The sequence below is a fragment of the Granulicella sibirica genome (assembly GCF_004115155.1).
In the GTDB taxonomy this organism is placed as follows: Bacteria; Acidobacteriota; Terriglobia; order Terriglobales; family Acidobacteriaceae; genus Edaphobacter; species Edaphobacter sibiricus.
Map to the genome: position 1 here is coordinate 746525 of NZ_RDSM01000003.1, position 55341 is coordinate 801865.

62 protein-coding genes and 1 other RNA gene (2 of these 63 only partly in view) are annotated in these 55341 nt (G+C 60.4%); 40 read left to right on the forward strand and 23 right to left on the reverse strand.

Going from position 1 to position 55341, the window contains the following annotated elements:
• The 7 genes from GRAN_RS19735 to GRAN_RS19765 form a co-directional block, all read right to left on the reverse strand.
• On the reverse strand, window positions 1–127 hold the 5' portion of the coding sequence (locus tag GRAN_RS19735) for a hypothetical protein (RefSeq protein ID WP_128914739.1). 164 nt of this gene lie to the left of the window's left edge; only the first 127 of its 291 coding nucleotides appear in the window; it begins with the start codon at window positions 125–127; its stop codon lies off the left edge, out of view.
• Window positions 128–160: 33 nt separating this feature from the next.
• Window positions 161–946: a carboxypeptidase regulatory-like domain-containing protein gene (locus GRAN_RS19740; protein ID WP_128914740.1), complete on the reverse strand. Its 786-nt coding sequence runs from the start codon at window positions 944–946 to the stop codon at window positions 161–163.
• A gap of 184 nt (window positions 947–1130) precedes the next feature.
• Window positions 1131–2156 carry an isocitrate/isopropylmalate dehydrogenase family protein gene (locus GRAN_RS19745; protein ID WP_128914741.1) on the reverse strand — a complete coding sequence of 342 codons (1026 nt, stop codon included), beginning with the start codon at window positions 2154–2156 and terminating at the stop codon, window positions 1131–1133.
• A gap of 38 nt (window positions 2157–2194) precedes the next feature.
• The gene (gene nrdR / locus GRAN_RS19750) at window positions 2195–2680 is read right to left on the reverse strand and encodes a transcriptional regulator NrdR (protein WP_128914742.1); all 486 of its coding nucleotides are present in this window, start codon (window positions 2678–2680) and stop codon (window positions 2195–2197) included.
• Between the two features lie 41 nt (window positions 2681–2721).
• Window positions 2722–3783: a lysylphosphatidylglycerol synthase transmembrane domain-containing protein gene (locus GRAN_RS19755; protein WP_128914743.1), complete on the reverse strand. Its 1062-nt coding sequence runs from the start codon at window positions 3781–3783 to the stop codon at window positions 2722–2724.
• 20 nt (window positions 3784–3803) lie between these two features.
• Window positions 3804–4499, reverse strand: a complete 696-nt coding sequence (locus GRAN_RS19760) for a lytic transglycosylase domain-containing protein (protein ID WP_128914744.1) — start codon at window positions 4497–4499, stop codon at window positions 3804–3806.
• 298 nt (window positions 4500–4797) lie between these two features.
• Complete coding sequence (locus GRAN_RS19765; protein WP_128914745.1) at window positions 4798–5775, reverse strand: HAD-IIB family hydrolase; 978 nt, start codon at window positions 5773–5775, stop codon at window positions 4798–4800.
• A 252-nt stretch (window positions 5776–6027) separates the two neighbouring features.
• On the opposite strand from GRAN_RS19765, the gene GRAN_RS19770 reads away from it, so the two are divergent.
• The 4 genes from GRAN_RS19770 to GRAN_RS19785 are packed head-to-tail and all read left to right on the forward strand — an operon-like array spanning window position 6028 to window position 10836.
• A complete protein-coding gene (locus GRAN_RS19770) occupies window positions 6028–6342 on the forward strand; it encodes a hypothetical protein (protein ID WP_128914746.1) in 315 nt (104 codons plus the stop codon).
• A 49-nt stretch (window positions 6343–6391) separates the two neighbouring features.
• Window positions 6392–7648, forward strand: coding sequence for a threonine synthase (locus GRAN_RS19775; RefSeq protein ID WP_128914747.1), 1257 nt, complete (start codon window positions 6392–6394; stop codon window positions 7646–7648).
• Between the two features lie 24 nt (window positions 7649–7672).
• A complete protein-coding gene (locus GRAN_RS19780) occupies window positions 7673–9061 on the forward strand; it encodes an MATE family efflux transporter (protein ID WP_128914748.1) in 1389 nt (462 codons plus the stop codon).
• 59 nt (window positions 9062–9120) lie between these two features.
• A complete protein-coding gene (locus GRAN_RS19785; RefSeq protein WP_128914749.1) occupies window positions 9121–10836 on the forward strand; it encodes a cryptochrome/photolyase family protein in 1716 nt (571 codons plus the stop codon).
• A gap of 5 nt (window positions 10837–10841) precedes the next feature.
• On the opposite strand, the gene GRAN_RS19790 is transcribed toward GRAN_RS19785, so the two are convergent.
• The 5 genes from GRAN_RS19790 to GRAN_RS19805 all read right to left on the reverse strand — a co-directional run bounded on the left by GRAN_RS19790 (window position 10842) and on the right by GRAN_RS19805 (window position 15853).
• Window positions 10842–12038, reverse strand: coding sequence for a serine hydrolase domain-containing protein (locus GRAN_RS19790; protein ID WP_128914750.1), 1197 nt, complete (start codon window positions 12036–12038; stop codon window positions 10842–10844).
• Between the two features lie 69 nt (window positions 12039–12107).
• A complete protein-coding gene (locus GRAN_RS25600) occupies window positions 12108–12266 on the reverse strand; it encodes a hypothetical protein (protein ID WP_161571069.1) in 159 nt (52 codons plus the stop codon).
• Window positions 12253–12876: a hypothetical protein gene (locus GRAN_RS19795; RefSeq protein ID WP_128914751.1), complete on the reverse strand. Its 624-nt coding sequence runs from the start codon at window positions 12874–12876 to the stop codon at window positions 12253–12255. Before GRAN_RS19795 ends, GRAN_RS25600 begins: the two co-directional genes overlap by 14 nt.
• A gap of 49 nt (window positions 12877–12925) precedes the next feature.
• Window positions 12926–14020, reverse strand: a complete 1095-nt coding sequence (locus tag GRAN_RS19800) for a pectinesterase family protein (protein WP_128914752.1) — start codon at window positions 14018–14020, stop codon at window positions 12926–12928.
• A gap of 51 nt (window positions 14021–14071) precedes the next feature.
• Complete coding sequence (locus GRAN_RS19805; protein ID WP_128914753.1) at window positions 14072–15853, reverse strand: MutS-related protein; 1782 nt, start codon at window positions 15851–15853, stop codon at window positions 14072–14074.
• 42 nt (window positions 15854–15895) lie between these two features.
• Here GRAN_RS19805 and ffs point away from each other — a divergent pair.
• An RNA gene (ffs, locus tag GRAN_RS19810) (signal recognition particle sRNA small type) lies at window positions 15896–15993 on the forward strand.
• Window positions 15994–16033: 40 nt separating this feature from the next.
• Here the strand turns inward: ffs and GRAN_RS19815 are convergent.
• Window positions 16034–16366 (reverse strand): hypothetical protein, encoded by a 333-nt coding sequence (locus GRAN_RS19815; RefSeq protein ID WP_128914754.1) that lies wholly within the window; start codon window positions 16364–16366, stop codon window positions 16034–16036.
• Window positions 16367–16375: 9 nt separating this feature from the next.
• On the reverse strand, window positions 16376–16927 hold the full coding sequence (locus GRAN_RS19820; protein ID WP_128914755.1) for a GNAT family N-acetyltransferase: 552 nt from the start codon (window positions 16925–16927) through the stop codon (window positions 16376–16378).
• A gap of 152 nt (window positions 16928–17079) precedes the next feature.
• Between GRAN_RS19820 and GRAN_RS19825 the strand changes: the two genes are divergently transcribed.
• From GRAN_RS19825 to GRAN_RS19850, 6 genes are all read left to right on the forward strand, one after another.
• Entirely contained in the window at window positions 17080–17442 is a 363-nt protein-coding gene (locus GRAN_RS19825) for a PadR family transcriptional regulator (RefSeq protein ID WP_277751234.1), read from the forward strand.
• Window positions 17442–20105 carry an ABC transporter permease gene (locus tag GRAN_RS19830; protein ID WP_128914756.1) on the forward strand — a complete coding sequence of 888 codons (2664 nt, stop codon included), beginning with the start codon at window positions 17442–17444 and terminating at the stop codon, window positions 20103–20105. Before GRAN_RS19825 ends, GRAN_RS19830 begins: the two co-directional genes overlap by 1 nt.
• Before the next feature lie 75 nt (window positions 20106–20180).
• On the forward strand, window positions 20181–21905 hold the full coding sequence (locus GRAN_RS19835; protein WP_128914757.1) for a RecQ family ATP-dependent DNA helicase: 1725 nt from the start codon (window positions 20181–20183) through the stop codon (window positions 21903–21905).
• Window positions 21906–21989: 84 nt separating this feature from the next.
• Complete coding sequence (locus GRAN_RS19840) at window positions 21990–24071, forward strand: M13 family metallopeptidase (RefSeq protein ID WP_128914758.1); 2082 nt, start codon at window positions 21990–21992, stop codon at window positions 24069–24071.
• 310 nt (window positions 24072–24381) lie between these two features.
• Window positions 24382–25611 (forward strand): lactonase family protein, encoded by a 1230-nt coding sequence (locus GRAN_RS19845; RefSeq protein ID WP_128914759.1) that lies wholly within the window; start codon window positions 24382–24384, stop codon window positions 25609–25611.
• 116 nt (window positions 25612–25727) lie between these two features.
• Window positions 25728–26969 (forward strand): lactonase family protein, encoded by a 1242-nt coding sequence (locus tag GRAN_RS19850; protein WP_128914760.1) that lies wholly within the window; start codon window positions 25728–25730, stop codon window positions 26967–26969.
• A gap of 139 nt (window positions 26970–27108) precedes the next feature.
• Here the strand turns inward: GRAN_RS19850 and pyrH are convergent, their stop codons facing one another.
• The 3 genes from pyrH to acpS all read right to left on the reverse strand — a co-directional run bounded on the left by pyrH (window position 27109) and on the right by acpS (window position 29662).
• Window positions 27109–27813 (reverse strand): UMP kinase, encoded by a 705-nt coding sequence (gene pyrH, locus GRAN_RS19855; protein ID WP_128914761.1) that lies wholly within the window; start codon window positions 27811–27813, stop codon window positions 27109–27111.
• Between the two features lie 62 nt (window positions 27814–27875).
• Window positions 27876–28961, reverse strand: coding sequence for an MlaD family protein (locus GRAN_RS19860; RefSeq protein WP_128914762.1), 1086 nt, complete (start codon window positions 28959–28961; stop codon window positions 27876–27878).
• A 236-nt stretch (window positions 28962–29197) separates the two neighbouring features.
• Complete coding sequence (gene acpS / locus GRAN_RS19865) at window positions 29198–29662, reverse strand: holo-ACP synthase (protein WP_338323459.1); 465 nt, start codon at window positions 29660–29662, stop codon at window positions 29198–29200.
• A gap of 65 nt (window positions 29663–29727) precedes the next feature.
• On the opposite strand from acpS, the gene GRAN_RS19870 reads away from it, so the two are divergent.
• On the forward strand, window positions 29728–30087 hold the full coding sequence (locus GRAN_RS19870; RefSeq protein WP_128914763.1) for a hypothetical protein: 360 nt from the start codon (window positions 29728–29730) through the stop codon (window positions 30085–30087).
• Between the two features lie 20 nt (window positions 30088–30107).
• On the opposite strand, the gene GRAN_RS19875 is transcribed toward GRAN_RS19870, so the two are convergent.
• A complete protein-coding gene (locus tag GRAN_RS19875; protein ID WP_128914764.1) occupies window positions 30108–30698 on the reverse strand; it encodes a hypothetical protein in 591 nt (196 codons plus the stop codon).
• Between the two features lie 77 nt (window positions 30699–30775).
• On the opposite strand from GRAN_RS19875, the gene GRAN_RS19880 reads away from it, so the two are divergent.
• Together GRAN_RS19880 and GRAN_RS19885 are read left to right on the forward strand one after the other, a co-directional pair.
• The gene (locus GRAN_RS19880) at window positions 30776–31492 is read left to right on the forward strand and encodes an ABC transporter ATP-binding protein (RefSeq protein WP_128914765.1); all 717 of its coding nucleotides are present in this window, start codon (window positions 30776–30778) and stop codon (window positions 31490–31492) included.
• Window positions 31493–31632: 140 nt separating this feature from the next.
• Complete coding sequence (locus GRAN_RS19885) at window positions 31633–31890, forward strand: hypothetical protein (protein WP_128914766.1); 258 nt, start codon at window positions 31633–31635, stop codon at window positions 31888–31890.
• Between the two features lie 133 nt (window positions 31891–32023).
• On the opposite strand, the gene GRAN_RS19890 is transcribed toward GRAN_RS19885, so the two are convergent.
• The 3 genes from GRAN_RS19890 to fucP form a co-directional block, all read right to left on the reverse strand.
• A complete protein-coding gene (locus tag GRAN_RS19890; RefSeq protein WP_128914767.1) occupies window positions 32024–32662 on the reverse strand; it encodes a thioredoxin family protein in 639 nt (212 codons plus the stop codon).
• A 640-nt stretch (window positions 32663–33302) separates the two neighbouring features.
• Window positions 33303–33692, reverse strand: coding sequence for a D-ribose pyranase (gene rbsD / locus GRAN_RS19895; RefSeq protein ID WP_128914768.1), 390 nt, complete (start codon window positions 33690–33692; stop codon window positions 33303–33305).
• A gap of 38 nt (window positions 33693–33730) precedes the next feature.
• Window positions 33731–35083: an L-fucose:H+ symporter permease gene (gene fucP, locus GRAN_RS19900; protein ID WP_241655036.1), complete on the reverse strand. Its 1353-nt coding sequence runs from the start codon at window positions 35081–35083 to the stop codon at window positions 33731–33733.
• A gap of 118 nt (window positions 35084–35201) precedes the next feature.
• Between fucP and GRAN_RS19905 the strand changes: the two genes are divergently transcribed.
• Complete coding sequence (locus tag GRAN_RS19905) at window positions 35202–35702, forward strand: hypothetical protein (protein ID WP_128914769.1); 501 nt, start codon at window positions 35202–35204, stop codon at window positions 35700–35702.
• A gap of 118 nt (window positions 35703–35820) precedes the next feature.
• On the opposite strand, the gene GRAN_RS19910 is transcribed toward GRAN_RS19905, so the two are convergent.
• A complete protein-coding gene (locus tag GRAN_RS19910; protein WP_128914770.1) occupies window positions 35821–37425 on the reverse strand; it encodes a hypothetical protein in 1605 nt (534 codons plus the stop codon).
• A 170-nt stretch (window positions 37426–37595) separates the two neighbouring features.
• On the opposite strand from GRAN_RS19910, the gene GRAN_RS19915 reads away from it, so the two are divergent.
• Window positions 37596–38777 carry a diflavin oxidoreductase gene (locus GRAN_RS19915; RefSeq protein WP_128914771.1) on the forward strand — a complete coding sequence of 394 codons (1182 nt, stop codon included), beginning with the start codon at window positions 37596–37598 and terminating at the stop codon, window positions 38775–38777.
• A gap of 413 nt (window positions 38778–39190) precedes the next feature.
• Here GRAN_RS19915 and GRAN_RS19920 read toward each other — a convergent pair whose 3' ends face one another.
• Window positions 39191–39625 carry a DUF6526 family protein gene (locus GRAN_RS19920; protein ID WP_128914772.1) on the reverse strand — a complete coding sequence of 145 codons (435 nt, stop codon included), beginning with the start codon at window positions 39623–39625 and terminating at the stop codon, window positions 39191–39193.
• 88 nt (window positions 39626–39713) lie between these two features.
• On the opposite strand from GRAN_RS19920, the gene GRAN_RS19925 reads away from it, so the two are divergent.
• The 24 genes from GRAN_RS19925 to rpsE form a co-directional block, all read left to right on the forward strand.
• Complete coding sequence (locus GRAN_RS19925) at window positions 39714–40589, forward strand: deoxyribonuclease IV (protein WP_128914773.1); 876 nt, start codon at window positions 39714–39716, stop codon at window positions 40587–40589.
• A 503-nt stretch (window positions 40590–41092) separates the two neighbouring features.
• Entirely contained in the window at window positions 41093–41497 is a 405-nt protein-coding gene (gene rpsL, locus GRAN_RS19930) for a 30S ribosomal protein S12 (protein ID WP_128914774.1), read from the forward strand.
• Between the two features lie 90 nt (window positions 41498–41587).
• Window positions 41588–42058 carry a 30S ribosomal protein S7 gene (gene rpsG / locus GRAN_RS19935; RefSeq protein ID WP_089409352.1) on the forward strand — a complete coding sequence of 157 codons (471 nt, stop codon included), beginning with the start codon at window positions 41588–41590 and terminating at the stop codon, window positions 42056–42058.
• 80 nt (window positions 42059–42138) lie between these two features.
• Window positions 42139–44232: an elongation factor G gene (gene fusA, locus GRAN_RS19940; protein ID WP_128914775.1), complete on the forward strand. Its 2094-nt coding sequence runs from the start codon at window positions 42139–42141 to the stop codon at window positions 44230–44232.
• 86 nt (window positions 44233–44318) lie between these two features.
• Entirely contained in the window at window positions 44319–45506 is a 1188-nt protein-coding gene (tuf, locus tag GRAN_RS19945) for an elongation factor Tu (RefSeq protein ID WP_128911566.1), read from the forward strand.
• Between the two features lie 126 nt (window positions 45507–45632).
• Window positions 45633–45950 carry a 30S ribosomal protein S10 gene (rpsJ, locus tag GRAN_RS19950; protein ID WP_013581294.1) on the forward strand — a complete coding sequence of 106 codons (318 nt, stop codon included), beginning with the start codon at window positions 45633–45635 and terminating at the stop codon, window positions 45948–45950.
• An 81-nt stretch (window positions 45951–46031) separates the two neighbouring features.
• The gene (gene rplC, locus GRAN_RS19955; RefSeq protein ID WP_128914776.1) at window positions 46032–46769 is read left to right on the forward strand and encodes a 50S ribosomal protein L3; all 738 of its coding nucleotides are present in this window, start codon (window positions 46032–46034) and stop codon (window positions 46767–46769) included.
• 103 nt (window positions 46770–46872) lie between these two features.
• Window positions 46873–47541: a 50S ribosomal protein L4 gene (gene rplD / locus GRAN_RS19960; protein ID WP_128914777.1), complete on the forward strand. Its 669-nt coding sequence runs from the start codon at window positions 46873–46875 to the stop codon at window positions 47539–47541.
• On the forward strand, window positions 47541–47834 hold the full coding sequence (locus tag GRAN_RS19965) for a 50S ribosomal protein L23 (RefSeq protein ID WP_128914778.1): 294 nt from the start codon (window positions 47541–47543) through the stop codon (window positions 47832–47834). The genes rplD and GRAN_RS19965 overlap by 1 nt, the downstream gene beginning before the upstream one ends.
• An 88-nt stretch (window positions 47835–47922) precedes the next feature.
• Window positions 47923–48747, forward strand: a complete 825-nt coding sequence (gene rplB / locus GRAN_RS19970) for a 50S ribosomal protein L2 (protein ID WP_128914779.1) — start codon at window positions 47923–47925, stop codon at window positions 48745–48747.
• 104 nt (window positions 48748–48851) lie between these two features.
• On the forward strand, window positions 48852–49139 hold the full coding sequence (gene rpsS, locus GRAN_RS19975; RefSeq protein WP_128914780.1) for a 30S ribosomal protein S19: 288 nt from the start codon (window positions 48852–48854) through the stop codon (window positions 49137–49139).
• 108 nt (window positions 49140–49247) lie between these two features.
• Window positions 49248–49772, forward strand: coding sequence for a 50S ribosomal protein L22 (gene rplV, locus GRAN_RS19980; RefSeq protein ID WP_128914781.1), 525 nt, complete (start codon window positions 49248–49250; stop codon window positions 49770–49772).
• Between the two features lie 118 nt (window positions 49773–49890).
• The gene (rpsC, locus tag GRAN_RS19985) at window positions 49891–50559 is read left to right on the forward strand and encodes a 30S ribosomal protein S3 (protein ID WP_128914782.1); all 669 of its coding nucleotides are present in this window, start codon (window positions 49891–49893) and stop codon (window positions 50557–50559) included.
• A 107-nt stretch (window positions 50560–50666) separates the two neighbouring features.
• The gene (gene rplP, locus GRAN_RS19990; protein WP_128914783.1) at window positions 50667–51107 is read left to right on the forward strand and encodes a 50S ribosomal protein L16; all 441 of its coding nucleotides are present in this window, start codon (window positions 50667–50669) and stop codon (window positions 51105–51107) included.
• Window positions 51108–51148: 41 nt separating this feature from the next.
• The gene (gene rpmC / locus GRAN_RS19995) at window positions 51149–51421 is read left to right on the forward strand and encodes a 50S ribosomal protein L29 (RefSeq protein WP_128914784.1); all 273 of its coding nucleotides are present in this window, start codon (window positions 51149–51151) and stop codon (window positions 51419–51421) included.
• Between the two features lie 2 nt (window positions 51422–51423).
• Entirely contained in the window at window positions 51424–51771 is a 348-nt protein-coding gene (gene rpsQ / locus GRAN_RS20000) for a 30S ribosomal protein S17 (RefSeq protein WP_128914785.1), read from the forward strand.
• Between the two features lie 66 nt (window positions 51772–51837).
• On the forward strand, window positions 51838–52209 hold the full coding sequence (gene rplN / locus GRAN_RS20005) for a 50S ribosomal protein L14 (protein ID WP_128914786.1): 372 nt from the start codon (window positions 51838–51840) through the stop codon (window positions 52207–52209).
• A gap of 62 nt (window positions 52210–52271) precedes the next feature.
• Window positions 52272–52628 carry a 50S ribosomal protein L24 gene (gene rplX, locus GRAN_RS20010; protein WP_128914787.1) on the forward strand — a complete coding sequence of 119 codons (357 nt, stop codon included), beginning with the start codon at window positions 52272–52274 and terminating at the stop codon, window positions 52626–52628.
• A gap of 106 nt (window positions 52629–52734) precedes the next feature.
• Window positions 52735–53283 (forward strand): 50S ribosomal protein L5, encoded by a 549-nt coding sequence (gene rplE, locus GRAN_RS20015; RefSeq protein ID WP_128914788.1) that lies wholly within the window; start codon window positions 52735–52737, stop codon window positions 53281–53283.
• Between the two features lie 64 nt (window positions 53284–53347).
• The gene (locus tag GRAN_RS20020) at window positions 53348–53533 is read left to right on the forward strand and encodes a type Z 30S ribosomal protein S14 (RefSeq protein ID WP_128914789.1); all 186 of its coding nucleotides are present in this window, start codon (window positions 53348–53350) and stop codon (window positions 53531–53533) included.
• Between the two features lie 128 nt (window positions 53534–53661).
• Window positions 53662–54060: a 30S ribosomal protein S8 gene (gene rpsH, locus GRAN_RS20025; protein WP_128914790.1), complete on the forward strand. Its 399-nt coding sequence runs from the start codon at window positions 53662–53664 to the stop codon at window positions 54058–54060.
• A 140-nt stretch (window positions 54061–54200) separates the two neighbouring features.
• A complete protein-coding gene (rplF, locus tag GRAN_RS20030; protein ID WP_128914791.1) occupies window positions 54201–54740 on the forward strand; it encodes a 50S ribosomal protein L6 in 540 nt (179 codons plus the stop codon).
• A 158-nt stretch (window positions 54741–54898) separates the two neighbouring features.
• Window positions 54899–55264 carry a 50S ribosomal protein L18 gene (gene rplR / locus GRAN_RS20035; protein WP_128914792.1) on the forward strand — a complete coding sequence of 122 codons (366 nt, stop codon included), beginning with the start codon at window positions 54899–54901 and terminating at the stop codon, window positions 55262–55264.
• 49 nt (window positions 55265–55313) lie between these two features.
• Window positions 55314–55341: the 5' portion of a 30S ribosomal protein S5 gene (gene rpsE / locus GRAN_RS20040; RefSeq protein WP_128914793.1), read on the forward strand. The gene runs 479 nt beyond the window's last position; the window shows 28 of its 507 coding nt (coding positions 1–28); its start codon is at window positions 55314–55316; its stop codon lies off the right edge, out of view.

The following is a 55341-nucleotide window of genomic DNA, read 5'->3' on the forward strand; positions in this document are numbered from 1 at the left end:
GCAGAAGACCCGTCAGGTGGAACTCCAGAAGGCCGTTCTCCAGGTAGGTGACCAGCAACGCAATGCGCGGAAGAAACAGCGCCACGACCAGGAAGAGAAACGAAAGATGGTGGATCGGGAAGGTCATCGTATATACCCTGCCGAGCAGTCTACATCGGAGCTACCTGGCCGCGAACGCAAAGTCCGCCGTCGCCGTGGCTTTCGCGTTGACAGTGATCTGCATTGTCTGCTCGCCAAGCTTCTCATGCACCGCGCCGATCGTGTATGTCCCAGCCGGGAGACCACGCAGAGTGAAGTGCCCTGTGGGATCGCTCACAGCAAAGAAGGCCGTGGGAGACACGTTGATAAACGCGTTCATCCACGGATGGTTGTTGCACCGCACCGGGATCATGTTCTCGGCCTGCGGAAAGGACCTCACCTGCGGAGCACCATGCGGACCCTGCGAGATATCGACCGTCTCATTACCCACCGTTGCATCCAGAGTGTGGATGTTATGCATCGTCGGATCGTCGTTATGAAACTCGACGCTTCCTCCACGCATGATCGCGATCACATGCGGGACGTACACGCATCCCTTCTGGTCGAGCACAGCAGGTGTATCTGTCGCGGTCCCAACACTCATGGCCGCGACCGGACCGTTCTTGACATAAAGAAAGACGTTTGCCAGCTTGCCGTTGTTCACGACGTACTGCTCCGCCTTCGGAGATCCACCTGGAGACCCGCAGGCAGGGTCCATCGACGTATCGATCGTAAGCGCCTCAGGCGCCTTGCCCTTGAACGTAATCGTGCCGGTTACATCTCCGAGCGTGGCGGGATTGAGCGGCTCAGACGCCGTAACCGGATCAGCGGTGGGGGCCGGACCGTTCGAGGCGGGAGAAGGAGCCTTCTTGCAAGCCGTGAACACCAGCAGCAAAGCGGCAACAACAGAAACGGGAAATCGATTCATGGGAGGGAGTCTCCTTCATAAGAGCGAGGCGGATCACAGCAAAGAGCCGGTCCAGCCGCGGAAGGCGTGTAAGTATCTATCTGCTGAGATGCATCTCTTCAGTGTGCCGGTCGAATGATCGCCCGAAGCAGGCCGAAAAGACCCCATGCATCGCCAAGTGATGCATGGGGCTTAGAAGCCGTTTCTACTTGGCGCCCATCGCCGCGATCACCGCTTCGCTGAAGGCTTTTGTCCCACTCGTTCCGCCGATATCGCGCGTGAGGGACTTGCCCTCCGCATAGACCGTCTCGAGCGCACCCTGGACGAGATTCGCAGCTGCTGTTTCATCAAGATGATGCAGCATCAGTATCGCCGACTGCAGCAGAGCCGTCGGGTTCGCCTTATCCTGTCCCGCGATATCCGGAGCCGAGCCATGCACCGCCTCGAAGATCGCGCAGTCCGCGCCAAGGTTCGCGCCCGGTACAAGTCCAAGCCCGCCGATCAGTCCGCTGCAAAGATCCGAAAGAATATCGCCGTACAGGTTCTCCGTCAGGATCACGTCGTACTGATACGGATTCATCACCAACTGCATGCACGTGTTATCGACGATGTGCTCGGCATACGTGATCTCGGGATACTCTTCCGCGACCTCCTTGCAGCACTTCAGGAAGAGCCCGTCGGACAGCTTCATGATGTTCGCCTTGTGGATCGCATGCACCTTCTTGCGTCCATGCTTCTTCGCGTATTCGAACGCCGACCGTGCAATCCGCGTGGAGCCCTTCCGGGTAATGATTTTCAGCGATTGCGCGATGTCCGGGTTGATCATCACCTCGAGCCCCGCATATAGGTCTTCGGTGTTCTCACGGAAGATGATGAGGTCAATGTTCGGGTAGTTCGTCTTGATCCCGGGGAGGCTCTTCACCGGGCGGAAGTTCGAGTAGAGATCAAACTTCTTGCGCAGCGTCACGTTGATCGAGGAGAAGCCACCGCCGATGGGCGTGGTCACGGGTCCCTTCAGCGCGACCTTATTCGCCTCAATCGATTCATAAAGCGCCTTCGGGATGTACTCGCCGGTCTTGGCGAACGCATCGGCACCCGCATCGAACGTGTGCCAGTCGAACGAGCTTCCGGTAATCTTCGCGGCTGCTTCGAGGATCGAGACGGTGGCGGCGGTCACTTCCGGACCGATGCCATCTCCAGGGACGAGGGTGATCTTGTGCGTGGTAGCCATAGGTCAGTCAGTCTTCCTTTGCGTGTGTCGTTGATTCGTTATCTTGGTTGGGGACGCTTGCTGCGGGTATCCTTGCCGCTCAGCAGCTCCTCGAGTTCGGCTTTGAATTCGCGCACATCCTTGAAGTCGCGATAGACGCTGGCGAACCGAATATACGCGACCGTATCGATCTCTTTCAGGCGACCCATGATCAGCTCGCCAACAGCTGAAGTGGAACGCTCACGCTCTGGTGAGTCCACGACGAACGCCTCGACCTGGTCGACGATCGACTCAAACTGCGCGGCTGAAACATTGCGCTTCTGGCAGGACTGGATCAGCCCCGAAAGGACCTTCTGCCGGTCGAACTTCTCCCGCCGTCCATCCTTCTTGATGACCATGTACGGGATCTCATCGATCCGCTCGTAGGTGGTAAAACGCTTCTGGCATCGCTCGCATTCGCGCCGGCGGCGGATCGAGTCGGCTTCCTTGCTCTCGCGGGAGTCGACGACACGGTCCTGGGCAAATCCACAGTAAGGGCACTTCATTTAGTTCTGACGATTTTAGCAGCGCAAGGCAGAGACCGTCCCTAAGCCTTGTCAGACTCCAACGTCGATGACTCCTTCGTCGCAGCCCGCAGGCTCACCCGTTCCAGCCGGCTGTAGAAGATCCCGATGGGAATGACGCACAGCACGTTGTTCAGCAGGAGGACGCCGCCACACGCCGTTGCGGCTTCAATCGGCGCGCCATAGAACGTGTACATGGCCGCCGACGTGACGGCCACCTGCGTAAACCAGCCAATGATGGGAAGCTGCAGCAGAGAGCCTCCCATGCTTGCTCCCATCAGGAGCATCACCCGCGAGAAGGGAAGCGTCGCAAGCTCCGGCGTGTGCGGAAACGCGTGAACTGCCTCAACGTAAGAAAACGCGACACACGTCCAGATCAGCATGGAGAGCGCCGAAACGGCGGCAAAGTCGCGTACCGACGAGAGCACATACAGACCCTCACGGAACCCGAGGATCTTCTCCGCGATCCCCTCGCCGAGCGGTTTTGAGACGCGTCCGATCGTCGCCCGCACCATTCTCGCCAGCGCAGGCCCTGCCAGCCGGATCGCCAGGGCAAACCCCGCCAGGAACGCCGTCCCGGCGAGTGCAAGCACCCCGGATCGCACGAAGATCTCGTGATGCGGAGCTGTGCGCGGTGTGATCGCAAGCGCGAACGAAAACAGCACCGCAGCCGCGCCAAGATCGAACATTCTCTCGATCGTGTAGACCGCCACCTGCGACGACACCGAAAGCTCGACACGCTTGCTGATCAGGTAAGGCCGCGTCAGGTCGGCCAGGCGTCCGAAGAGAGAGACCGCCGTGAACCCGATGAACTGCGACCCCGTCAGCGAGAACAGCGGAACCCGCCGCACCGGCGAGATAAATGTGGCCCAGCGGGCCGAACGCATCCAGTAGGTCGAAAGAATCAGGGCGAGTGCGGTCAGCACATGCCATGGGCTCGCCAGCCGCACTTGCTGCACGAACGTAGGGCCGTCGAAGTGGATCCGCGAGCGGAAGTGATAGACCAGGGCGACGAGGCCGAGAGCCACAATGATTATCAGAACGCGCTGGTTTCGTTTCGACGACGAGGGTGAAGCTGCAGGCAAAGTGGCTCTCCGTGTGAGGGTCAGGGCTGGTGAGCGGTGGCCAGGAGGGCTTGTCTCTTGCGGCGGTTGTACTCGGTAATAATGCGGGCGACGTACGCCCGTGTCTCGCGGTAAGGCGGAATGCCGTGATAGCGGTCGACGGCTCCCGGTCCTGCGTTATAGGCCGCGAGCGCAAGCGCGATGTCGTCGTGGTAGCGCGTCAGAAGCTGGTCGAGATACGTCGTGCCGCCGGCAACATTCTGTTCGGGGCGAAAGGCGTCCTGCACACCGAGCGAGCTTGCCGTGCCTGGCATCAACTGCATCAGGCCGCGTGCGCCCGTGCGCGAGACGGCGTTCGCGTGGCCCCCAGATTCGGCGTTGACGAGCGAGGCGAGGAGGTCCGTGTCGATGTGGTGCGCGGCTCCGGCCTGGCTGAGAAGGGAATGAAGGCTGGCCGGAGCCGGGGCGGCAAACGCGGGAAGGGGAGAGGAAGGCAGGATCGCCTTCGGCAGATCCGCCAATGGCTCGATCAGCCGGATAGCCTCAGGAGAAACGTCCATGTAACTCGACGGCTCGGCCCCGTTGGCGTTTGCCTCCGTCAGCGGATACAGCCGGACCTTCCCCGAATCAGGAAGCATCTCCCGCCGCAGGCAGTCCAATTCGAACCCGTTGGTCAGTGTGATGTGCTCAGCAGCCCTCGCAACGGGACCTATGACCGCGGTCGCTGCAAGCAGCATGAAGGCGCGACGAAGTCTGCGGGAGCGCGGCACGCGTTTAGGCTAACATTCCGGGACGGTTATAGGCCTGCATATGGTTTGGACTTTTATGGGAGACAAACGTAGCGAAAGTCTCAGATGGAGAAAGCATCTCTGAATTCGTCCACCGTGCGTGGTGAGCCTATCTCTTTTCGAATGAAGACTTTGAAAAACCCGGCCCAATGTTTTCAAGACTTTAGCAGTGAAGTCCAACGCTAACTCTTATGGATAGAAGACTTTACGCCACTTGGGGGAGTGGGGGATACCGTGGACTCCATTCTCACTCACGCTCAGCGGGCGTATCCGCGAGGACCGATTCGAGAACCTGCGCCACTCCGTCTTCCAGATTTGAGGGCGCAATCGTCCATCCCCGATCCTCGGCAACCGCTCGCAGATCGTCCGGCGCGTTTTCCATGAGCACCGGATGCGCGACCACCTCGAGCATTGAGAGGTCATTCCAGTTATCCCCGATCGCCATGATCTCGCCCGGCACAATCCCTTGCGAGAGCGCGAACCGCAGGATCGCCGTCCCTTTCGAGCAGCCAGCCGGAAGAATATCCACGATCGAGAGATTCCTCTCCGGATACTCCGTCCGCGCAAGCTGAATCTCCACGTCCGGATCCAGCGTCGACTTGCCCACCGGAGACACGCGCCGATCCCGCAGCAGGTGCGCCTCAGCCCGCCGCATCCTCTCCACTGTCCCGCACAGCATCATCTGGATGGGTGCGTCCGCCTCCAGCGCCAGTTCAAGCGGATGCACATGGTCGATGTACGGTTCGTTCGCCTGCATCCACTTCCCGATGCTGTTATGCAGATCCTCTAGCTCCTCGACCACAAGCGCCCCGCGCGTATCGTCCCCATCCGCCCCCACCCGGTCAAACGTAATCACCAGCGCGTTGCGAAACTCGGCCAGATGCGCTAACAGCCAGCGCGAAGTCGAGATAGGCAGATGCGTCGTCTCAATCAACCGCGAGTCCACCATCCGCACGACAGCACCATTCGACGTAATCAGCACGTTCGAAGGCGTCAGCTCCAAAGGCCGCAAGACCCGCATGGCATACGAGTGCCGCCGCCCGGTCGCAATCACAAAATGCACTCCCGCCTGCTCCGCAGCCGCGATCGCCGCGAGGTTTCGAGCCGACACCTTTGCCTCTTCCCCAAGCAGCGTTCCATCCATGTCGACGGCGACTAAACGCACCGGAAGCTTTGCAGGAGATAAGAGATGCGAGGGGGCAGCATTTAGGGCAATCACCTGCATATTCTCTCATCGCGGTGAATGATTATTCGTATGTGCTTCGATAAAAAGCATTTACGGGAAATTCACCATGGCAGCTGTTTGGCGGGACGATAATGAACACAGCATTACAAAGGCTTCGTTATGTTTCACCAATCAACTTCCTCTGCGGTACGCCGTAGTTTGCTGTCAGTTTCCGATCTGGTATTTCCGGCCACTCCGGCCAGCTTTTCCAAGCCAACGCCTCGCTCCCTGCGTCTCGTCGAAGGCGTTTCCATGGCGGATCCCGCTGGCGGCCTCCTCGCGTTCCCCGATATACCCTCCGCAGCCCAGGCGCCCGTAAAGCCCCGTGTTCTGGCCGATATCCTGTCGGCCTCGGCTGGCCGTTTTGCCGCCTTCTGTGCGGAAGCCTCCGTGCTCGTCTTCGTCCTCGGCATCCTCGACCGCTTCCTTCTCAAGGAGCGGATCGAGATCCGATGGATCATCGGAGCGTTCACCGTAAGTGTGGTGCTTCTCGCCCTTAGTGTGGCCGCCGACGTCAGCGCACGTCGCTGGCTCGGCGTAACGCGCATCGGCCCGATCACGCACTGAGTCCCTCGTCCGGAGCCCGGCACAATCCGGGCTCCGGTACCATAACCAGATGCCCGCAATCGCCTTTCTCGAGTGTGTCCGCTGCCACCATCACGTCTCGGCTGATGTGCCGCAGACGCTCTGCCCGCTCTGCGCCGGATCTCTCTACGTTCGTTACGACATGGACTCCCTGAAGCACACCGCGAAGCGCGTCAACCCCGCCCGCTATGCCGCTGAATCTGCCGCAAGCCTCGGGATGTGGCGCTACCGCGACGTCCTGCCGTCCGTCACCCCGGTGACCCTCGCTGAGGGCTGGACCCCCATGCTCCGCAGCAAACGCTACCCAAACCTCTTCGTCAAGGAGGAGGGCGCAAACCCCACCGGCACCTTCAAGGCCCGCGGCCTCTGCCTCGCCGTAACGATGGCAAAGCACTACGGGCTCCAGCACCTCGCCGTGCCGTCAGCAGGGAACGCTGCCGGAGCCCTTGCCGCTTATGCCGCCGCTGCCGGGATCGCCGCCCACATCTTCATGCCCAAAGACGTCCCCTTCGCCAACTACCTCGAAGGCGTCGTGTACGGAGCCGACGTCACCATGGTCGACGGCCTCATCTCCGACTGCGCCCGTATGGTCGGCGAGCGCATCAAGGCCCAGAAGGAAACCGGGACCGACCCATCGCAGGTCTGGTTCGACATCTCTACCCTCAAGGAACCCTTCCGCGTCGAGGGTAAGAAGACCATGGGCTATGAACTCGTCGAGCAGCTTGGCTGGGAGTACCCCGACGCCGTCTTCTACCCCACCGGAGGAGGCGTAGGCCTCATCGGCATGTGGAAGGCCTTCGAAGAAATGGAAGCCCTCGGCTGGGTCACTGGCAAGCGCCCCCGCATGTTCGCGCTGCAGTCGAGCGGATGCGCCCCCGTCGCGCAAGCGTATGCCGAAGGCAAGGACGTCAGCACTTTCTTCGAGCACGCCTCCACCTTTGCCGCAGGTCTCCGTGTACCCAAGCCCTACGGCGACGTCATCATCCTCGAGATCGTCCGCGCCTCCGGGGGTGCCGCCCTCGCCTATTCTGACGAGGCCATCCTCGCGAGCGTCCTCGATTGGGCCAAGCAGGAAGGAATATTCCTCTCACCCGAAGGCGCGGCCGCAACGGCAGCCTACGACTCGCTCATCGCTTCAGGAGACCTCAAGTCAACCGACCGCGTCGTTCTCTTCAACACCGGGGGCGGCCTCAAATACACTGATATGACCGCCGAGGCTATGCATCTTCGGCGTCCCGGCACGCTGCCAACCAGCATGCCCGTCGGCGGAATCATTACGCCTGTCTAACTCATAACAACACTAAGGACGGCTATGCCTGTCAAAGAACAGATACGGCCGATGCTGACCCTTGCCCTTCCACTTATCCTTGCCGAACTCGGCTGGATGGCGATGGGCATCGTCGACACCATCATGGTCGGCCACATGGATCGTCCCGTCCTGGCGATCGGCTCTGCCGCGCTCGGGCAGGTGCTCTACAACACCGTAACTTTCGGCATCGCTGGTGTCCTCCTCGGTCTTGATACCTACCTCTCGCAATCGCAAGGTGCAGGCGAACTCGACGAGGCGAACCGCTGGTTCCTGCATGGCCTCATCCTCGCCGGCGGCCTCGCCCTCTCGCTCATCACCGTAGTCCTGCTCGCGCCCCTTGCCTTGATGCGCATGCCGATCGACCACGGCGTCCTCGTCGGCGCGGTCAGCTTCCTGCACGCGCTCAACTGGGGCACACCCGCTCTCTTCCTCTACTTCGCCCTCCGCCGCTATCTACAGGCGTTCAACCACGTCAAGCCCATCGCGGTCGCGCTTGTCACGGCGAATCTTTGCAACATCCTCATGGACTGGCTCCTCATCTATGGCCATAGCTGGGGCCATCACTGGGGCTCGATCAGCATCCCGGCGATGGGTGTTTACGGCGCAGGCCTTTCGACCTCGATCTCCCGCCTCTACCTCGCCGTCTTCCTGATCGTCACCATCCTCCGCGTCGATCGCCGTCACGACTACGGCCTTCGCCGCATGACACGCCGCTTCGAGAAGGCCCGCGTCTGGAAGCTCGCCGCTCTCGGAGCCCCCGCCGGCGCGCAGATATTCGTCGAGATCTCCATCTTCGGAGCGGTTACCTTCCTCATCGGAACGATGGGAGCCGTGCCTCTCGCCGGACATGAGATCGCCCTCAACTGCGCCAGCTTCACCTTCATGATTCCGCTGGCTATCTCCGCCGCCGCCTCCGTCCGCGTCGGCCAGGCCATCGGCCGCAAGTCGCCCGAACAAGCGCGTTCGGCTGGATGGGCGGCCATCGCCCTCGGCGCAGGTTGCATGGCAGTCATGTCCCTCATCCTCACCGTCGTGCCCGGAGTCATTGCAGGCTCCTTCACGCATGACACCAGCATCATCGCTGCGACAATCCCGCTCCTCTACGTGGCCGCCGCGTTTCAGTTCTTCGACGGCCTCCAGATCACCGCCAATGGAGCCCTTCGCGGAGCCGGGAACACCCATGCCGGCCTCTACGTTCAGCTCCTCGGCTACTGGGTCATCGGATTGCCCGTCGGCTGCTGGCTCGGCTTTCATATGAAGCTCGGAGCCGTCGGGTTGTGGATGGGTTTATGTGCTGGACTCGTCGTCGCCGGTGTTCTCCTAACTACGACGTGGGCCAGAACGACAAGGAAGCTCGAAACGGCAAGCGTTATCGAGCCATCAGTTCGATGAACGGAAACCGGAACTCCCAGGATGTTGTCGTTGCCTGCTCTCGAGGCATCACACCGGGCATGCCTTCCTTCGCAGAGCAGATCGCAAAGTCCGCTCCCGATGCCGCCGACATCAAGCAGCGTCGCTGGATTTATATCCCTTACGATCGCTACACCGACCGCACTGGCCCACTCACCGAGCAGAGCGCCGCTGCGACCGGCGTTGTCATCGTCGAATCAACGGCCAAGGCACTGCGCCGTCCCTATCACAAGAAAAAGCTTGTCGTGCTCATCTCGAACATGCGCCACTTCGCTCTCGAACAGGCCGCACGCGGAGTTTCCGTTCTCTACGTCTTCTCGCCGAAGAGCCATGGGCAGGCTCTCGTCGATGTACAGCGCGAGCACGCGTTACCCGAGCTCACCTGTATGACTCCCGCCGAGCGTGAGCTGCGCCTCGATCTCGCGACCGCCATTGAGAATGGCCTTCAAATGAAGTTTGCCGAAGACACCACTTGGGCTTCGAGGACCGCCGACTTCACTGAGGTCTACGGCACGTACAAGCCGGGCAAGAGCTATGTCATGGATCGTTTCTACCGCAAGGCTCGGCAGAAGACCGGCATCCTCATGCAGAACGGAAAGCCCGTCGGCGGACAGTTCTCCTTCGATGCCGATAACCGCAATCCATACAAGAACCAGATCCCCGTTCCCAAGCCTCCGAAATTCCGGCCCGATCCGATTACTGAGGAGGTAATCGCCTTTGTCGGCGAGACCTACGCGCAGCACTTCGGCGAGATCGACGGCTTTGACCTTCCATGTACCCAGGCAGACTGCGATCTCATGTGGCGCTTCGCCCTCGAGCATCTTCTTCCGCACTTTGGCCCCTTCGAAGACGCCATGCGCGACGACCACGGCCAGCTCTTCCACTCGAAGACCTCGGTTTTGCTGAACCTCGGCCGCCTGCTCGCTCTTGACCTCGTCCGAGACGTCGCCCAGGCGGCCGAGGCGGGAGCCATCCCACTCGCGAGCGCGGAGGGCTTCATTCGCCAACTCCTTGGCTGGCGCGAGTTCATGCGTCATCTGCACGGGGAGACCGACGGCTATCGCCTCCTCGCCGGCCACGTTCCACAGGAGCATAGACGCTTCACCCAAGAGGTCTCCCCTGACCGGACCGAAGAGGCAACCAAAGCCTACGCATCAGCCATAAGCAAGGCCGATCCCTATGCTGGAGCAAGGCCCTCAGCCCTCGGCGCATCCCTTCCTTTACCCGCTGTTTACTGGGGCGTGAAGTCCGGTCTGCACTGCATGGACACTGTCGTCGCCCAGGTCATTCAGGAGGGATGGTCGCATCACATCACGCGCCTTATGGTTCTCTCGAACCTGGCTAATCTTTGCGGGTTCTCCCCACGCGAGCTCACCGACTGGTTCTGGTTCGCTTATGTCGACGCCTACGACTGGGTGGTCGAACCCAACGTTCTCGGCATGGCCACGTACGCCGACGGAGGCCTCACCGCTACCAAGCCTTATGTCTCAGGCGCCGCCTACATCAATCGCATGTCGAACTTCTGCGGCCACTGCCAGTACGACCCGAAGAAGTCCACTGGCCCAGGTTCATGCCCGTTCACCTCGCTCTACTGGACCTTCCTCGAGCGGAACCAGGACATCCTCGCCGGCAACTTCCGCCTCCAGATGCCCTACAATACGCTCCGCAAAAAGCCCGCCCAGGAACTTATGCAACTCCGAGCACGTGCCGAAGAAGCCATCGCGCATTTACAGTCTTTCAAGCGCCCCGCTTACTGATCCGCTCACTTGTTTTTCTGCCCGAGGACGACTCCGGCCGGTGTGTAGCCTTCCCACTCCCACGGCGTCACCGTATCGCCGAGGATCTTCTCGAGCAGCGTGCGGAACGCGTACTCGCCATTCTCGCTGTTGGTGAGGATCACCATGCAGTCGCCACGCTGCCGGAAGCAGATCATGTAGTTCTGCGCGCCGTCCCCGTGCCCTTCCTTGAAGAACGCCGGCCCGAACTTCGTCCCTGCCAGCAAGCCCCACCCGAGCCCATACGACAGCCCCACTGCCTGCCCCTCGGTCCCCTTCGTATCCACAAGCGTAGGGAACTGGTGCAGCGTATTGATCGCCACCTGCGGCCGAAACATGTCCGCCTGCGCCTTAGCCGACATCACCCGTCCGCCCATCAGCCCGTCGAGAAACCTGCCCATATCGACGATCGTCGTCACCATCGAGCCCGCCGCTCTCGCACTCGCGCGGTGCGAAGGTCCAAGGCTCACGCCCTGCGGATCGTAGCCGTTCGCAATGTTCGATGCGAAGCTGTCCTGCCATACAAGCGAGGTGCGCGTCATGCCAAGCTGACCGAAGATGCGCTCGCCCATCAACTCCTGCAGCGGCTTGTGCATCCTCGTCTCCACCACAAGCTGCAGCAGGTTCATCCCCTCGCCCGAGTACCCAAATCGCGTCCCCGGTTCCCAATGAATCCGCATCTTGTGGTCAGGCTCAAGCTGCAAGAAATTCGCAAGCCCCGAAGTATGCGAGAGCAGATGCCGTGCCGTGATCCTGCGCCACCGTACATCTCCGGCCAGGTCTTTGTAGCGGTCAAACTGCGGCAGCGGCTTCCCGAGGTACTGCCACACCGGCTTGTCGAGATCGATCATGCCCGCATCGACAAGCGTCATCACGTACGAGGCGAAGATGCTCTTCGTAAACGATGCACCCCACATTACTGTATCGAGAGTCATCGGCTGCTTCCCGGCGACATCCCGCAGCCCGAACGCGTCGCTCCAGACGACCTTGCCCCCGTTCAGCACAGCAATCTGAGCCCCGGTCACGTGGGCATCCGCAAGTGCCTTGCGGGCGATGGACGAAGCCTTCGAACCGGATATGGTTGAGCCGTCCAGCCTGTGAATGCGTGCCCTATCCTGCGCGCTGGCTGCATCCCCGCAGATCAGCCAGGACCAAAGGCACAACAGGAACAGGCGCAACCCCATGTTTCTCATGCACCAAGCATAACTGCCGGTCGCATCGCCATCCAGCGGCGGCTCATGAATCTACGGGGTTTAGTGTCCAGCAGCAGCGCTTTCCACCGTCGGCGGCGTCTCGTCGACCACCTTGTAATTTCCCGGAACCGCGAAGGTCGAAGGATCCGGTTCATGTCGATTGACCTCGGTTACCGCGACGTACTGCGTCCCCGAACGCGCATCCTCATGCTTGATCACCAAGCTCCGGCGAATACCAGTACTCGTCCGAGATCACCACTTCTTTGCCTGTGCCGCTCATCGTCGCGGATAGCGAGCGGCTCTTGCGAATTCCCTTCATGGGAACGCCGCTGACCTCCTGGGTCCCAAGATCCTGGTCTGGGAGATCGGGCGTAGGCTTCGGACGATTCGGATTCGCCGATGGACTACGTGGCGGAGGCAGGTACGTCTCCCGTGCCAGCCGTGTCATCGGTGCGGTAAAGATGCTGAGCCGCGTCGCCGGATCGTAGATGTGTCCCGAGACCAGCGGCGGATCTCCCTTGAACGACGCCGGTACGAGCCGTCTGCGCTCGTTGTAGATGCGCCCGCTCGAGTCTCGCGCGATGTGGTTGATCGTCGTCCGGGTCACCGACGTGCCGTCCGGCAGCACCTGCGTCGAAACGATATCCACCTTGGCCGTAAACGGGGCGCCCGCTACGGGCGTGACGTAGATCCCGGGAATATGAATCTCCGGTCCACGGTAGTCTGGAGGCATCTGCGCTCCCGACTGCGGACCAGCGTTGACCTGCGCCATCGCGAACGGAACGGAGAGCAGGAGACCCAGCGGAACCATCGCACGAATCGTCATCATCGTGTGCCTCGCAGAAAGAATAACTCACCATGTGCAAGGTGGGCGCCGGCTAAGGGAGCTTTGCCGCTTCAGCCTCGGGATCCCAGTTGTCCCGCCCGCGCAGAAAAGTCTTCGTCGCGAACGGTCGCGCCTGAGCGTCGGTAAGCTGGTGCGACCAGCTCACACGATCTTTCGCGGATGCCCCAGGCCCCGAACTCTTGTACTCGGCGAAGAACGCCGTTGTCTCGTTTGATTCCTTGTTCCAGTTGTTCCATCCCGCCGAACTCAGATCGGACGGGAGAGACGTATTCAGGTACACCACACGCGCATATGGTCGCCACGGCCGCCCAAGGTAAAACGACCCCTGCGACGAGGCCGAGGACCGGGACCCGGACGCCGGGTTGTTGCTGTTACTCGCACGCCGCCCACCCAAATCCGCCGCATCGTTAACTGTCGAAGACACCCGCGAGTTCGCAATCACAAATCCCGTCGTCTCACTCGGCTTGATTCGGGACTGCGCCGTCAGGAACCCAGGCGACAGAGCGTGAATCTCCGAGTGATCGAAGACCGCCGTTGCATCCCCGAAGATGAAGTCCACGCCACCCGCGATGTACGAGCCCGTATAGTACTGCCGCCCATAGTCGGCAAACAGCGTGTCCTGATGCCCCAGGAACCGGCAGTGCTTGAAGATCGCCCGGTCTGAACGCACCGCGACCGCGACCGCCTGCCCCGTATTCCCCGCGCTGTTCTCAAACGTTATATTGTCGGCCTCGAACTCGTCCCCATTCACCTCGACGGTTTGGGTAAAGTAGGTTCCGCCCGCCTGATTCGCGTTGAGCGAGTTCGTAATCACCACATCCGAGGGTGACGACCCCATGCCGATCAGCGTCATCCGTGGCCGGTTCTGCGTCACAATCACCCGCTCCCGGTACTGGCCCGGATAGATGTGAACGAACACCCGCCCCGTCCCCGCGTCTGGAGCATGGTCCATCGCCATTTGGATCGTCGGGTACTCAGTTGTCGACTCGATCCCGGTCTTCACATCCGGGCTCACCCGCACATGCACATCCGCGTCGAGCGCCTTATGAGATCCGTGCTTCTGAGCCGTCGCGGTAAGACTCACAACCAGGAGAACCAGAGCGACAGGGAGCACGGAGCGCAGCATGCGAAGAAGGTTAGTAGATATCAATCACTTTGAGCAAGGTGGTTGGACCATTCAAGCGCTACCCAGATTCAACAGCCGCAAAAATGCGAGCGCATTTGTCCTCGTATTCACTCCCGGCTTCAGCACGTAATCGAATGCCAGCGGGTCGTCGAGATCCGGACTTGCCATATGCACATTCACCCCACGCCGTGGGTCCGTAGCGAGCGTCGTCAACGCAAGATCATGCGTCGAAAGCGCTCCAATCGCACCGGTCGTCAGCAGCTCATCGAGAACGGCTTCCGCCGCCGTCAGCCGGTCAGATGAGTTCGTGCCGCTGAAAAGCTCGTCGATGAGGAACAATGCCGGTGACCGCCGAGCCATCAGCAGGATCTCCCGAAGCCTGTGCACCTCCGCCAGAAACTTTGACTTTCGCTCAGTCAGCGAATCGGTCAGAGCGAGCGAAACCCCAATCTTGAGCGGACTCAAACGCGCCCGCCGCGCCGGAACCGGGCACCCGGCCCGCGCCAGCACCACAGTCAGTCCAATCGCCCGCAAAAGCGTCGACTTACCCGCCATATTTGACCCGCTGATGAGATAAAAGCGCTCGCCCGCGTTGAGCGAAATATCGTTCGCGACCGCATTCGGGAGCAACGGATGCGTCATAAGCGTAGCTTCAAACGTGGCCGGTTCTTCCGCTGAAAGCATCTCCGGAAAGCAATTCTCCGGATGCTCGAAGGCATACGTCGCCAGCGCAGAGAGCGCATCGAAGCTGCCGAACGCCGCGATCCACCCGCGCAGTGCCCCGCCATGCAGCCTCTTCCACCGGTCAATCCGAACCGACGCATGCGTCCCCGCATTCACCACGAGTCCCGGAAGATAAAACAACTCCGTCTTCCTTTGCTCCACCACGAAGAGCTGCTTCTGCAAGTCTGCTAGCGCCTCATCCGCTCCGCCACAGCTCTCCTGCAACCCGACCAGATGCCGCGCCGCAGAGTTCTGCTTCCGCAGCAGAGCAAGGCCATCTCGCAAAATCTGTACCTGCCCCGGCAGCGGAGCCGTCGCCTCGAGAATTGGCAACACCTTCGCCCGGTAGCGAAGTGCCACCGCCGCCTGCAGCCCTAAGACAGCTGCCAAATTTGGCAGAAGCGTATCCAGCGGAAGCCGCCCGGCCAACCAGGCCAACAGAAGCAATCCCGCAAAGCTCGAAGTCACATACAGAAGCGGCCGAAGCAGCGAAGGAAACTCCGCCGCCGGCTCCGCCAGCCAGTGATCGAACGTCTCCGGCGCGGTCGGCTGAAGCGCGTTCGAGCCAAGCATGGCCAGTTCCTGCCGTAACTGTGTCCCCGGTGCAAGCTCCCGGATCGCCTCCTGCCGCGCCAGCGTCTCCTCCCGACTCGGAGACACCAGAAGACTCCCAGCCAGCGCCCTCTGTCCCCATCCCGTCCGGGTCGTCGCAAGTGTGGCAAACAGAGAATCACGCCCCAGGATATTCAGGTCGCGGTCATAGAGGTGAGCCGGATCACGAAAGACCTCACCTGTCTGCGGCTGCTTCGCAGGCTGATGCGTCACTCGCGCAACCCCCGCCTCATAGAGCGCAATACTTCGCGTCAGTCGCTCACGCTCTCGCCGACTCTTCAAGAAGGGGAAGATCAGCCCAATTGCAGGTACTGCCGCTAACCCAACCGCCCAGCCCGGAAGAGCATGCCGAAAGGCCCCAACATTTGCCCCGGCAAACAACAGCACAGCCACCGTCGCCCCAAGCAAAAGGCGATCGTGATAGCTCTGGTTCTGTCGATGTCCGGCGTCGAGTTCTGTCAGGCGCTGCTTGTAGAACGCTTCGGGGGATCCGGCCATGGGGTAGGTTCAGCAGGGGTTACGGTGTTATTATCACTCTTGTGCCGGGTCCTACGCGACGTAATCCCGCCAACCCCGCCAGGTCCGGAAGGAAGCAACGGTAACGGGCTAGTATGGGCGCAGTAGGTCGCCCGGTACACTTCCCCACCCACAATTTCTCGTCCAGGCTGTACGTGGAGGCTACTTTGTCAGCGAGATGACAAAGCCCCCTGCCACGATCAGCGATCCGCCGATCAGAATTCCCGTGGATGGCGTCTGCTTGAAGAACACCCACGACACAGCCTGCGCAATCAGGAAGAAAGACACCACATACAGCCCAAGCAGCCTGCCGAAATCCCAGGGCGGGGCATTGACCGTCCAGCCGTAGGCGAACAGAACGATCGCCGCCAGGCCAAACAGCCCCAACCGATGCCAGCCTGCCCTGGCGTGCAGCCCGTGCCGGACCAGGGCATCTCCACCAGCCTCCAGGGTCGCAGCGAGGATCAGTACGAGAATCGCAGTCGCTCGAGTCATGGGCCTGTTCTACCCCTGCCCAATCTGAACCAGGCCACCGCTCGACGAGCGTGCAGCCACCGGCCACGCTATAGGAGGCTCCCCGGCTACCATCGCAATCTCGTCGCAACGCTCGCGCCGCGCGCAATGGACGCAATCCTTCGCCACCTTGTCCCGCATGCTCGCGAGCGGAACGGTGTGGAATCCATAACGCGCGAAGAACGAAGGAATGCGCGTAAACAGGCAGGCGCGCTGCGTTCCGGAGTTCCTCACGTCTTCTAGGACGCGTTGAAGCAGCATGCCTCCGGCACCAAGCCCACGTGCCTCAAGCCGTGTCGCGATCGACCGGACCTCCGCGAGATGTGTGCCGTAACGATGGATGGCGGCGCACCCAAGAAACTCTCCCCCGTGCGTCTCCGCCACGAAAAAGGAGTTGATATGCGCCTCGATCTCGGCCTGAGGACGCGGCAGGAGCGTGCCATCGCCCGACAGACTCTGAATCAGACGGAAAATGTGAGGGGCGTCGGTCGGGGAAGCGGAACGGATAACGGGGCGGGGACAAAGCGAAAAGCAGCGGTGCATGGCGTACCTTCTCTACTCTTCTATTAGGCACCAGCACGTATCAGGAAGGCATAAGCATTGATTCAGCGTGCGGAAGCATGCCGCGATTTTCCTGTGGCGCGGCCACAGGTCTTATGGCACACTGATGTGGCGTCGCCACAGGAGTGCTACCGTTGCCTGATTCAAGACCCGATTCCAAGCTCGATCTCCTCCAGGGAACCCTCGAACTCATGGTGCTCCAGACCCTCGCCACCATGGGCTCCCTCCACGGCTACGGCATAGCCCGCCGCATCGAGCAGGTCAGCGGCGACGAGGTCCTCATCAACCAGGGCACCATCTACGCCTCGCTCGTCCGCCTCCAGCAGCGCGGCTGGATCTCGGCCGTTTGGGGAACCTCGGATAACAATCGCAAGGCGAAGTACTACGCCATCACTGCGGAGGGTCTCGGCCAACTCGCCAAGGACTCCGCCTACTGGCTTCGGCTCGCAAGCGTGATGGAGCGCGTACTGGCCATGCCTAAAGAAGGAGACGTCTGATGGGCGCGATGCGCGAGGCGGTGGCACGGATCAAGTCCTTCTTCGCGAAGGAAGAGCGCGACGCGGATCTGGAAGCGGAGCTTGAAACTCATCTCGAACTGGCAGTGGAGGACAATATGCGCGAAGGCATGTCGGCGGAGGAAGCGAAGCGTCAGGCGTTGATCCGTTTCGGCGGCGTTCAGCAGGCAAGGGAACAGCAGCGCGTGGCTCGCGGCCTCCCCTGGCTCGACGTCCTCCTCCAGGACCTCCGTTACACTCTCCGCACTTTGGGCCGAGAACGCGCGTTTACCATCGTCGCCGTGCTCATCCTCGGCCTCGGCATCGGCGCCAACGTCGCCGTCTTCAGCGTTGTCGACACCGTTCTCCTACGCCCGCTGCCGTTCGCCCAGCCCCAGCAACTCGTTCGCATCCTCAGCAAGAACATGAAAGGCGGCGAGTCGACCGCAACCTTCTCCACCGACGCCGTTCAGGAGATTCAGGACCGCAACAAGTCCTTCCAGTCGATCACCGGCTACTTCGCCTTCTCCGGGCCGGATAATCTCAAGCTCATGGGCAACGGCCAGCCCAAGCCGGTCACCGAGCTCGATGTCATGGGCAACTTCTTCACCACCCTTGGCGTGCAGCCGATCCTCGGCCGTCTTTTTACTCTGGAGGAGACCCTGCAGCACAGCCGCCCCGTCGTTGTCCTCAGCTATAACTTCTGGAAGCGCCAGTACGGCGGCAAGCCCGAGGTCGTCGGGCAGGTCATCCGCCTGAACGATGTCCCAGTCACCGTCATTGGTGTCCTCCCCGACACCTTCGACTTCGGCTCCGTCTTCTCCCCCGGTGCGAGGATGGATATGTTTGGTCCCGTCATTCCGCAGGATATCCGCGAAGAGGGCAACACCATCGCCCTCGTGGGCCGTCTGAAGCCCGGCGTCACCATGGCCCAGGGCCAAGCCGAAGCCGACCTGATCTTCCCCAAGCTCGAGTTTAACGTCCAGCATCCCGAGTACGGCAGCGCTTACACCGCCCGTTTCCTCGAACTGAAGGACTTCGTCAGCGGCAAGCTCCGGCGCTCGCTCATCGTCCTTTGGTGCGCGGTCGGCATGATCCTGCTGATTGTCTGCGTTAACCTCTCGAACCTCCTTCTCTCCCGCGCCGCCGCGCGCAGCAAGGAGTTCGCCCTCCGCAGCGCACTTGGCGCCGGACGCGGTCGCCTCGTCCGCCAACTCCTCACCGAGAGCTTCGTCCTCTCTAGCGCCGGAGCCCTGCTCGGCCTCGCGATCGCTTGGTCGCTCGCCGCCTATCTCGCCCACCAGGGATCCATCGCGCTTCCTCTTCTCTCGAGTGTCCGAATCGACGGAATCGCCCTCACATGGACCGTCCTCATCGCGATGACGACAGCACTGATCTTCGGCCTAGTTCCCGGCATGAAGATCGCTGCTGGAAATCTGCAGGACGGCCTCAAAGATGGAGGTCACGGCTCAGGCACGGGCGCAAAGCGCGAACGGCTGCGCTCGACACTCGTCATCTCCGAGGTCGCCCTCGCCTGCATCCTTCTCGTCGGTGCGGGCCTTCTGCTGCGCAGCTTTATGAAGGTGCTCGACGTCGATCTCGGTTTTGAGCCGAGCCGGGCGGCGGCGATCAGCGTCGACATGAAGCCGATTCCCAGGACCGCCGACCGAAAGACATTCGAGACGATCCAGTGGGCCCAATGGCAGGAGGTCGTCCACCGCGCCGAAGCTCTTCCCGGCGTCGAAGCGGCAGGCATTGCCGACAGCCTGCCCATGAGCCGGAACCGCAGTTGGGGTGTCTCCGTCAAAGGCCGCGAATACAAGAAGGATGAGTTGGAAGCGACGTTCGTCTATATCGTTTCGCCCGGCTATATGAGAGCCATGGGACTCCACGTCCTCAAGGGCCGCGACTTCACTTGGGAGGACGGACCTTCGAGCGACGGCGCGATCCTCATCAACGAGACAATCGCGAAGCATCTCTTCCCCGGCGAAGACCCGCTTGGCCGCATGGTGCAGGCCGGTGGCGATGACAAGCGGGTGATCGGCGTCGTCGCCGATATGCGTGAGACCAGCGCCGAGGGCGATGCCGGCTGGCAGATGTATCTGCCCGCTTCGCAGGACGGCCCCGAAGGGGCGCAACTCGTTATTCGAACGAAGCTCCCCCAGGCTGCTCTCTCGGCTACCCTCATGACGATGCTCCGCCAGATCAACCCGGATCAGCCCGCCGTTGAGCTCAAGCCTATCCAGAACCTCGTCGACCACGCCACCTCGCCGCGCCGTTTCTTTGTCTATCTCGTCAGCGTCTTTGCCGCCTTGGGACTCTTCCTCGCCGCGCTCGGTATCTACGGCGTGATCTCCTACTCGGTCACCCAGCGCACCCAGGAGATCGGCATCCGCATGGCGCTCGGAGCCACTATGGCCCGCGTCAAGTGGGACGTCATTGCCACGACCCTCAAGCTCGCCGCCATTGGCATTGTGCTTGGTACCGTCGGCTCCATCGCAGCTTCGCACCTCATCTCCTCGCTGCTCTTCGGCACCGAGTCCACCGATCCCGTCACCTTCCTCGCCATGGTGCTCGTTCTCGGAACCGTAGCTCTCCTTGCGGGCTACGTCCCGGCCCGCCGCGCTTCTCGCATCGACCCTATGGTCGCCCTGCGGAACAACTAGCCAGTCATCTCTAATGAGATCAAAGCGGAAGCGCCCCGACGCTTCAGCCGGGGGCTTCCGTGCATCTGAAACGAAATGCGTTCGGGCACAAAGCAGCACAGTTCCGCCCCACCGGACAAGCACTCGATCCCGTGGGACAACATACTCCGCGAAGCCAAACAGCGCTTCGGCATTAAGGCTTTTCGCTCTGGCCAGCGCGAGGTGCTCCAAAGCATCTTCGCCGGCCACAGTATCCTCGCCATCATGCCCACCGGAGCCGGCAAGAGCCTCACCTATCAACTACCCGCGATCTTTCTGCCCAGGCCCGTCCTCGTCGTCTCTCCCCTTATCGCCCTCATGCAAGACCAGCAGGAAAAGGCCGAAGAGGCTCACATAGCCGTCGACAAGATCGACTCGTCGCTCACATCCCGTGAGACGGCAGTCGCCGAAGACCACATTGCGCACGGCCGCTCCCAACTCATCTACGTCACGCCTGAGCGTCTCCAGAATCAAGACTTCATCGCCTCCCTGAAACACGCCGGAGGCATATCCCTCTTCGTCGTCGACGAGGCCCACTGTATCTCACAATGGGGCCATGACTTCCGCCCCGCCTTTCTCACCCTTGGCGATGCCCGCAAGGCCCTCGGCAATCCACCCATCCTCGCCCTCACCGCAACCGCAACGGATGCAGTTGTCACGGAGATCCTCGAAGTCCTCCACGCCCCTGACGCGACCATCCTCAACGCCGGAACCGAGCGCGAGAACCTCTCCTTCGCCGTCCACGCCACCGTCAACAACGATGCCAAGCTAGCCCGCATTACGAGCATGATCGACGAGGAGAACGGCGGCTCTGGCATCATCTACACGGCCAGCGTCCGCTCGGCCAACGAACTTCACGACTGGCTCAAGGAGCATGGGATCGCCGTCGGCCACTACCACGGCAAGATGCCCATCCGCGAGCGAGAGCGCGTCCAGCAGGCTTTCATAGAGGGCGTGCATCGCGTCATGATCGCCACCAAGGCCTTCGGTCTAGGCATCGACAAGCCTGACATCCGCTTTGTCTACCACTTCGAGTTCCCGGACTCGCTTGAAACTTACTATCAGGAGGCAGGCCGCGCTGGGCGCGACGGCCTGCCCAGCCGCGCCGTCCTCCTCTTCCGGCTCGAAGACAAGCGCATCCAAAGTTACTTCCTCGGTGGCCGCTATCCGAAGGTCGCCGAACTCGAAGACGTCTTCCGCTCCCTCGATGCCGCCGACGTAAAATCCATCGCAGGGAAATCGGGAGTAGGCCTCCGCCGCACCCAGGTCATCCTCCATCTACTCGGCGAATTGAAAATCATCCGCAAGACCCGCAAAGGCTACGAAGCCGCCGACCTCCCAACCACTGAAAAGCTCGAACAGATCTTGAAGGTCTATACCGACCGCGCTCATGAGGACAAAGAACGCCTTTCGGAGATGATGCTCTACGCCGAGTCGACCCGCTGCCGTGTGCAGATGATTCGTGCCTACTTCAACGAGCCCGCAGGTGACCCCTGCGGACGCTGCGACAACTGCAGCGACGGCAAGTCAGCCGAGCATTCCGTAGCTGAACTCCAACCCGTCATTACCAGAGTCGAGACGTTCACCGGCCCCATTTTCACCACCGCCCCTGAAACGCTCCCCGCCCCATTCGGACTCAATCCTGTCCAGGTTGGCACCTCCGTACTCCACAAAAGCTTCGGCCCAGGCAAGGTTCTGGACCTCCACGGAACCAACGCTCTCGTGCGTTTTGAGAAGGCTGGAACGAAGCGTCTGCGAACCGATTTCCTCTCCCCCGTCTGACCCCTGTTACCCGGCTTTCATGTTGTATCGTTCAAACACAAGGTTTCCAGAGCGATTGACCCTCAGAGCCTTTTCAGGAGATCTATGCGCCTCAAGGTATTATCCTCTCTCTTCCTCCTCATCAGCGGGCTCTGCCTCGGCCAGTCCATCGTCTCCGCCGACACCACACCCTCTGCTCCGACGAAGGAACCGAAGAAGCCTATCAGCTTCGATCTCAACGCCATCGACAAGACCGCCGATCCCTGTAGCGACTTCTTCCAGTACGCCTGCGGCAACTGGGTCAAGGCGAACCCCATTCCCCCCGATCAGACCCGCTGGGGCCGCTTCAACGAACTCGCCGACCGCAACCTCTACACTCTCTACCAAGACCTCAAGACGGCCGCTGACGCCCCGAAGACACCTCTCCAAAAGAAGTACGGTGACTACTTTGCCGCCTGCATGAACGAGGATCTCGCAGACAAGCTCGGAGCCAAGCCCGTCCAGCCTGAGATGAACGCGATCGCCTCATTTACCGACAAGAAGGCCATCGCCGCTCTCGACCTCGAGTTGCAGAAGAAGTTCGCCAGCGAAGCCTTCTTCGGCGTCTACGTCAGCCAGGACCAGGTGGACTCCACCAAGCAGATCCTCGCCACGAACCAGGGCGGCCTTACCCTCCCAGACCGTGACTACTACCTCAACGACGACGACCGCTCCAAGAAGCTCCGCGAGCAGTACGTCGCCCACGTCAGCAAGATGTTCGAGCTCCTTGGCGACACCTCAGACCTGGCTGCCAAGGAAGCAGCCGATGTTCTCCGTATTGAGACCACACTTGCCAAAGGGTCGATGGCCCGTGTCGACATGCGCGACCCCGCCAAGCGCTACCACATCATGACCGTCGCCGAGATCCAAGCCCTCTCGCCCGACTTCGACTGGCAGAAGTTCCTTGCTGGCATGGGTGTCGGTTCCGCCCCTACCCTCAATGTCGCCTCTCCCGGCTACGTCAAGGCAGCCAGTGACGTTATCGAGAACGAGAGTATCCCCGCGATCAAGAGCTATCTCCGTTGGCACGGCCTCCACGGTGCCGCTCCGATGCTCTCGAAACCATTCGTCGACGAAAACTTCAACTTCTTTGCCGCGACCCTCTCCGGCCAGAAAGAGCAGACCCCCCGCTGGAAGCGCTGCACACGCCTCACTGACTCCGCCCTTGGCGAAGCCGTCGGCCAGGACTGGGTGAAACAGAACTTCCCACCCGACGCCAAGGCCAATATGGAGAAGCTCGTCGCCGCCCTCGAGCGCGCTCTCGCCGAAGATATCCGCACCATCGGCTGGATGGGCGATGACACCAAGGTCGAAGCCCGCAAGAAGCTCGACGCTTTCCGCCAGAAGATCGGCTACCCCGAGAACTGGCGCGACTACAGCAAGCTCACCGTCCAGCGGGACGACCTCCTCGGCAACTCCGAACGCAACGAGATCTTCGAGAACAACCGCGATCTCGCCAAACTCGGCCAGCCCGTCGACGAGAAGGAGTGGGGCATGACGCCTCCCACCGTAAACGCCTACTACAGCCCCTCGATGAACGACATCAACTTTCCTGCGGGCATTCTCCAGCCGCCCTTCTACGACAACAACGCGGACTCCGCGGTCAACTTCGGCGCCATCGGCGTCGTCATCGGCCATGAGATGACCCACGGCTTCGACGACCAGGGCTCGAAGTATGATCCCCACGGCAACGTCCGCCAGTGGTGGACCGCCGACGACAAGAAGAAGTTCGACGAGCGGACCGACTGCGAAGCGACCGAGTACTCAGGCTTCAAGGTCGCCGAGGGCCAGAACCTCAACGGCAAGCTGACCCTTGGCGAGAACACGGCGGATAACGGCGGCATCCGCATCGCCTTCCAGGCTCTGCAGGAAGCCATCGCCCAACCCGACTCCAATGCCCTCGCCGGCTACACTGGCGGAAAGAAGGACGGTTATACCCCGGCGCAGCGGTTCTTTGTCTCCTTCGCCCAAGTCTGGTGCGGTAGTCAGACCGAGCAATCCGCCCGCGTCCTTGCCCGCACCGACCCCCACAGCACAGGCGAGTGGCGCGTCAAAGGAACCGTGCAGAACTTCGAGGAGTTCGGTAAAGCCTTTGGCTGCAAAGTGGGCCAGCCCATGATGCCTCAGAACGCCTGCCGTGTCTGGTAGCCCCTCTACCGGAAAGCGACGGGCGGGCTTCGGCTCGGCCGTCTCACTTAAATTCTTCAAAAAGCGCGACTGGCAGCGACCAAACGCGTTCAGCCCCGTCTATCGACCATCGAACCAGTGCGGGGGAGTTGTATGCCGGTTCGATCCAAGGCTACGTTTCGCTCAAGTGTCTGCTTTTCAGGTCGCATAGGGCACACGGATTGGCGCAAAGTCACGTCTGCTTCTACAATCGGAAGAAGGAATATCCCTACAGAGTTGCTCGCAGCACAGCACGGCATCGGTTTGCCGTCAGCGAGGATGAAGGAACCGCATGAAGTTGAGCAAGATCGGCCGTATTTCTATGGCCTTCGTAGCATCCGTGGCAATGGGCCTGGGTATGACGGCCTGTGGTGGTGGCACAATCGGTTTCATGTGGGTTCTGGGAACCCAATACAACCAGATTGCCGGATTTAAGATCGACGACTTCACCGGGAACCTGACCGCGATCCCGCACTCTCCGTTCGCGTCCGGCGGGACCAACCCAGTCATGCTCGCCGTAAAGCCCGGTGGACGCTATGTCTACGTGATCAACAAGGCGACCGGGACCAACGGGAACATCTCCGAGTTCAGTGTAGGCGGCGACGGCGTGCTCACCTTCCAGCAGAGCTACAGCAGCCAGGGCAATACGCCTGTCTGGCTCGCGGTCGATAGCGGCGGAAACTTCCTCTATGTCCTCGATCAGCAGGCTCCCGCTCTCACAACCACTGTGAACGGCGTCACCACGACGACCGCGCAGACTGTCGGCGACATCACCGTCTTCGCAATCGCGGCCGACACGGGCCGTTTGACCCTGGTCACCAACCAGCAGTCGCTCTCCTCGACGGGCGTGCAGAAGACCTACTTCCCGGTTGGCGGGTCGCCCACCCAGGTGCGCGTCACCTCCGGCGGATGTCTCTTCACCGTCAACTCTGCGGATCAGACCATCTCGCCCTATCAGACCAACTCGAGCACGGGCCAGCTTACCCTGACCACAAACTCGACCATCACGACGTCGGCGCAGAGCATCTCCTCGATCAACGTATCGGGCAGCAACGTCTATCTGACCGACACGGGTGCGAATCAGATCCTGCCTTACACGGTAGGAACCAACTGCGCGCTCAACACGGCGAATGGTGGCGCGGTCAATAACCTCGCCCTCACCTCCGGTCCGACGCAGATCCTGGTCGACTCGACCAGCAAGTACCTCTACGTGATCAACCAGTCGACGACCAACTCGCAGAACGCCAACAGCACCATCTCGGCCTTCACGATCGACGCCACGACCGGCAAGCTTCAGGCGCTGGCCGATACGAACAACCCGTACTCGATCGGATCGGGTCCGGTGTGCCTCGCCGAGGATCCGACCAACCAGTACATCTACACGTCCAACAACACCGATGGCACGGTGACGGGAAAAATCATCGATAAGAACACGGGGAAACTCTCGGCTCTGCGGGTGAACTCGACCTTCCCAGCGACCGGTCAGGCTACGTGCCTGGCGATCAGCGGAAACGTCAGCTAACCCATCTGCGGAAGCGGCTTGCGTGCGGGGCAGATACTTGCCTCGCACATCAGCTCTCAAGAGACATAAAAAGATCACGACGGGCGCGTATTCAGCGCCCGGGAATCAGGAAGCGCATGAAGTTGCATACGATAGGCCGGGTTGCGAAGGCCTCGATTTTATCCCTGGCGATTGGTCTCGGCATCACGGCTTGCAGCCGCGACTACACCCTCGCGTACCTCTACGTTACGACCGCGAAGGCCAACCCGGGACTGATCAACGCGTACAACGTCGACTATCAGTCCGGTGCGCTCATCCAGATCGCCGACTCCCCTATCCCTTCGGGGGGCAAGAACCCAGTCGCCATCGTGGCGGCCCCGAACGCTAAGTTCGTCTATGTCGTTCATCGCGACGATTCCACTGTCGTTGAGTTCGCTATCGGCACCGATGGTAAGCTCTACGCCCAGCACACTTATAACGTCACTGGAAGTTTCCCTGTCGCCGCCGCGATCGATCCCACCGGGACGTTCCTGTATGTGGCATTCCTCTACCAGTCTGGCTACACGACGGCGTCGCCCGGACCTGGCGGAGTCACCATCTTCCCCATCGGCTCGGATAACAGCCTCGGTACCCCTGTCACGACCAACGGCCTGAGCTACCAGCCTGTCGGCAACAACCCGATTGCGATCGTGGCCAGTCCCTCGCTCGCCTCGAACGCCGCTGCTCGTTACGTCTACGTGGTAGATCAGGAGACGACAGGCAACTCGACTATCCTCGGCTTCAACCAGAACACCACAACTGGAGCCTTGACCCCCAACGCGGGAACCTCGATCACCACGGTGAACGCTACGACGGTCGCCACCGGAACCAAGGTCGGTGTCCTCCCGAGCGCAGTTGCGGAAGATCCCACAGGTCGCTTCGTCTATGTGACGGATCAATCGCTGAATGAAGTTTTCGGCTTCGACGTCGAAGCGGGCGGCGTCCTGCAACCGATGGTGAGCAGCCCGTTCTCGACCGGCCTCTTCCCGGTTGGCCTCACGATTGATCCTCGTGGAACCTATCTCTATACCGCCAACTACAACGCGAACACGGTCTCTGCCTTCGTGATCAACACGTCAACCGGATCGCTGACTGCGTCCTCCGGTTCCGCTTCGATCGCCGTTGGCACCGGCCCCACCTGTGTCACGATTGAGCCCGCCCGCGGTATTTACCTGTTTACTTCAAATAACTTGGATAACACGGTAAGCGGGGAGCAACTCAACCCACACAACGGCGGCCTTACAAATATCCAGAACACCCCGTTCACCGCGAGCGGTCTCCCGAGCTGTGCCGTGGCGGTAGCCAACGGTTCTCATCCGACCCAGGCGATCGACAACTAAGCCTCGCCCTTGGCAGGCAAAAGCCCCGCAGATGCGGGGCTTTTGCTTTGACCACTGATTCTGCTTCTCGTATCAAACCCGATACCAAACATAGAAAGGGAGCCTCAAAGGCTCCCTTTCAGACGCAAGCAGAAAGCGGCTAGGGTGTCACAATCGTCCCCAGCTGCTCTCCACTGATCACCCGCGCGATATTCCCCTCTTCGCGCATGCTGAAAACCATCATGGGCATGTTGTTATCCCGGCAGAGCGACACCGCTGTTGTATCCATCACCTTCAGCTCAAGCCGCAGGATGTCGTTATACGTCACCGTTTCATACCGTTTCGCGGTCGGGTCTTTCTTCGGATCAGCCGTATAAATTCCATCCACGCTCGTAGCCTTCAAAAGGATGTCGGCCTTGATTTCCATCGCCCTCAGGCTGGCCGCCGTGTCGGTTGAAAAGTAAGGATTTCCCGTGCCAGCCGCGAAGATCACGATGCGACCCTTTTCCAGATGTCGCATGGCCCGCCTGCGAATGTAAGGCTCTGCCACCTGGTGCATCTCGATCGCCGACATCACCCGGCAGAACAGCCCGAGCTTCTCGATTGCGTCTTGCAGCGCGATGGCGTTGATCACCGTCGACAGCATGCCCATGTGATCGGCGGCCACGCGATCCATATCGATCGCCTGCTGCGCGACGCCACGGAAGAAGTTTCCTCCCCCGACGACGATGCCGATTTGGCATCCAAGTGCGTGAACAGTGGCGATTTCGGCGGCTACTTTATGGATGAAGACCGCATCGATACCGAAGCCGGCACCCGCAGCGAGGGCTTCTCCGGAGAGTTTGAGGAGGACTCTTTTGTACATGTCAGGTCTAAGTATCGCATGCCACAACAAGGTGGAAGGACCAATCTTCTGGCGTGCGGCTACTAGAAGATCTTGAGGTGGATCGTAAGGTACTTCTTTGGGTCGGACCGGATCGTTGTCACCAGGTTCGTGCTCTCGGTCAGCAGCTTGTTCAGGTTCGTATAAGCCGCATCGTCTGTGGCAAGCTTACCCAGCGTGCCCCGGCCCTGGCTCACACCAGCGACCAGCGTATTCACCTGCGTCAGCGTATCGTTCAGCGAGTCGCGGAACTTTGGATCGTTCAGAAGTAGCGCCGCCGCGCCCTTGCCGTTCTGCGCATCGGCCATCAGAGAGTTCGCACGTGTCAGCGTCTGGTTCAGGTTGTTATAGAGCGTTTCATCCTTCAGTAGCTTGCCCGCCGTGCCCTGCCCGTTGTCAAGTGAGTTCGCGATGTCGCTCAGTTTTGCAACCGTGCCGTTCAACCTGTTGTAGAGTTCGTCGTCGTTGATGAGCTTTCCGACAGATCCGTGGCCCGAGTTCAGGTTCTTGGTCAGCGTATGAAGCTCGTCAACCGTGGCATTGGCCTTGTTATACAGATCGGGGTTGTTGATCAACTGCCCAACAGACCCCTTGCCCGAGGATAAGTTATCGACGATGGTGTTCATCTTCGCCAGGATGACATTCAGTGTTTCGATCGTGCCCTGGCTGGCCTTCACCACATCCTGCAGGTTCGGCGTCTCGAGCGTATGGAGTTCGTCTCCATCCTGAAGTGGTCCGCCGGTTGAGAACTGGCTGTTGAGGTCGACAACCGTATCGCCCAGCACACCCACCGTCGTCAACGCGGCCTTTGAATCCTTATGCAGGCTCGACTGGTACTTGCTATCGAGCTTCATGATCACTTGGACGGGGGTTAGTTTGCGGTCCGGCGTCGCCACGATCCGGACGCTCTTCACCGTTCCGACGGTCACGCCCTGGAGATTTACTGCCGCGCCTTCTTTCAGTCCGGCCGCATTCTCGAAGTACGTCGTCACCTCAAGCTTGTGCGACGTAATGCCCATTCCCGAAGAACTCGTCATCAGGAACAGAAGCGTGACCAGCACGACGGCCGCTACCAGCACGATAATCCCCACCTTCAGTTGCGACCATCGGACCTCGTGCTGACTGGGCATTTCCTCTCCTGGCGTCAATCAATCAAAACACTGTGTGAGCGCGGACGAACAGCGCGACATCCAACAACCGGTTCGTGGAGCGGAGTCGGTCCCAGCATACCATCCGGACCTCCCGGAAAAGCCGCCTTCGCACACCCAAACCGGGTCCTATCGCCTTGCAACTGAACCGTATATCGAGTGGATGCAGAAAGAGCTCCCCGGGCTTCACAACGACAGCCACTTTGCCGGAGCCAGCGTTAATTGCCCTCAAGCACTACCACTGCCATCGCCACATCCCGGCTATGCGTCAGGCTCAACGAAATTCTCGTTACGCCCAGTTCGGTCGCCAGCTCCGCAGCCCTGCCGTGAAAGCGCAGCATCGGCCTCTGCCCCGGCGCACGGCTTACGGCAAACTCGGTCCAACTCACGCCGTGGCTTATACCCGTCCCGAGGGCCTTGGCCGCCGCCTCCTTCGCTGCGAACCGCGCTGCGAAGCTCTCCGCCGCGTTCTTCACCTTGCGCTGGCAATACGCGACCTCCTCGGTCGTATACACCCGTCGCAGGAACGCCTCGCCAAACCGCTCGACGCTTTTTGCGATTCGGCTGATCTCGATTAAGTCGGTTCCGACTCCAAGCACCATCGCCAACCGTACCATAATCACCCGCCAGATCCCACCTCGGTACCGTGCGTAACGTGACCGGCTGAAGCTCTGTCGAGTCATGACGGGGTGGGCTCCTCCGATGAAGACCCTGACGGCAGAACCCCAAAGCCGCGAGGACACCAAACATGCAATCCATCGACCTGCAAGCTCATACCTACGAAGAGCGCCACGGACTGGTCCCCAGTCTCACTGCCATGGTCTCCCACTGCGGAGCCTGGATTACAGACCGCAGAACCATCTCCGCAACAACGCTTGAGCTTCGCCTCGAAATCCAGCTCCGGTCAGCAATGGATCTTTACGCCGCCCTGCTCTCCACCGGCCTCGAACTCACCCGTCGCGGTCATCAGTCCATGGTCGATCTCTGCAACTGCCAGCGCTACCTGGCAACCGGCGAAGCGAAGCTGATCACCATCCGCCTCGAACTAGCCTTCCTCGAAGACATCACCCTGCATTCGCTTCTCTTCGGCCAGCCTCACTTCGCTTGATCCCAAACTGACTCCGGCGCCTACCGCAGACGCAGCGCGGTAGGCTTGTGGCCGAGGCTGTCGGTGTCTCCAATCACAAGCCATCCCCAGCCCGTCCATCCCCGCGTCAGTACAAGAGAGAGCTCCCCGTCTCCACCTTCGACTCGAAACACTGGTTGGCTTTCAGTCTGTCCTCCAGCGGGAAGCCGCAACGTCAGCGGCACCCCCCCAAGACCAACCGTCCGTCCCCACTTGCTTCCCGATCCATCCATCAGGTAAGCCTCGATCCCATTCACTGCCCGCTGTTCACCGCTACGGTTCGCCACACGAACCGCAACCTGTAACAAGCGCCCTCCGCCTCTCCCTTTGAACTCTCCGACTGACTGCACGCCAGCCACCGCGTAGCAGATCCTATCGAAGCACTCTTCCTGCCCTGGAACCAGGACGCGCTGGGCCTGAAAATGCCCAGTCAGCACCACGGCGCCCACATACACCACCAGCACGCCCACGATCCAAAGCACGCTTCGCCGCGCCCTCGGCCTGTCACCCGTGGCGAGTGCCAGCAGTGTCCCGAGGACGCCAATCGCCGTCCATCCAGCAACACCTCCCAGCAGCCACTCGAAAACGCGCATCGCGAACCTCACTCGGGTAGACTTTACCCTAGCGCAGTGCGAACCATCGCGCTCGCACGAGAGAGTCCCTGAACGCTATGCCCATCATCACCGCCCAGAATCTCGGCAAGACCTACCGCTCCGGAAAGCTTCAAGTCCCCGCCCTTCGCAATGTCAATTTCAGCGTGGAGCCCGGGGAGTTCGTCGCCATCGTTGGCCCCTCCGGCTCGGGTAAGTCGACCCTCTTCTACATCCTTGGCGGCCTCACCGCGGCGACCACTGGCTCTGTCCTCATCGACGGCGTAGACTTCGCCAAACTCTCCGACGCGGAACGTACAAAGATGCGCCGCGCCAAGATCGGCTTTGTCTTCCAGCGCTTCAACCTCCTGCCCACCCTCTCCGCCATGGGCAACATCGAGATCGCACACGACATCGCCAACCTCGGCGCCGCCACCAAGACCACACTCGACCTGTCCCTGCTTGATCACCTCGCCGGCCTTCTCGGCATCCAAGGCCGGCTCGACCATCGCCCGAATGAACTCTCTGGTGGCGAGCAGCAGCGCGTCGCCATCGCCCGTGCTCTCATTACCCGCCCGTCTATAGTCCTTGCCGACGAGCCCACCGGCAATTTGGACACCAAGAACTCAGACGCCGTCCTCAACATGCTTCGCACCTCCAGCCGCGAGCTCAACCAGACCGTCCTGATGATCACCCACAATCCCGAGGCGGCCCAGGTCGCCGATCGCATTCTCACCATGCGTGACGGGGAGATCACCAACATCGAGAAGGGTTCCGGTGTTCCGGTGCACGCCTAAGTCCGAGTGGAGTCCACTGTTTGCCAAAAAAGGGCTGAAAACATTCACCCCAGCAAAATTCACATCGAGACAGGTCTACATCCCTCCAGAATCGGCATCTCTATCCCTATGCGCGGCCGAGCCGCCCAAGGAGAGTTGTAATGACCGACTATCGTGTAGCGAAGGGTGAAGCACAGGAAGACCAGCTCACAGCAGCCATCGAGAAATACACAGCGCAGGTACCATCGTCTATTTACCTTGGCCTGGCGCTCGCCTCCATCGGAGGTTCTATCGCCTGCAAGGCTGCCAAGAAGGATCACCTCGCCCTCTACGTCGGCCAGTGGGTTGCACCATTCCTCATCCTCGGAATCTACAACAAGCTCGTGAAGATCCACGGCTCCGACGGGACAACTGCTTAAGCCAGGACCTCAGCTCATATGGACGAATAGGCCTCGGAAAACATCCGGGGCTTACTCGTCCTTGCCCTTGCTCATCTGGTTATCATTCCCCAAGGCAATTTGCGTTTGCAGTGAACAATCCCCCCACAAGGCCCTACTCCTTCCACTTGATGTTGCACCCAATACTCATCGTCTGATTTGTATCCGGGCGAATCCCGCGAATCAATTCATCCATCGCTTTCCGCAGGTCCTTCCCGGTCACGAGAATGTCGTTCCCGAAGTCCTTACGCCGCGGCCGCGAGTCATCGAGCTGCCCCCGGTACACAAGGTTCATGTCCGCATCGAACAGGAAGAAGTCCGGCGTGCAAGCCGCGTCGTAAGCCCGAGCGACCTCCTGCGTCTCATCCAGCAGGTAGGGGAAGCGGAACCCAAGCCTCTCCGCCTGGGCCTTCATGAATTCCGGCCCATCCTGCGGATACGCTTCTATGTCGTTCGAAGAGATCGCCACTATCGCGACCTCCCCCTCGAAGTCAACGCCGATCCGCGCCAACTCCTCCTCCACATGCTTCACATACGGGCAATGTACGCAGATGAACATGACGAGCAGCCCACGCCGTCCCGTCTTCGAAGGCCCGCCACCGGAGCGGCGGTTCGTCTGATCCCGAGCCTCATCGTCCCAGGCCATCGCGGCCACATCGTCGCGCCCTATCGCCCGCCCGCTCGCTACATCCACCAGTTCAAACGGCGGAGCTGGCGTCCCCAGCTTCACCATCGTTGATTGCGTCCTCGACATCGCGAATCCCCCGGCATCTTTCGCGACCACGATGGGTCGCTGTCCCCTCCAGCCTACCAAGAAGCTCGGATCGATAGCTGTACTGACAGTTTCGCCGTTCACACGCCCACGGCCGGCCACAAGGGAGAGTAGTTACCCCACAGGTACCACCATCGTGGGATTCGCCACTTCGCCGGCAGATGTTCTAGTGGTGTTGGGCAGAGATACGGCTCCTGAACATCCTCCGGGGCAGGTCACCAAAGGTACTTTGTTCGACACGCTGAAGAATTGCAGTATCTGTAGTCCGGTTTCAGGTTGGCGATGGCGGGTTCACTTCAACGTGCCGGCGCTGTAAGGACAGTTTATGTCCATTTGATATACAATTGATCGTCCGGTCGCCTCAGGAAGCCGGCACAGAATGGGACCTATGTCGAACGAAGAGATCCGCTTTGCCGTTAAATCCGCTGTCGTTCTCTGCTTGATTGCACTGACCGTCTGCCTCTAACCGAGGTAGGCTGAGTCCTCGCACACCTCTGTTGAGGCCGCTCACGAACCGTCCAGGCATCACCCAGGAAAAAGAACAAAGGTACTCGAAACCGCAACCCTCAAGGAAGCGGTGAAAGGATGTCCTGCGTCCGCTCGACGAAACGCCTTCGCAGATTCACGCCGATTCGAGAATCATATTGGCGTACTGCGTCGTGTCCCCCGTGCGGATCAGCCCGATCGCGGACGGCACCCGCTTCTTGAAATCCACATGGGACTCCCAGCAGATGGGGATCGGGCTTGTCATGCTCGTAATCGCTGCCAGCGCACTTGCCGTGTTGTGGTGCCGGAACTCTTCCGCCATCCAGATTCGTCCCACCACCCAGTTCATCTGAATCGCGCGCAGAACATCCACCACCCGTGGAACGTCGTCTACCAGCGATAAATCGACCGTCTCCAACCCCGGCCAGAACGGAAACCCACGGTCGGCTATCACCAGCGTGTTCGTATGCCTGACGCGGCTCAGAAGCGAGTTCAATTGCGGATTCAGAATGCCCGTCTTAATCATGTGCGCCTATCAATCCCCTCTACCGTTCTTCTAACTGATCACAGCGTCGGAGCCATCTCCACATCATGCACCGTCGCCTTCCCCGTCACCCGCCCACCAAGCAGCCCATAAAGAGCCACTACCACAAAGCCTCCCACCGGCAGCCAGTACCCTGCCGCCAGATCTCCCGTCGACCGCGCCACCACGCCCATCAGCGGAGGAAACACCGCCCCGCTCACGATCGACATCACGATCAGACTCCCCCCCAACTTCGTATTCGCTCCCAGTCCCTTCACGCCCAGCGCAAAGATCGTCGGATACATGATCGACATGAAGAAGCTCGTCAAAATCATCAAGTAACCACTCATCATTCCCGGATGCGTAATGCATACAAACATCAACCCGATATTGATCACCGCGTACGTGCCCGCCATCTTTCCCGGCGCGATATACCGCATCAACGGCGTCGAGCAGATCCGCCCCAGCCCGAACGCGATCAGATGCGCCGTCAGCAGATACCCCGCCTGTCTCTCCGTCACCGACGTGTAAGCCTTCAGATAAGGAATGTATGTGCTCCACGTCCCGATCTGCGCCCCGATGCACCCGAACTCCGCCACCACCGCCAGGAACAGATGCGGATACTTGAGCAGCGACCCAAAGCTCCCTTGGTCGATCGGGTCCGAAGGACCGGCATTCGGATTCGTATCCAGGTGATCCGGAAACTTCACCCGGCTGATCACAAACGCCAGCACCAGCACCACGCATCCGAGAATCACGTAAGTCGGGACCACCCGCATAATCTCCGAGTGCAGGTAGGCTGCATAAGTCCCCGCCGCCTTCATCGAAGCAACCTGCGCCGGGGTATTCTCAACCCCCGAGAAAATGAACCACGTCCCCAGCAGTACGCCGGTGATTGTCCCCGGAGGGTTGAATGCCTGGGCGAAGTTCAACCTCCGCTCACTCGTAGCTGGATCCCCGAACTGCGCAATAAACGGGTTCGCCGCCGTTTCCAGAATCGAGGATCCACACCCGACAGCAAAGAGCGCAAACAGAAACGGCGCATACTGCCCAATCACCGCAGCCGGCCAGAACAGCAGGGTCCCGCCAGCAAACACACAAAGCCCTGTCAGAATCCCCACCCGGTACCCAAACCGCCGCATCAGCAGCGCCGCCGGAATTGCCATCGTCCCATAGGCCAAAAACACCGCCGTCTGCACAAGCTGCGCTTCCAATAAATTCAGCTCGAATGACTTCCGAAACTGCTGCACCAAGATGTCCGTGAGGTTATTCGACATCCCCCAAAGAAAGAAAACCACTGTGACCAGCGCAAACGGAACCATCTGCCCGGCAGGGAAGACCGGGGCATTCTTATCGTGAGGCGTTCGTGGACCCAGCGAAGTGGAAACTTGCATCGAGACCTCGTTTCGGTGCGCAATCTGCACGAGAAGACTAACCTATCGATTCCGCGAGAGGCGAGTGAGGCTTAGCCCAGCCCACCATCGTCTCTTCAGCAGGCATCGAGGAGAACCTATGTCCACCGCAACCAGGCACTGGATCACCACCGCAATCCTGCTCGCAGTCTTCACCACCACCGGCCACACCCAGCAACGAAGCTCCGCAGCCGTCGGCATCAACACTATGCAGGCCCCCGTCCCGTCGCCGCTTGTAAAGGGGAAGAAGGCCTTCATCTCCTACGAGCTCGGCGACGTCACCAGCTTCCCCTCCCGCTACAGCGGAGGCCCTGAACGCGCCTATAGCGAGTTCTTCAACGCAATGAAGTCCTGGGGCCGTTACGAACTCGTCGGCGACCCCGCCGAAGCCGACGTCGTCTTCGCCATCGGCTTCGTCGACCCACCCGAGATCGCCAAGCCTCAGGTCCGCGTCGGCATCCTCGACAGCAAGACCCACACAGCCCTCTGGGGCTTCGTCGAACAGGTCGACTTCGCCTTCCGCAAGAAGAATCGCGATGCCGCCTTCTCCGACACCGTAGACCAACTTGCCGCCGACGTCCGCCACCTCGTCGAGCCCTAAGGTAAACTCATCGAGCTGTCACCGCAACGCTGCGACGCAAGCGGTGACGTCGTTTCGCGCGATCGGTAGTCAAACTGACGTTCCCCCATCCGTTGAAAAACAAGTGACGCCGCCCGTTCTAAAACCGAAGATTCCCCAACCCCGAAGCGACGGCGCCGGTATCGCACCGCCCGCCTCGAAGGACGAAAACATTCAGATGACGTGACCCCATCCATCCGGCCTCGATCTGTCTCCCCGTCGTCGATGAGTGCATGGCCGAGGTAATACCGGTCAGCCGATACTCTTTCATCAACTCAGCGTCGTTTGTGACCTCCGTGGCGAGAAAGTCATAGCTCACGATCACGTCCGGGTGGAGCGCATGCACATACCCTGCGGGAACTCCGCCGGAAGCCGCTCCCGACCGCAGCGGCTGAAAGGCCAGGGCCAGCGGCGAGGCGATCCCAAACGCGTCATCGACATGGCCCTCGAAGCCGAAACCCAACGCCCCTATCTCCGGGCTCATCACCCTCCCGCTCGGGCAGGTCGCATGGAGCGTGGCGCCAACCTCGAAGTATTGATGAACACGGAATCCGGCGAACCCATCGAACTGACCCACGGCTTCAGGCGTACCGCGCACAATCGGCACAAGCAGCCTGGCAAAGCTCTTGACCGGATGAATCATGATCGTGGTAAGTCCCAAGATAGCAGTGGACAGAAGCGTTCCCCGCAGCCAGAGGCTCGCATTCCCCGCAGGACGATAAAGCAGCAGTCCCAGGAGCAGCGGAACGTAAATCAACGGCAGGTACCAGTCGAACATCATGGCGGATTCGACCGTGTATTCGAGGATGACGATCATGCCCCAGGAGAACGAAATCGCTGGCAGCCAGCGAAAATCCTTCTCTCCAGCCGGACGCGTTCCGAAAGAGCAATCGATCAGGACGCAAAGAAAAAAGCCCAAAAGACCGCACAGAAAGAAATGGCCCGTCAGGCGCGGCGGAAAGAACTGCCCGAAGGCGTCCGAATGGCTAAGCCCATAGCCGATGCTCTTGGCATGCATCGAGTTCGGCAGGACCACGCCAAACTGCCAGAAGAGGAAACCCGCAAACACGGCAACGACCGTCGCGGCCGCAATCGACGCGTCGACAACCTTACGCACCCCGGCCGCAAAGACCAGAGCCAGGGCAAGAAGCGGAAGCATTTCCAGCCTCGTCAACGCAGCGAACGACAGCCACACAAGGCCCCACCGAGAACCACGCAGAAAGCTGTAAGCCGCTGCCAGCAGTAAACCGATCGCCAGGGGAGACTCCATTTGGGCGTAAGCGCTGCTCATCAGCAGAAGGATCGTGCCCCCGCCAGCCAGCGTGGGAAACACATGCCGGGCGAGCCCGCGATCGGGCCATGAGCCTCGAAGAACCACGAGCGCGATCCGGAATGCAAGGGTGGCGCACCAGGCCACCAGGAGTGCCTCGATGATCGGGAGCATCGAAAGACAGGCTCGATGTCTCCACACGCCCGAGACCGCGAGCAGAACCGTCCAGACCGGCGAGGACGTCGCCATCACCCGCTCCCCGGGATTCCAGAAAGCCCTCCCGCTCAGGGCGAGGTTGCGAGCAATCCGCAGATGGATGAACGCATCGTCGTATATCAGCAGGCGGACCCGGTGAAGTATCCAGAAAAGCGCCAGAAAAAGCCCGGTGCTGAGCCCGAACCAAATGCCTGCGGCACGATCAAACGCTCGATTCAACGTGCCATCACGCGGGTATGGCCGGTAGCTGTCACGTGCCGGTCGCTCTCTTTCGGGTGGTTGAAGTATACAGGCGCACAAGATAGACGCGGCGAGTCCACATCGAGGAAAACTCAACAGAATTGGCCCTTCCGCTGTCATCGAGCCCGGATTCCGTTTAAGATGAAGAGATGACCGAGACCACGGAAGCGACTGAAGTATCCGCACCGGCTGCCGCGCACGCGAGCCGCTACACCCGCAACAACCCCTTCCTCTCCGAAGTGACGGTAAATGAGCTGCTCACCGCTCCCGGCTCCGAGAAAGAAACCCGCCATCTTGAACTCACCCTCGACGAGGGGATGCAGTACACGCCCGGTGACGCCGTCGGCATCCTCCCCACCAACCGTCCCGCTGCCGTCGAAGAGATCCTCAAGGCCCTCAACTACACCGGCGAAGAGCGCGTGCTCGACCACTACAAGGTCGAAATCTCCCTCGAAGAGGCAGTGCGCACCCGTCTCCAGATCGGCAAGCTCGTCCGCTCCAGCATCAACCAGCTCGCTAAGCTCGCACCCGACCACGCCGGCCTCAAGGCCATGGCCGGAGCCGACGGAAAAGCCCGCGCTGAGGAGTATTGCTGGGGCCGTGAGCTCATCGACCTCATTCACGACTTTCCCGGTGTCATCACCGCGCCGCAGCAGCTCTTCCAGGTCGTAGCCCGTCTCACCCCGCGCATGTACTCCATCGCGTCCAGCCAGCTAGCCCACCCTGACGTCGTCCAGACCACCGTCCGCGTCGTTCGCTATGACTCCCACGGCAAGGAACGCCAGGGTCTCTGCAGCGGGCATATCGGTGAGCGCGCGCCTCTCGGCGGTCAGATGCCCATCTTCCTTCATGCGAACGGCCAGTTCCGTCTGCCGGAAGACACCACCAAGCCCATCATCATGATCGGTCCCGGCACCGGCATTGCGCCCTTCCGCTCCTTCCTCGAAGAGCGCCGGGTCAAGGGCGAAACCGGCGACAACTGGCTCTTTTTTGGGGAACAGCGCCGCGCCCTCGACTACCTCTATCAGGATCAGTTCGAGTCGATGCACCGCGACGGCTTCCTCACGCGCCTCGACACTGCCTTCTCCCGCGATCAGGCAAAAAAGATCTACGTCCAGGACCGCATCCAGGAGCACGCCGCCGACGTCTATGCCTGGCTAGAGCGCGGAGCTTATTTTTACGTTTGTGGAGACGCGACCCGTATGGCCAAGGATGTGGAGCTTGCTCTTCTCGACGCGATTGCCAAAGGGTCGAACGGCACCCTTGACCAAGCCAACGAGTACCTTGCGCAGATGAAAAAAGACAAACGGTACCAGCGAGACGTCTACTAGCTCGCGCGTCGTCGAAGGGCGGGACACCAGGTGTAGGCCACGGTGTTTCGCCTTTGGCGTTCTTGCCACGCCATGCCTCTGCGCGCTCATGCGCGCCGCGTCAAATCGAGCTGGCTGACCCACAGGGTCGAAAAGAGTGCGCTTCAGTCGTGCGTTCGTACTCCGGGCCCTACTGGAAGCGGAAATAATGTGAAGCCGGTGCGCTTCTGCGGGTGCCGCGCTCGGTGTAGTCCGAGTCTTGGTCTGGTCTTTCAGGCGTTCGCTGACGGGCATTGCGTACTCCGAATCGGCGTCTGTTTTACTTGCAGACCCAAATATAGGAGCCATAACCGGCGCCGGAAATAGCACCAGTGCCGAAAAGCGCTCAGGCTTTCGTCTCGTCGCCTACCACCTCCGCGCTATGAACCTTTGGGCTAAACCCGACTGTGGTCCGCACGCCAGTTCACGATCGCCGCCTTGATCGCCTTTGGCTCCAGCCCTTCCTTCACCGTCCGCAGCACAAGCGCCGGAAGCTCCGCATCCGAAGCAAAGCGCAGCGCCACATACTGCTTCACCGTCAGCTCGCCCGTCTGCGCCAGCAGAGACTCCGGAAGCAGTCTCTCAAACCGCAGCCTTTCTTCCAGCCGAATCACTCGATCCTGCACCTTCAACGCGTTCGACCGCGCCTTGCTCCCGATGATCAGCAGCGCAAACGCGACGAACACATGCAGAATGCTGTTCGACCCGAAGTGATGATGAACCATGCGAACGATCGACATGACGAACGCGACAGCCAGCACGAGCATGGCAAGTAGGAAGGGGAAGTCGCGGCTCGCATGATGTTTCAGGTCCTGCACAGGTTCCGGCATGTTCAACCTTTCAATTTCCAGTGGTACGGATTGTGGCAACGGAGCTTGCCGGATCATACATCGCCTCTGCGCACGTTAAGATAGACGGATGGCAGCAGCAGGAATGAAGCGGAAGCACATTGGTGTCCATCTCGGCACCGCAGGCGGATGTTGGACAGCAGTCAACCGGGCCGTCGAGGCCGGCGCAAACACCTTCCAGATCTTCTCTTCGAGCCCCCGCCAGTGGCGCGCCGCCGACGTCAAGCCCGAAGATGCAAAGAAGATGCACGACCTCCGCAAGGAGCTCGCCATCGGTCCCGTCTCCATCCATGCCAGCTACCTCATCAACCTCTGCAGCCAGACCGGAAGCGTCCGCGAAAACAGCATCTCCGCCTTCCGCTGCGAAGTCGAACGCGCCCTCGCCCTTGGAGCCGAATACCTCGTCCTCCATCCCGGAAGTTGGAAGGGCCTCACTCGCGAAGAGGGCCTCCGCCTCGCCGCACAATCGATAGAAAAAGCCATCGACGGCCTCCCCTGGCAGGGCAGGGACTTCAAGATCCTCATCGAAAACACCGCCGGAGCCGAGTTCTCCCTCGGTGGAAGCCTCGAGCAGGTAGCCGAACTCGTCGAACGCCTGCAGATGTGCGCCCCCGTCGGCGTCTGTCTCGACACCTGCCACATGCACGTCGCCGGCTACGACATCGTCACCTCCACAGGTTACGAAGAGACCATGTCACTCGTCGGCGCCAGCATAGGCACTGAAACCGTCCGCCTCTGGCACTGCAACGACGCCAAAGCTTCACAGGGCTCCAAATTGGACCGCCACGAGCACATCGGCGAAGGCACCATCGGTGCCGAGGCCTTTCGCCGCCTCCTCCACGACTCGCGGTTTGCCCACTGCGCCTTCATCGCCGAAACCCCCGTCGACGCGCCCGGTGACGAAGCCCGCAACGTCACCGTCCTCCGCACCCTCGCCGCCCGCTAGGCCGCAGAATCGTCGCGGTAGTCTTGACGCTCCACCAGGATTTTGGTACCGTAGGAAGGTTCCGCGAATATCCGGAGCCATTCGCCGGGAAGTGACGGCGGCAACTGGATACAAGAGATTCAACACAGAGCTTCCGCAAAGAGAAAGGGAAGCAGAATTCTGTGACCTATCGCAATCGTGCCTGCGACACCCTCCACCCTCACGGGATCCAAAGGATGGGCTATGTGGGCCGGGACAGCGAAACGGAGCCGACTGCAGCATGCCTCCCCGGGCGGCAGCAAGTACGGTCACCGTCGACTGTTATCACCTCAGACGTGAAAGCAGCAAACGCGTGGTTTGCAGTCAGCAGTACGGCCGCGCGCAGGATTCAGGACTTCGCCCGGAACGCCACTTTGGTGTTCCGTCCTTCGTGTGTGCGGCTACATACAACGGATCGAGCGAGGGAGCTGCCCTGCGCCGAGCCCGAATCAACCGATTTGGGTAAGACCTAAGGAGTTTCACCAGTGCCTACGTTCCATCAACTCGTCAAGCAGGGCCGCACGCCGACCCGTTACAAGACTGCCAGCCCCGCCCTCCAGGGCTCTCCCCAGCGCCGCGGCGTCTGCACCCGCGTCTACACCCAGACCCCCAAGAAGCCGAACTCGGCCCTCCGCAAGGTCGCCCGCGTCCGCCTCACCAATGGCATCGAAGTCACCACCTATATCCCGGGCATCGGCCACAACCTGCAGGAGCACTCGATCGTGCTCATCCGCGGCGGTCGCGTGAAGGATCTACCGGGTGTTCGTTACCACGTCGTTCGCGGCACGCTTGATTCCGTCGGCGTCGCGAACCGCAAGCAGAGCCGCTCGAAGTACGGCGCGAAGCGTCCGAAGGCCGGCGCAGCCGCCCCGACCGGCAAGAAGAAGTAGTCAAGTTCCGGGGCCGGGTAAGTCCGGCCCCATCAACCATGTCCAGCTCTTGAGAAGTCCGGCGCTGGAGGAAGACGAGAAAGAGAAGAAATGCCCCGTAAAGGTTACATCGCCAAGCGTGAAGTTGCTCCCGACCCGGTCTACAACTCGACCCTGGTCACAAAGTTTGTGAACTCGATGATGTGGGGCGGCAAGAAGTCCACCGCCCAGGGCATCTTCTACACCGCCATGACGAACCTCGAGCAGAAGGGTGGCGACGAGGCCCTCAAGCTCTTTAAGAAGGCCATCGAGAATTGCAAGCCTCTACTCGAAGTCAAGAGCCGCCGCGTGGGCGGAGCTAACTACCAGGTTCCCATCGAAGTTCTCCCTGAGCGCCGCACCTCACTCGCTATCCGCTGGCTCGTGACCTATGGTCGCGCCCGCGGCGAAAAGGGAATGGTCGACAAGCTCACCGCCGAGCTGCTCGATGCAGCCAACGGCCGTGGCGCCGCGATGAAGAAGAAGGAAGACGTCCACCGTATGGCCGAAGCCAACAAGGCATTCGCTCATTACCGTTGGTAATCGGAAGTTCCTGCTTCGTTCGGTAATTTGACCTTGGATTTAGAACCGCTGGCCTGGGCCAGCAGATAGAGATCAAGACTGTGGCACGCACTATACCGCTGAATCGTTGCCGGAATATCGGGATCATGGCGCACATCGACGCCGGAAAGACGACGACGACCGAGCGCATTCTCTTCTATACGGGCATCACGCACCGTATCGGAGAGGTGCATGAGGGCACTGCGACCATGGACTGGATGGAGCAGGAGCAGGAGCGCGGCATCACCATCACCTCCGCCGCGACCACCTGCACCTGGAAGAACATCCGCATCAACATCATCGATACGCCGGGCCACGTCGACTTCACTGCTGAAGTGGAACGCAGCCTCCGCGTGCTCGATGGCGCGGTTGCCTGCTTCGACGCCGTTGCCGGCGTGCAGCCCCAGTCCGAGACCGTCTGGCGTCAGGCCGATAAATACAAGGTTCCCCGCATCTGCTTCATCAACAAGATGGATAAGGCCGGAGCCGACGCCGTCTACGCGACCTCGACCATCGTCGATCGTCTCGGAGCCCGCGCGATTCCGATCAACATCCAGATTGGTGCCGAGGCGAAGTTCCTTGGCGTCGTCGATCTCGTCACGATGAAGGCCATCTACTGGCACGATGAGACCATGGGCGCGGAATACACGGTCGAGGAGATCCCCGCGGATCTGCTTGAGACCGCGAAGACCGCACGCGGCGTTCTCATCGAGGCTGTGGCCGACTCCGACGACGAGATCATGAACCTGTATCTCGAGGGCGAAGAGCCGACCGAAGCGCAGCTCAAGGTTGGTATCCGCAAGGCGACGATCGCGATGAACATCTTCCCGGTCCTCTGCGGTTCGTCCTTCAAGAACAAGGGCGTGCAGACCCTGCTCGATGCCGTCGTCGACTACCTGCCGAGCCCGCTCGATATTCCTCCCATGATCGGGCACAATCCCGACAACATGGAAGAGGAGATCATCCGCAAGGCTGATGACAGCGAGCCTCTCTCTGCCCTCGGCTTCAAGATCATGACGGATCCCTTCGTCGGTCAGCTTATCTTCATCCGCATCTACTCGGGCGTGCTGAAGACCGGCGATACGACGCTGAATCCGCGCACCGGCAAGACCGAGCGCATCGGCCGCCTGCTCAAGATGCACGCGAACAAGCGGGAAGAGATATCGGAGATCATGGCGGGCGATATCTGCGCCGCCGTTGGCCTCAAGAACCTCATCACTGGCGACACGATCTGCTCGGACAAGAACCCTGTCGTCCTCGAATCGATCGACTTTCCGAAGCCCGTCATCGAAGTCGCCGTCGAGCCGAAGACCAAGGTCGACCAGGAGAAGATGGGCGTCGCCCTCGCCAAGCTGGCGCAGGAAGATCCCACGTTCAACGTTCGCACCGACGTCGACTCCGGTCAGACCATCATCGCCGGCATGGGCGAGCTTCACCTTGAGATCATCGTCGATCGCATGATGCGCGAGTACAAGGTCGAAGCAAACGTCGGCAAGCCGCAGGTCAACTACCGCGAGACCATCCGCGGCAACGCCGAAGCGGAAGGCAAGTACATTCGTCAGACCGGTGGTTCGGGTAACTACGGTCACGCCAAAATTCGCATCGAGCCCAACGAGCCTGGTAAGGGTTATTTGTTCTCGAACGACACCAAGGGCGGCACGATTCCCAAGGAATACGTGAAGCCGATCGATCAGGGCATCCAGGAAGCCATGCAGGGCGGGGTTCTGGCTGGGTACGAGATGGTCGACATCAAGGTCTCGCTCTACGACGGCAGCTACCATGACGTTGACTCGAACGAAATGGCATTCAAGATCGCCGGTTCGATGGCCTTCAAGGAGGCGGCCCGCAAGGCGAAGCCGGTTCTGCTCGAGCCAGTGATGGCAGTCGAAGTGACGGTCCCCGAGGACTACATGGGAACCATCATCGGCGATCTTAACAGCCGCCGCGGACGTATCGAAGGCATGGAGATGGTCGGCAACACCCAGGCGATTCGCGCCAGTGTGCCGCTCTCGACCATGTTCGGTTACGCCACGCACATGCGCGGTGCGACCCAGGGTCGCGCGAACTACTCCATGCAGTTCAAGCAGTACGAGGAAGCGCCCCGATCGGTCTCGGAAGAGATCATCGCCAAGGTGCAGGGCAAGGATCCGAAGTAAAGAAAGACAGCAAATTCTTGGCCTTATCTTCCTTAGGCCGCCAACAGATTGAGCAGTCAACGCAGTAAGCAATACGGAGAGCAGTCATGGGCAAGGAAAAGTTTGACCGGTCTAAGCCGCACGTCAATATTGGCACGGTTGGCCACATCGATCACGGCAAAACGACGCTGACCGCGGCGATCACGAAGGTTCTGTCGAAGCACAACCCGAACAACACGTTCCGTTCGTTCGACACCATCGACAACGCTCCGGAAGAGCGCGAGCGCGGTATCACCATCGCGACCTCGCACGTCGAGTACGAAACGGCGAACCGGCACTACGCGCACGTCGACTGCCCGGGCCACGCCGATTACATCAAGAACATGATCACCGGCGCCGCCCAGATGGACGGAGCGATTCTCGTGGTCGCCGCCACCGACGGCCCGATGCCCCAGACGAAGGAGCACGTTCTCCTTGCCCGTCAGGTCGGCGTTCCCTTCATCGTCGTGTTCCTGAACAAGTGCGATGCTGTCGAAGACGAAGAGCTCATCGAACTCGTCGAGATGGAAGTCCGCGAGCTCCTTTCGAAGTACGACTACCCCGGCGACGACACCCCGATCATCCGTGGTTCGGCCCTCGGCGCGCTCAACGGCGAAGCCCAGTGGGAAGCCAAGATCGACGAGCTCATGGCCGCGGTCGACAAGTACATTCCCCAGCCCGAGCGTGCGGTCAACCTGCCGTTCCTGATGCCGATCGAAGACATCTTCTCGATCTCGGGTCGCGGAACCGTGGTCACCGGCCGTATCGAGCGTGGCAAGATCAAGGTGGGCGAAGCCTGCGAGATCGTCGGTTTCCGCGACACGCGCGCGACCGTCTGCACTGGTGTCGAGATGTTCAAGAAGCAGCTTGACGAAGGCCTCGCCGGAGATAACGCCGGCCTCCTCCTGCGCGGTATCGCGAAGGAAGATGTCGAGCGTGGCATGGTGCTTGCGAAGCCTGGTTCGATCACGCCGCACACCGAGTTCAAGGGCGAGATCTACGTTCTGAGCAAGGAAGAAGGCGGACGTCACACTCCGTTCTTCAACGGCTACCGTCCCCAGTTCTACTTCCGCACCACCGACGTGACCGGATCGGCGAAGCTGCCGGCTGGCATCGAGATGGTGATGCCTGGCGATAACGTTCAGCTCGAGATCACGCTGCACACGCCGGTCGCGATGGAGAAGGGTCTGCGCTTCGCTATCCGCGAAGGCGGACGCACCGTCGGAGCCGGTACCATCTCCGAGATCATCAAGTAAAATAAGGCTTTATAACAAAAGCTGTTGCTTGTTTTTATATATCGAGGCCTGTCGGCCCATTGAGATGTAAGCAGGAAATGACCGGCAGGCACTCCAAACGATCTTTGCAGGAAGAAAGAGAATCACATGGCTGGACAGAGAATCAGAATCCGTTTGAAGGCGTATGACTACCGCGTGCTTGACACGTCCACCGGCGAGATCGTCGAGACGGCGAAGCGCACCGGAGCTCAGGTTGCCGGACCCATTCCGCTCCCGACGATGAAGAACAAGTACTGCGTTCTGCGCTCGCCCCACGTTGACAAGAAGTCGCGCGAGGCCTTCGAGATTCGTACGCACAAGCGCCTGATCGACATCCTTGAGCCCACGCAGCAGACGGTGGATGCGCTCATGAAGCTCGATCTTCCCGCTGGCGTCGACGTTGAGATCAAGACGGTACAAAAATAGCCTCGTAACAAAGGCCTTTACGTTTTCGCACCATTCACCCGGCAGTGCTCTTCTCGAGCATGATGAGGAAAGGAACTCAGTATGTCAGTCGTAGGAATCCTTGGTAAGAAAATTGGTATGACCCAGATCTTTGACGAGCGTGGAGATGTTCATCCCGTTACCGTTCTCAAGGCTGGCCCATGCGTCATCACCCAGCTCAAGACCGTCGCGAAGGACGGCTACGACGCCGCCCAGATCGGCTACGTCGACTTCGTCAAGGCGTCCAAGATCAACAAGGCGATGACCGGTCACTTCGCGAAGTCGAACGTGCCTCCCGTCAAGATGATCAAGGAAGTCGGCATCGAAGTCGCCAAGGCTGGCGATGATGTGGAAGACGCCGTCAAGGCTGGCGATCGCGTTCTGGTCGACATCTTCAACGACGAGCGCTTCGTCGATGTCATCGGCACCTCCAAGGGCCGCGGCTTCGCGGGCGTCATTCGCCGCCACGGCTTCGGCGGCGGACCCAAGTCGCACGGTCACATGTTCCAAGTGCAGGGCTCGATCGGTGCTTCGTCGTTCCCCTCGCGCGTCTTCCCTGGCCAGCGTATGCCCGGTCACATGGGACATGCCCAGATCACGGTCCGCAACCTCCGCATCCGCGGCATCGACCTCGAGGACAACCTCATCCTGGTTGAAGGCGCAGTCCCCGGACCGCGTGATGGTTTCGTCCTGATCTCGAAGGCCAAGGCTCCGCCGCGTGAGCGTCGTGGGTTTGCCGGTGCCGCCACGAAGGATGCTCTCAAGGCCTCCAAGAAGGCTGCGCCGTCCAAGAAGAAGTAAAGAAAAAGCTTCCCAACAGAGAGCCCTGAGTTTTCACAGCATCGGGGCTCGCAAACAAAGTCAGGGCTCGCCGCATCGATGGCGGGCAAGAAGAGAGAAGAAGATGGCAAACATCAACGTAGTCAATCTGGGTGGGGAGAAGGTCGCAGAGTTCGAACTCAACGACATCTTCACCGCAGAGATCAACGACGCGCTCCTGTGGGAGGCGGTCAAGCACTATCGGGCCGCCCTCCGTCAGGGAACCGCCGCCACCAAGACCCGCAAGAACGTCTCCGGTTCGGGTAAGAAGCTCTGGAAGCAGAAGGGAACCGGCCGCGCGCGTATCGGTTCGATCCGCTCTCCTCTCTGGCGTTCGGGTGGTACGGTCCACGGACCCCAGCCCCGCAGCTATGAGTACGCGTTCCCCAAGAAGAAGCTCTTCGGTGCCCTGCGCTCGGCCATCGCCGCCAAGATCGCGGAAGGCAAGCTCACCATCGTCGATTCCTTCGCCGTTTCGGAAGGCAAGACCAAGATCTACCGCAACGCGCTGAACAAGCTCGAGGCCGGCAAGACCACGCTTCTGGTCGAGTCCAGCCAGAAGCTCGACGAGAACCTTTATCTCGGTTCGCGCAACCTCTCGGGCGTTGAGCTTGTGCTCAGCTCCGAAGTCCACCCCTACGATCTGCTCAAGTATGAGCACGCCGTGTTCTCCCGCGACGCCTTCGAGGCCATCCAGGAAACACTCGCCAAGAACACGTCGAAGCGCAAGGCTTCCGAGAAGGAGGTTGCGTAATGCCAACCCTCTATACCGTCATTCGCCGCCCCCTCATCACTGAAAAGGGCATGACCGTCAAGGAAGTCCAGAACACGCTCGTCTTCGAGGTCGCCCTCAAGGCCACCAAGACCGAAGTCAAGCAGGCCGTCGAGACGCTGTTCAAGGTCAAGGTCCACGGTGTCCGCACCGCGACCGTCGAAGGCAAAGAACGTCGCCGTGGCAAGTTCGCCGGCTACCGCCCCGACTGGAAGAAGGCTTACGTTCGCCTGAAGGCCGGCGAAAAGATGCCCGAGTACCTCGACAGCCTCTAAGCCGCCCGGGTCATCTCCGCGCAGCTCACAGATATCGCTTCACGTATGCCTCGCGTCACAGAGGCGCAAAGAGCAAGGGAACAGAACAATGCCGATTAAATCATTCCGCCCCACAACGCCGACACTCCGCTTCGCGACGAAGCTGGTGAACGACGACATCACGACCGACAAGCCCTACAAGCCACTCCTGGGCGTCAAGCCCCGGACCGGCGGTCGCAACTCGACCGGCGCCATGACCATGCGTCACCAGGGCGGCGGTCACAAGCAGAAGCTTCGTCTCATCGACTTCAAGCGCGACAAGTACGGCATCCCCGGCACCGTTGCGACCGTCGAGTACGATCCCAACCGCAGCTCTCGCATCGCGCTGATCAACTACGTGGACGGCGAGAAGCGCTACATCATCCAGCCCGTCGGGCTCAAGGTCGGCCAGTCGATCATGAGCGGTCCCGATGCCGATATTCTCGTCGGCAACGCACTCCCGCTCAAGTTCATCCCGACCGGTACGATCGTGCACAACATCGAGCTCCGTCCCGGCAAGGGCGCGCAGATGGCCCGTTCGGCCGGCGCTCAGGTTAACCTCGTGGCCAAGGAAGGCGACTACGCTCTCCTGAAGCTCCCCTCCGGTGAGACCCGGCGCGTGCTCGTCGAGTGCATGGCGACCATCGGCCAGGTCGGCAACACCGACCACGAGAACGTCACCATCGGTAAGGCTGGACGCAACCGCTGGAAGGGCATTCGTCCTTCAAACCGCGGCGTCTCGATGAACCCCGTCGATCACCCGCACGGTGGTGGTGAGGGTAAGACCTCGGGCGGACGTCACCCGGTAACCCCGTGGGGCCAGCCGACACGTGGATACAAGACGCGCAATAACAAGCGCACCGACGTATTCATCGTGAACCGCCGCACCAAGTAAGTATTTCGCAGTCTTTTTTTACGCCGAGAGTAAGCCCAAGTCTCGTAAGTTGAGATTCGTCGTATTCAGCAACCAGCATCAACCAGCAACTCGGAGCAAGACATATGTCACGATCTGCAAAGAAGGGTCCCTTCATCGACGCTCACCTGATGAAGAAGATCGACGTCATGAACGCGGCGAACGACAAGAAGGTCCTCAGGACCTGGTCGCGCCGCTCGACCATCCACCCCGACTTCGTCGGCCACACCATCGCCGTCCACAACGGACGCAAGTTCATCCCGGTCTACGTGACGGAGAACATGGTGGGCCACAAGCTCGGTGAGTTCTCGGCGACCCGCACCTTCAAGGGCCACTCGGCGCGCGCCTCCGAATCCTCCGCAAAGCCCAAGTAATCCGGCGCATCCAGTTAGAGCGATAGATACGCCGCACTTCGGAAGAAGACAAGGCGAAGCAGAAAATTCGAGAAGTTCGCGGGCAAGTGAAGCCCGAAGGAAACGATCATGGCAAAGACCGCAGTACAGCAACCCCGAGAGTTCCGCGCTGAAGCCAAATTTCAGCGCACCAGTCCACAGAAGGCGCGGCTCGTTCTCGAGCTCATCAAGGGCCTCCGCGTCGAGGCGGCGATCAACGCCATCCACTTCAGCTCCAAGCGCATGGCGCCGGTGATCGAAAAGGTTCTCCGTTCGGCCATCCAGAATGCCAGCTACGTCTCCGACGAGCAGGGCCTGGATGTCGACATCGATAACCTCTACGTCCGCACCGCGATCGCGAACGAAGGCCCGCGCATGAAGCGCATCCGCCCCGCTCCGATGGGACGCGCCTTCCGCTACCAGCGCAGGCTCTGCCACATCATCGTGACCGTCGCCGAAAAGGGCGCGGTAGCCGCTGACACGACCGGCACGACCGAGACGGCGAAGGCCGCCAAGGGCGCACCGGCGAAGAAGACGGCAGCGAAGAAGGCTCCAGCCAAGAAGGCAGCCGCGAAGAAAGCGGCTCCCAAGAAGGCAGCGGCGGCAAAAGCTTAGGATTCTGATCGCGACTCAAAATTTTGAGTAGCTAATACGCGGTTTTCAGGTAAACTTAGAAATTGTGCATGGGTGCCGGACCGGCTAGACCGAGTCAAGGCAACAATAAAGGGAAGCTATGGGACAGAAGGTCCATCCGTATGGGTTTCGCCTCGGCATCAACAAGCCGTGGAAGTCACGCTGGTTCGTCGAACGCGGCTACGATAAGTTGCTCGTTGAGGACGTCAAGCTCAAGGCCGAGCTTCGCGAGAAGCTGAAGGCAGCCGGTGTAAGCTCCGTTGAAGTCGAGCGTCCGGGCAACAAGCTCCGTCTCATCATCCGCACCGCGCGTCCGGGCATCATCATCGGCCGCAAGGGCGCCGAGATCGACAAGCTCAAGGCCGACATTCAGAAGCGCACCTCGCGTGAAGTCTTCATCGACATCCTCGAAGTGAACAAGCCTGAGCTCGATGCCCAGCTTGTTGCTGAGAACATCGCTCTGCAGCTCGAGAAGCGCGTCAGCTTCCGTCGCGCCATGCGTAAGTCGGTTGATTCGGCTCTGCGTTTCGGTTGCAAGGGAATCAAGGTTCGCGTTTCGGGTCGTCTGAACGGAAACGAAATCGCTCGCTCCGAGTGGTATCTCCAGGGCCGTCTGCCGCTGCACACCCTGCGCGCGGACATCGACTACGGTTTCGCCGAGGCTAACACCACCTACGGCATCATCGGTGTCAAGACCTGGGTCTACCGTGGAGATATCTACGAGCAGAAGAAGCGTCGTGAGCCCATCACCACCACCGGCGCATTCTAAGTCCGGTACAAGTAACAGGATCAGGATCCGCAGGTTGACTTAGAACCTGCGGATCGGAATAAAGCAGTATGCCAGGACTTCAGTCCAGCAACTAAGAGGGTTTTGCCATGTTGATGCCAAAGAAGGTCAAGTATCGCAAGCAGCAGCGCGGCCGCATGTGCGGCAAGGCGTGGCGCGGAAGCGATCTCTCGTTCGGCGATTTCGGACTGAAGGTTATGGAGTGCGGTTACATCACCGACCGCCAGATCGAAGCCAGCCGTATCGCCATGACGCGTTTCATCAAGCGCGGCGGCAAGGTCTGGCTCCGTCTGTTCCCGGATAAGCCAATCACCAAGAAGCCGGCTGAAACCCGTATGGGTAAGGGTAAGGGAGCTCCGGATCACTGGGTTGCCGTCGTCCGCCCCGGCAAGATCCTGTTCGAGATGGAAGGCGTTACGCCTGAGCTCGCCAAAGAGGCCATGCGTCTCGCGGCACACAAGCTCCCCCTCAAGACCAGCTTCGTCATGCGTCACGACGCCGTCGCCAAGACCGCCGCTGCCGCCAAGTAAGCACACACGACCTTCGTACCGGAAACACCAGGAAAACGATCATGGAACTCGAAAAGCTTCGCAATCTCTCGGACGATGAGCTCAAAGCCCAGCAGAACACCGCGGGCGAACAGCTCTTTCGCATCCGTTTCCAGAAGAGCCTCGGCAACAATGACGGAATTAAGAAGATCCGCATTCTGAAGCTCGATATCGCGCGCGCCAAGACGATTGCCCGCGAGCGCACCCTCGCTGCCGAGAAGGCTGCCACGCCCGCGGTGGTCCACACCGCACCACCCGCGAGCACACGCACCGCCCGCAAGAAAGCGAAGAACTAATCATGGCTGATACCCAGATTGCCACCCCCGCAACCACCGACCCCCAGACCTCTCGCCGTAACGAGAAGGTCGGCATCGTCGTTTCGACCAAGATGCAGAAGACCATCGTCGTCGAGATCGAAATGCGCAAGGCTCACCCCAAGTACAAGCGCGTCATGAAGTCGAACAAGAAATTCTACGCGCACGACGAGCAGAACTCTGCCCGCGTCGGCGACGTGGTTCGCATCCGTGAGGCCCGGCCACTTTCGAAGCTCAAGCGCTGGTCGCTCGAGGAGATCGTTCGCCGCTCCTCGCTCGCACAGCTCTCCGATGCGAAGGTCGTTACCACCCCGACCAACGACGCGAAGTAAAGAAAAATAAGCAGAAGTTTTGTTTGTCGCCGTTTGGGCTAAGCCCTCGGCATCCAGGAGATTCCAATGTCAGTACAGATGAGATCCATCCTCGACGTGGCCGATAACTCCGGCGCCCGCAAGCTGCAGGTCATCCTGCCGCTCGGTGGCGGCCTGGGCAAGAAGGCCGGCCTCGGCGATGTCGTTACCGCCGCGGTGAAGGAAGCTTCGCCCGATGGCACCGTGAAGAAGGGCAAGGTCGTCAAGGCTGTGCTCGTTCGCACCCGCAAGGAATACCGTCGCCGCGATGGCACGTACATCCGCTTCGACCAGAACGCCGCTGTCGTCATCAACGACGCGAACGAGCCGGTTGGCACGCGTGTATTCGGACCCGTCGCTCGTGAGCTCCGCGAGAAGAAGTTCCTCAAGATCGTCTCGCTCGCACCGGAAGTTATCTAACTCTCTAAACGGCGGATTCCGGCTCCGCCCGCTTCACCTGACTGTCGAGGAAGGATAGCAACATGGCAACCAAGTTCAAGCCCGTCGTCACCAGCAAGATTAAGATCAAGCGCAACGATCGCGTTGAAGTCATCACCGGTAAGGACAAGGGCAAGCAGGGCCGTGTTCTTCGCGTCATCGCCGACAAGAACCGCGTTCTCGTCGAGGGTGTCATGATGATGAAGAAGCACGTCAAGCCCAACCCCCAGGCCAACATCAAGGGCGGCATTGCCGAGAAGGAAGCGACGATTCATATCTCGAACGTCATGCTCCTCGATGCGGACGGCAACAAGACCCGCGTTGGCTCGCGTCTTGATGGCGACAAGAAGGTTCGGTTCGCCCGCTCGACCGGCGTGACCATCGTTGAGAAGAAGCGCTAAGCGCCCTTCTCTCCAGTTTGTAAACACTGTAACAACGGTTCACCCCACGCATCGGTAGACGGAGACCATCCCACCCCGGCATCCGTGGAGAAAGCGAAGAAATATCATGGCAGCTCGTCTGAGAGAGAAGTACAACACGGAGATTCGCTCCGCTGTCGCCAAGGAACTCGACATCAAGAACGCGATGGCGATCCCGAAGCTCGAGAAGATCGTCATCAACATGGGTCTTGGCGAAGCCACCCAGAACGTGAAGATCATGGATCCGCTCGTCGCCGACCTCGGCGCGATCACCGGCCAGAAGCCCGTCACCACCAAGGCGAAGAAGTCCATCGCGGCCTTCAAGGTGCGCGAAGGCATGCCGATCGGCGCGATGGTCACCCTGCGCGGCGACAACATGTACGAGTTCCTGGATCGCCTGATCTCGATCGCTCTTCCCCGCGTCCGCGACTTCCGCGGCGTCTCCTCGAAGAGCTTCGATGGCCGTGGTAACTACACCCTCGGTCTTCGCGACCAGCTCATCTTCGCCGAGATCGATTACGCGAAGGTCGACAAGCTCAAGGGCATGAACGTCACCTTCGTCACGACGGCCAAGGACGACAACGGAGCCCGCGCCCTTCTCAAGGCCTTCGGCATGCCGTTCCGCGTCGGCGCATAACAGACTGAGTTAGCAGGGCTTTCGAGCCCCAAACCGTTTTTGCAGGTAGAATAGAGAGCAGATCATGGCAACCACCGCAAAGCGCGTCAAAGACGCACGAGTCCCGAAGTTCAAGTCCCGCCAGCACAACCGCTGCCAGCTCTGCGGTCGCCCGCGCGCATTCCTCCGGAAGTTCGGCTGCTGCCGTCTCTGCTTCCGTTCGCTTGCGCTCAAGGGTGAGATCCCAGGCGTCGTCAAGTCGAGCTGGTAATTTCGGGTTTAGCTTAGAACTTCGTTTTACTTTCAATCACTGAGCTGTGCTTCGCGCACGCTCCCCAACCACCTCCGCAGGTTCTCCGCGCCGCTCGGCGCGGAGCGAACGGGAGGTGAAGGAGAATGATGAACCTCACCGATCCAGTAGCAGACTTCCTGACCCGCATCCGTAACTCCATCCGCGCCCGCCACCAGAAGCTTGACGTCCCCGCCTCCAGGCTCAAGGCTGAGATCGCCCGTATCCTCAAGGAAGAGGGTTACATCGCGAACTACAAGCCGACCGAAGAGAATGGCCTCAAGGTCATCCGCGTCTACCTCAAGTACGGCCCCAACAACGAAGCCGTCATCCGCGACCTCAAGCGCATCTCCCGTCCCGGCTGCCGCGTGTACCTCGGCCGCGATGAGATCCGCCGCGTCCAGGGTGGCCTCGGCATCTCGATCATGACTACCCCCAAGGGTGTGATGACCGGCCGCCAGGCTCGCCGCGAAGGCGTTGGCGGAGAGATCCTCGCCGAAGTCTGGTAATTCGCTCCCTCTGATTCTGATCCTCCCTTCCCGAGTCTGCGGCCACGATCGCAGGCTCGGAAGGCGCACTGAGTACAGGCACCATAGGCTGCAGTGGAACGGATTCTTTCCGCGACTCGCAAGCCCCATAAGGATTCATCATGTCTCGTATTGGCAAGAAGCCCATCGCTCTGCCCGCCGGCGTCAAGTACACCGTGACCGGCAACACCGCCCTCGTCGAGGGACCCAAGGGTAAGGTGACCGCGCTCATTCCCGCCGGCATCTCCCTGACCACCAAGGACGGCCAGCTCCTCGTCGAGCGTGAGAACGACTCGCAGGCTGCCTTCCACGGCCTCGCCCGCGCTCTCGTGTTCAACGCCGTCACCGGCGTCACCACCGGCTGGACCAAGGACATCGACATCGTCGGCATCGGATACCGCGCCGAGCTCAAGGGCAAGAACATGGTTGTGTTCACCCTCGGCTATTCGCACCCGATCGAGTTCCCGCTGCCCACCGGCATCGAGGTCACGATCGATCCCAAGCAGACCCACCTCGTCGTTGCCGGCATCGACCGCCAGCGCGTAGGCCAGGTCGCCGCCGACATGCGCTCCCTCCGGAAGCCGGATCCCTACAAGAACAAGGGTGTCCGCTACACCGGCGAGAAGCTGAAGAAGAAGGTCGGCAAGACCGGAGCCAAGTAATCGCATAGCGTAGGGTTTCGATCCTGCGCTCTGCATCAAGACGGGCGCTAAGTAAGTCCGGATAGATTTCGGGGGCAGGGAACTAAAAAACCCTGCTCCCCACACACATAACCGAACGTCCCCAGCACTCTGGGTACGCCACTAGGAAGGAAAGCCCCATGATCAACCCACGTCAACGCAATGTCATTCGCCAGCGCGTCCACACGCGCATCCGCGAGAAGATGTCCGGAACCGCCGAGCGTCCGCGCCTCAACGTCTATCGCTCGCTGAACCACATCTACACCCAGCTCATCGACGATCTCAACGGCATCACCATCGCCGCTGCCTCTTCCATGAACGTCAAGGGGGAAGAGGAAGTCTACGGCGGCAACATCGCCGCTGCGAAGCTCGTTGGCAAGCTCATCGCCGAGCGCGGCATCGAGAAGGGCATCAAGAAGGTGGTCTTCGATCGCGGTGGCTATCTCTACCACGGTCGCGTCAAGGCCCTCGCCGAAGCCGCTCGTGAAGCCGGGCTCGATTTCTAGTTTTCCGACGGCCTCCTGAGGGACGGCCAGAAAGTAGTCAGGATCAAATATGGCACTCAAGCAAAAGCTCGATGCGA

Bases quoted from the DNA above. Each gene is read 5' to 3' on its own strand.
- GRAN_RS19740 (WP_128914740.1), bottom strand. From the start codon at position 946: ATGAATCGATTTCCCGTTTCTGTTGTTGCCGCTTTGCTGCTGGTGTTC.
- GRAN_RS19745 (WP_128914741.1), bottom strand. From the start codon at position 2,156: ATGGCTACCACGCACAAGATCACCCTCGTCCCTGGAGATGGCATCGGT.
- nrdR (WP_128914742.1), bottom strand. From the start codon at position 2,680: ATGAAGTGCCCTTACTGTGGATTTGCCCAGGACCGTGTCGTCGACTCC.
- GRAN_RS19760 (WP_128914744.1), bottom strand. From the start codon at position 4,499: ATGCTGCTTGCAGCGACCGCGGTCATAGGTCCCGTTGCGAGGGCTGCT.
- GRAN_RS19765 (WP_128914745.1), bottom strand. From the start codon at position 5,775: ATGCAGGTGATTGCCCTAAATGCTGCCCCCTCGCATCTCTTATCTCCT.
- GRAN_RS19770 (WP_128914746.1), top strand. From the start codon at position 6,028: ATGGCGGATCCCGCTGGCGGCCTCCTCGCGTTCCCCGATATACCCTCC.
- GRAN_RS19775 (WP_128914747.1), top strand. From the start codon at position 6,392: ATGCCCGCAATCGCCTTTCTCGAGTGTGTCCGCTGCCACCATCACGTC.
- GRAN_RS19780 (WP_128914748.1), top strand. From the start codon at position 7,673: ATGCCTGTCAAAGAACAGATACGGCCGATGCTGACCCTTGCCCTTCCA.
- GRAN_RS19785 (WP_128914749.1), top strand. From the start codon at position 9,121: ATGCCTTCCTTCGCAGAGCAGATCGCAAAGTCCGCTCCCGATGCCGCC.
- GRAN_RS19790 (WP_128914750.1), bottom strand. From the start codon at position 12,038: ATGGGGTTGCGCCTGTTCCTGTTGTGCCTTTGGTCCTGGCTGATCTGC.
- GRAN_RS19795 (WP_128914751.1), bottom strand. From the start codon at position 12,876: ATGATGACGATTCGTGCGATGGTTCCGCTGGGTCTCCTGCTCTCCGTT.
- GRAN_RS19800 (WP_128914752.1), bottom strand. From the start codon at position 14,020: ATGCTGCGCTCCGTGCTCCCTGTCGCTCTGGTTCTCCTGGTTGTGAGT.
- GRAN_RS19805 (WP_128914753.1), bottom strand. From the start codon at position 15,853: ATGGCCGGATCCCCCGAAGCGTTCTACAAGCAGCGCCTGACAGAACTC.
- GRAN_RS19815 (WP_128914754.1), bottom strand. From the start codon at position 16,366: ATGACTCGAGCGACTGCGATTCTCGTACTGATCCTCGCTGCGACCCTG.
- GRAN_RS19820 (WP_128914755.1), bottom strand. From the start codon at position 16,927: ATGCACCGCTGCTTTTCGCTTTGTCCCCGCCCCGTTATCCGTTCCGCT.
- GRAN_RS19830 (WP_128914756.1), top strand. From the start codon at position 17,442: ATGGGCGCGATGCGCGAGGCGGTGGCACGGATCAAGTCCTTCTTCGCG.
- GRAN_RS19835 (WP_128914757.1), top strand. From the start codon at position 20,181: ATGCGTTCGGGCACAAAGCAGCACAGTTCCGCCCCACCGGACAAGCAC.
- GRAN_RS19840 (WP_128914758.1), top strand. From the start codon at position 21,990: ATGCGCCTCAAGGTATTATCCTCTCTCTTCCTCCTCATCAGCGGGCTC.
- GRAN_RS19845 (WP_128914759.1), top strand. From the start codon at position 24,382: ATGAAGTTGAGCAAGATCGGCCGTATTTCTATGGCCTTCGTAGCATCC.
- GRAN_RS19850 (WP_128914760.1), top strand. From the start codon at position 25,728: ATGAAGTTGCATACGATAGGCCGGGTTGCGAAGGCCTCGATTTTATCC.
- pyrH (WP_128914761.1), bottom strand. From the start codon at position 27,813: ATGTACAAAAGAGTCCTCCTCAAACTCTCCGGAGAAGCCCTCGCTGCG.
- GRAN_RS19860 (WP_128914762.1), bottom strand. From the start codon at position 28,961: ATGCCCAGTCAGCACGAGGTCCGATGGTCGCAACTGAAGGTGGGGATT.
- acpS (WP_338323459.1), bottom strand. From the start codon at position 29,662: ATGACTCGACAGAGCTTCAGCCGGTCACGTTACGCACGGTACCGAGGT.
- GRAN_RS19870 (WP_128914763.1), top strand. From the start codon at position 29,728: ATGCAATCCATCGACCTGCAAGCTCATACCTACGAAGAGCGCCACGGA.
- GRAN_RS19875 (WP_128914764.1), bottom strand. From the start codon at position 30,698: ATGCGCGTTTTCGAGTGGCTGCTGGGAGGTGTTGCTGGATGGACGGCG.
- GRAN_RS19880 (WP_128914765.1), top strand. From the start codon at position 30,776: ATGCCCATCATCACCGCCCAGAATCTCGGCAAGACCTACCGCTCCGGA.
- GRAN_RS19885 (WP_128914766.1), top strand. From the start codon at position 31,633: ATGACCGACTATCGTGTAGCGAAGGGTGAAGCACAGGAAGACCAGCTC.
- GRAN_RS19890 (WP_128914767.1), bottom strand. From the start codon at position 32,662: ATGTCGAGGACGCAATCAACGATGGTGAAGCTGGGGACGCCAGCTCCG.
- rbsD (WP_128914768.1), bottom strand. From the start codon at position 33,692: ATGATTAAGACGGGCATTCTGAATCCGCAATTGAACTCGCTTCTGAGC.
- fucP (WP_241655036.1), bottom strand. From the start codon at position 35,083: ATGCAAGTTTCCACTTCGCTGGGTCCACGAACGCCTCACGATAAGAAT.
- GRAN_RS19905 (WP_128914769.1), top strand. From the start codon at position 35,202: ATGTCCACCGCAACCAGGCACTGGATCACCACCGCAATCCTGCTCGCA.
- GRAN_RS19915 (WP_128914771.1), top strand. From the start codon at position 37,596: ATGACCGAGACCACGGAAGCGACTGAAGTATCCGCACCGGCTGCCGCG.
- GRAN_RS19920 (WP_128914772.1), bottom strand. From the start codon at position 39,625: ATGCCGGAACCTGTGCAGGACCTGAAACATCATGCGAGCCGCGACTTC.
- GRAN_RS19925 (WP_128914773.1), top strand. From the start codon at position 39,714: ATGGCAGCAGCAGGAATGAAGCGGAAGCACATTGGTGTCCATCTCGGC.
- rpsG (WP_089409352.1), top strand. From the start codon at position 41,588: ATGCCCCGTAAAGGTTACATCGCCAAGCGTGAAGTTGCTCCCGACCCG.
- tuf (WP_128911566.1), top strand. From the start codon at position 44,319: ATGGGCAAGGAAAAGTTTGACCGGTCTAAGCCGCACGTCAATATTGGC.
- rpsJ (WP_013581294.1), top strand. From the start codon at position 45,633: ATGGCTGGACAGAGAATCAGAATCCGTTTGAAGGCGTATGACTACCGC.
- rplC (WP_128914776.1), top strand. From the start codon at position 46,032: ATGTCAGTCGTAGGAATCCTTGGTAAGAAAATTGGTATGACCCAGATC.
- rplD (WP_128914777.1), top strand. From the start codon at position 46,873: ATGGCAAACATCAACGTAGTCAATCTGGGTGGGGAGAAGGTCGCAGAG.
- GRAN_RS19965 (WP_128914778.1), top strand. From the start codon at position 47,541: ATGCCAACCCTCTATACCGTCATTCGCCGCCCCCTCATCACTGAAAAG.
- rplB (WP_128914779.1), top strand. From the start codon at position 47,923: ATGCCGATTAAATCATTCCGCCCCACAACGCCGACACTCCGCTTCGCG.
- rpsS (WP_128914780.1), top strand. From the start codon at position 48,852: ATGTCACGATCTGCAAAGAAGGGTCCCTTCATCGACGCTCACCTGATG.
- rplV (WP_128914781.1), top strand. From the start codon at position 49,248: ATGGCAAAGACCGCAGTACAGCAACCCCGAGAGTTCCGCGCTGAAGCC.
- rpsC (WP_128914782.1), top strand. From the start codon at position 49,891: ATGGGACAGAAGGTCCATCCGTATGGGTTTCGCCTCGGCATCAACAAG.
- rplP (WP_128914783.1), top strand. From the start codon at position 50,667: ATGTTGATGCCAAAGAAGGTCAAGTATCGCAAGCAGCAGCGCGGCCGC.
- rpmC (WP_128914784.1), top strand. From the start codon at position 51,149: ATGGAACTCGAAAAGCTTCGCAATCTCTCGGACGATGAGCTCAAAGCC.
- rpsQ (WP_128914785.1), top strand. From the start codon at position 51,424: ATGGCTGATACCCAGATTGCCACCCCCGCAACCACCGACCCCCAGACC.
- rplN (WP_128914786.1), top strand. From the start codon at position 51,838: ATGTCAGTACAGATGAGATCCATCCTCGACGTGGCCGATAACTCCGGC.
- rplX (WP_128914787.1), top strand. From the start codon at position 52,272: ATGGCAACCAAGTTCAAGCCCGTCGTCACCAGCAAGATTAAGATCAAG.
- rplE (WP_128914788.1), top strand. From the start codon at position 52,735: ATGGCAGCTCGTCTGAGAGAGAAGTACAACACGGAGATTCGCTCCGCT.
- GRAN_RS20020 (WP_128914789.1), top strand. From the start codon at position 53,348: ATGGCAACCACCGCAAAGCGCGTCAAAGACGCACGAGTCCCGAAGTTC.
- rpsH (WP_128914790.1), top strand. From the start codon at position 53,662: ATGAACCTCACCGATCCAGTAGCAGACTTCCTGACCCGCATCCGTAAC.
- rplF (WP_128914791.1), top strand. From the start codon at position 54,201: ATGTCTCGTATTGGCAAGAAGCCCATCGCTCTGCCCGCCGGCGTCAAG.
- rplR (WP_128914792.1), top strand. From the start codon at position 54,899: ATGATCAACCCACGTCAACGCAATGTCATTCGCCAGCGCGTCCACACG.